The sequence below is a fragment of the Erwinia amylovora genome (genome assembly GCF_017161565.1).
Taxonomy (GTDB): Bacteria; Pseudomonadota; Gammaproteobacteria; order Enterobacterales; family Enterobacteriaceae; genus Erwinia; species Erwinia amylovora.
Genome location: NZ_CP066796.1, coordinates 1,722,441 through 1,780,111, shown reverse-complemented (window position 1 = coordinate 1,780,111; position 57,671 = coordinate 1,722,441). Strand labels below are relative to the sequence as shown.

The 57,671-nt window shown below is 52.5% G+C and carries 55 protein-coding genes, 2 tRNA genes, 1 other RNA gene and 1 pseudogene (2 of these 59 cut by a window edge); 31 read left to right on the top strand and 28 right to left on the bottom strand.

The features are described from left to right. The 3 genes in view from betA to betI are tightly spaced (at most 45 nt apart) and all read right to left on the bottom strand, a layout consistent with a single transcriptional unit that may run on beyond the window. Positions 1-406, bottom strand: partial view of a choline dehydrogenase gene (gene betA, locus JGC47_RS08320; protein ID WP_004157459.1) — the 5' portion only. The gene continues 1,235 nt to the left of window position 1, outside the view; 406 of the gene's 1,641 nt are visible here — the first part of the coding sequence; the start codon lies at positions 404-406; its stop codon lies off the left edge, out of view. Between the two features lie 45 nt (positions 407-451). Continuing rightward, positions 452-1,909 carry a betaine-aldehyde dehydrogenase gene (betB, locus tag JGC47_RS08315; RefSeq protein WP_004157458.1) on the bottom strand — a complete coding sequence of 486 codons (1,458 nt, stop codon included), beginning with the start codon at positions 1,907-1,909 and terminating at the stop codon, positions 452-454. 16 nt (positions 1,910-1,925) lie between these two features. After that, a complete protein-coding gene (betI, locus tag JGC47_RS08310; RefSeq protein ID WP_004157457.1) occupies positions 1,926-2,525 on the bottom strand; it encodes a transcriptional regulator BetI in 600 nt (199 codons plus the stop codon). Between the two features lie 549 nt (positions 2,526-3,074). On the opposite strand from betI, the gene dtpA reads away from it, so the two are divergent. Next, positions 3,075-4,553 carry a dipeptide/tripeptide permease DtpA gene (dtpA, locus tag JGC47_RS08305; RefSeq protein WP_004157456.1) on the top strand — a complete coding sequence of 493 codons (1,479 nt, stop codon included), beginning with the start codon at positions 3,075-3,077 and terminating at the stop codon, positions 4,551-4,553. 285 nt (positions 4,554-4,838) lie between these two features. Continuing rightward, positions 4,839-5,444 carry a glutathione transferase GstA gene (gene gstA, locus JGC47_RS08300; protein ID WP_004157452.1) on the top strand — a complete coding sequence of 202 codons (606 nt, stop codon included), beginning with the start codon at positions 4,839-4,841 and terminating at the stop codon, positions 5,442-5,444. A 46-nt stretch (positions 5,445-5,490) separates the two neighbouring features. Here gstA and pdxY read toward each other — a convergent pair. The 4 genes and pseudogenes from pdxY to anmK all read right to left on the bottom strand — a co-directional run bounded on the left by pdxY (position 5,491) and on the right by anmK (position 9,759). Then, positions 5,491-6,352: pseudogene (gene pdxY / locus JGC47_RS08295) on the bottom strand (pyridoxal kinase PdxY). A 72-nt stretch (positions 6,353-6,424) separates the two neighbouring features. Further along, the gene (tyrS, locus tag JGC47_RS08290) at positions 6,425-7,702 is read right to left on the bottom strand and encodes a tyrosine--tRNA ligase (RefSeq protein WP_004157449.1); all 1,278 of its coding nucleotides are present in this window, start codon (positions 7,700-7,702) and stop codon (positions 6,425-6,427) included. A 127-nt stretch (positions 7,703-7,829) separates the two neighbouring features. Then, a complete protein-coding gene (pdxH, locus tag JGC47_RS08285; RefSeq protein WP_004157448.1) occupies positions 7,830-8,486 on the bottom strand; it encodes a pyridoxamine 5'-phosphate oxidase in 657 nt (218 codons plus the stop codon). Positions 8,487-8,640: 154 nt separating this feature from the next. Beyond that, positions 8,641-9,759, bottom strand: a complete 1,119-nt coding sequence (gene anmK / locus JGC47_RS08280; RefSeq protein ID WP_004157446.1) for an anhydro-N-acetylmuramic acid kinase — start codon at positions 9,757-9,759, stop codon at positions 8,641-8,643. Positions 9,760-10,039: 280 nt separating this feature from the next. On the opposite strand from anmK, the gene JGC47_RS08275 reads away from it, so the two are divergent. Further along, entirely contained in the window at positions 10,040-10,507 is a 468-nt protein-coding gene (locus JGC47_RS08275; protein WP_004157443.1) for an outer membrane lipoprotein, read from the top strand. Between the two features lie 37 nt (positions 10,508-10,544). Here JGC47_RS08275 and slyA read toward each other — a convergent pair whose 3' ends face one another. Next, entirely contained in the window at positions 10,545-10,982 is a 438-nt protein-coding gene (gene slyA, locus JGC47_RS08270; RefSeq protein ID WP_013036026.1) for a transcriptional regulator SlyA, read from the bottom strand. A gap of 360 nt (positions 10,983-11,342) precedes the next feature. Between slyA and JGC47_RS08265 the strand changes: the two genes are divergently transcribed. Continuing rightward, positions 11,343-11,810 (top strand): hypothetical protein, encoded by a 468-nt coding sequence (locus JGC47_RS08265; RefSeq protein WP_004157441.1) that lies wholly within the window; start codon positions 11,343-11,345, stop codon positions 11,808-11,810. Positions 11,811-12,316: 506 nt separating this feature from the next. Here JGC47_RS08265 and JGC47_RS08260 read toward each other — a convergent pair. Further along, positions 12,317-12,553: a DUF1289 domain-containing protein gene (locus tag JGC47_RS08260; RefSeq protein WP_004164258.1), complete on the bottom strand. Its 237-nt coding sequence runs from the start codon at positions 12,551-12,553 to the stop codon at positions 12,317-12,319. Between the two features lie 809 nt (positions 12,554-13,362). On the opposite strand from JGC47_RS08260, the gene JGC47_RS08255 reads away from it, so the two are divergent. From JGC47_RS08255 to rnt, 9 genes are all read left to right on the top strand, one after another. Then, entirely contained in the window at positions 13,363-13,572 is a 210-nt protein-coding gene (locus tag JGC47_RS08255) for a hypothetical protein (protein WP_013036024.1), read from the top strand. Between the two features lie 13 nt (positions 13,573-13,585). Then, a complete protein-coding gene (locus tag JGC47_RS08250) occupies positions 13,586-13,795 on the top strand; it encodes a hypothetical protein (RefSeq protein ID WP_013036024.1) in 210 nt (69 codons plus the stop codon). Between the two features lie 13 nt (positions 13,796-13,808). Then, positions 13,809-14,018, top strand: coding sequence for a hypothetical protein (locus JGC47_RS08245; protein ID WP_024015243.1), 210 nt, complete (start codon positions 13,809-13,811; stop codon positions 14,016-14,018). A gap of 13 nt (positions 14,019-14,031) precedes the next feature. Next, complete coding sequence (locus JGC47_RS08240) at positions 14,032-14,439, top strand: NAD(P)-dependent oxidoreductase (RefSeq protein ID WP_024015242.1); 408 nt, start codon at positions 14,032-14,034, stop codon at positions 14,437-14,439. After that, the gene (eptA, locus tag JGC47_RS08235; protein WP_004157434.1) at positions 14,436-16,076 is read left to right on the top strand and encodes a phosphoethanolamine transferase EptA; all 1,641 of its coding nucleotides are present in this window, start codon (positions 14,436-14,438) and stop codon (positions 16,074-16,076) included. The genes JGC47_RS08240 and eptA overlap by 4 nt, the downstream gene beginning before the upstream one ends. 358 nt (positions 16,077-16,434) lie before the next feature. Then, on the top strand, positions 16,435-16,842 hold the full coding sequence (locus JGC47_RS08230) for a TetR family transcriptional regulator C-terminal domain-containing protein (RefSeq protein ID WP_229510607.1): 408 nt from the start codon (positions 16,435-16,437) through the stop codon (positions 16,840-16,842). Next, entirely contained in the window at positions 16,745-17,854 is a 1,110-nt protein-coding gene (gene nemA, locus JGC47_RS08225) for an alkene reductase (protein WP_004157432.1), read from the top strand. Before JGC47_RS08230 ends, nemA begins: the two co-directional genes overlap by 98 nt. 74 nt (positions 17,855-17,928) lie before the next feature. Continuing rightward, positions 17,929-18,336 carry a lactoylglutathione lyase gene (gene gloA, locus JGC47_RS08220; RefSeq protein WP_004157431.1) on the top strand — a complete coding sequence of 136 codons (408 nt, stop codon included), beginning with the start codon at positions 17,929-17,931 and terminating at the stop codon, positions 18,334-18,336. A 97-nt stretch (positions 18,337-18,433) separates the two neighbouring features. Continuing rightward, a complete protein-coding gene (gene rnt / locus JGC47_RS08215) occupies positions 18,434-19,114 on the top strand; it encodes a ribonuclease T (RefSeq protein ID WP_004157430.1) in 681 nt (226 codons plus the stop codon). A 267-nt stretch (positions 19,115-19,381) separates the two neighbouring features. Here the strand turns inward: rnt and JGC47_RS08210 are convergent, their stop codons facing one another. Continuing rightward, on the bottom strand, positions 19,382-19,720 hold the full coding sequence (locus JGC47_RS08210) for a Grx4 family monothiol glutaredoxin (RefSeq protein WP_004157429.1): 339 nt from the start codon (positions 19,718-19,720) through the stop codon (positions 19,382-19,384). Positions 19,721-20,097: 377 nt separating this feature from the next. Here JGC47_RS08210 and JGC47_RS08205 point away from each other — a divergent pair, with 377 nt between their 5' ends. Beyond that, positions 20,098-20,934 (top strand): C40 family peptidase, encoded by an 837-nt coding sequence (locus JGC47_RS08205; RefSeq protein WP_195858885.1) that lies wholly within the window; start codon positions 20,098-20,100, stop codon positions 20,932-20,934. Positions 20,935-21,336: 402 nt separating this feature from the next. Continuing rightward, a complete protein-coding gene (gene purR / locus JGC47_RS08200) occupies positions 21,337-22,362 on the top strand; it encodes an HTH-type transcriptional repressor PurR (protein ID WP_004157424.1) in 1,026 nt (341 codons plus the stop codon). Here the strand turns inward: purR and punR are convergent. Continuing rightward, the gene (gene punR / locus JGC47_RS08195) at positions 22,359-23,291 is read right to left on the bottom strand and encodes a DNA-binding transcriptional activator PunR (RefSeq protein ID WP_004157422.1); all 933 of its coding nucleotides are present in this window, start codon (positions 23,289-23,291) and stop codon (positions 22,359-22,361) included. The two genes, purR and punR, sit on opposite strands and share 4 nt — an antisense overlap. Positions 23,292-23,402: 111 nt before the next feature. Between punR and punC the strand changes: the two genes are divergently transcribed. Beyond that, positions 23,403-24,575 carry a purine nucleoside transporter PunC gene (punC, locus tag JGC47_RS08190; protein ID WP_004157420.1) on the top strand — a complete coding sequence of 391 codons (1,173 nt, stop codon included), beginning with the start codon at positions 23,403-23,405 and terminating at the stop codon, positions 24,573-24,575. Positions 24,576-24,820: 245 nt separating this feature from the next. Then, a complete protein-coding gene (cfa, locus tag JGC47_RS08185) occupies positions 24,821-25,969 on the top strand; it encodes a cyclopropane fatty acyl phospholipid synthase (RefSeq protein ID WP_004157417.1) in 1,149 nt (382 codons plus the stop codon). A gap of 44 nt (positions 25,970-26,013) precedes the next feature. Here cfa and JGC47_RS08180 read toward each other — a convergent pair whose 3' ends face one another. Continuing rightward, the gene (locus JGC47_RS08180) at positions 26,014-26,679 is read right to left on the bottom strand and encodes a riboflavin synthase (RefSeq protein WP_004157416.1); all 666 of its coding nucleotides are present in this window, start codon (positions 26,677-26,679) and stop codon (positions 26,014-26,016) included. A 251-nt stretch (positions 26,680-26,930) separates the two neighbouring features. Between JGC47_RS08180 and JGC47_RS08175 the strand changes: the two genes are divergently transcribed. From JGC47_RS08175 to JGC47_RS08155, 5 genes are all read left to right on the top strand, one after another. Next, the gene (locus JGC47_RS08175; RefSeq protein WP_004157415.1) at positions 26,931-28,304 is read left to right on the top strand and encodes an MATE family efflux transporter; all 1,374 of its coding nucleotides are present in this window, start codon (positions 26,931-26,933) and stop codon (positions 28,302-28,304) included. Positions 28,305-28,451: 147 nt separating this feature from the next. Then, a tRNA-Val gene (locus tag JGC47_RS08170) sits at positions 28,452-28,528 on the top strand. A 51-nt stretch (positions 28,529-28,579) separates the two neighbouring features. Next, a tRNA-Val gene (locus JGC47_RS08165) sits at positions 28,580-28,656 on the top strand. Between the two features lie 424 nt (positions 28,657-29,080). Continuing rightward, positions 29,081-30,493: a pyruvate kinase PykF gene (pykF, locus tag JGC47_RS08160; protein WP_004157413.1), complete on the top strand. Its 1,413-nt coding sequence runs from the start codon at positions 29,081-29,083 to the stop codon at positions 30,491-30,493. A gap of 304 nt (positions 30,494-30,797) precedes the next feature. Beyond that, positions 30,798-31,034 (top strand): major outer membrane lipoprotein, encoded by a 237-nt coding sequence (locus JGC47_RS08155; RefSeq protein WP_004157411.1) that lies wholly within the window; start codon positions 30,798-30,800, stop codon positions 31,032-31,034. A 291-nt stretch (positions 31,035-31,325) separates the two neighbouring features. Here the strand turns inward: JGC47_RS08155 and sufE are convergent, their stop codons facing one another. From sufE to sufA, 6 genes are read right to left on the bottom strand one after another with little or no spacing between them, the layout of a single operon-like run. Continuing rightward, a complete protein-coding gene (gene sufE / locus JGC47_RS08150; RefSeq protein WP_004157410.1) occupies positions 31,326-31,811 on the bottom strand; it encodes a cysteine desulfuration protein SufE in 486 nt (161 codons plus the stop codon). Positions 31,812-31,852: 41 nt separating this feature from the next. Continuing rightward, complete coding sequence (sufS, locus tag JGC47_RS08145; protein ID WP_004157409.1) at positions 31,853-33,073, bottom strand: cysteine desulfurase SufS; 1,221 nt, start codon at positions 33,071-33,073, stop codon at positions 31,853-31,855. Beyond that, a complete protein-coding gene (gene sufD / locus JGC47_RS08140; RefSeq protein WP_004157408.1) occupies positions 33,070-34,350 on the bottom strand; it encodes a Fe-S cluster assembly protein SufD in 1,281 nt (426 codons plus the stop codon). The genes sufS and sufD overlap by 4 nt, the downstream gene beginning before the upstream one ends. After that, positions 34,325-35,071: a Fe-S cluster assembly ATPase SufC gene (gene sufC / locus JGC47_RS08135; protein ID WP_004157407.1), complete on the bottom strand. Its 747-nt coding sequence runs from the start codon at positions 35,069-35,071 to the stop codon at positions 34,325-34,327. The genes sufD and sufC overlap by 26 nt, the downstream gene beginning before the upstream one ends. Before the next feature lie 54 nt (positions 35,072-35,125). After that, a complete protein-coding gene (gene sufB, locus JGC47_RS08130; protein ID WP_004157406.1) occupies positions 35,126-36,619 on the bottom strand; it encodes a Fe-S cluster assembly protein SufB in 1,494 nt (497 codons plus the stop codon). Between the two features lie 5 nt (positions 36,620-36,624). Then, a complete protein-coding gene (gene sufA, locus JGC47_RS08125; protein WP_004157405.1) occupies positions 36,625-36,999 on the bottom strand; it encodes a Fe-S cluster assembly scaffold SufA in 375 nt (124 codons plus the stop codon). Positions 37,000-37,389: 390 nt separating this feature from the next. Here sufA and JGC47_RS08120 point away from each other — a divergent pair, with 390 nt between their 5' ends. Next, positions 37,390-37,794, top strand: a complete 405-nt coding sequence (locus JGC47_RS08120; RefSeq protein WP_004157404.1) for a hypothetical protein — start codon at positions 37,390-37,392, stop codon at positions 37,792-37,794. A gap of 173 nt (positions 37,795-37,967) precedes the next feature. Here JGC47_RS08120 and ydiJ read toward each other — a convergent pair whose 3' ends face one another. Next, positions 37,968-41,087, bottom strand: coding sequence for a D-2-hydroxyglutarate dehydrogenase YdiJ (gene ydiJ / locus JGC47_RS08115; protein ID WP_004157403.1), 3,120 nt, complete (start codon positions 41,085-41,087; stop codon positions 37,968-37,970). A 172-nt stretch (positions 41,088-41,259) separates the two neighbouring features. Between ydiJ and ydiK the strand changes: the two genes are divergently transcribed. Together ydiK and rprA are read left to right on the top strand one after the other, a co-directional pair. Next, a complete protein-coding gene (gene ydiK, locus JGC47_RS08110; RefSeq protein ID WP_004157401.1) occupies positions 41,260-42,384 on the top strand; it encodes an AI-2E family transporter YdiK in 1,125 nt (374 codons plus the stop codon). Positions 42,385-42,648: 264 nt separating this feature from the next. Continuing rightward, positions 42,649-42,762, top strand: an RNA gene (rprA, locus tag JGC47_RS08105) — antisense sRNA RprA. An 83-nt stretch (positions 42,763-42,845) separates the two neighbouring features. On the opposite strand, the gene ppsA is transcribed toward rprA, so the two are convergent. Continuing rightward, entirely contained in the window at positions 42,846-45,221 is a 2,376-nt protein-coding gene (ppsA, locus tag JGC47_RS08100) for a phosphoenolpyruvate synthase (protein ID WP_004157400.1), read from the bottom strand. 471 nt (positions 45,222-45,692) lie between these two features. Between ppsA and ppsR the strand changes: the two genes are divergently transcribed. Further along, a complete protein-coding gene (gene ppsR, locus JGC47_RS08095; RefSeq protein WP_004157397.1) occupies positions 45,693-46,526 on the top strand; it encodes a posphoenolpyruvate synthetase regulatory kinase/phosphorylase PpsR in 834 nt (277 codons plus the stop codon). A gap of 368 nt (positions 46,527-46,894) precedes the next feature. On the opposite strand, the gene JGC47_RS08090 is transcribed toward ppsR, so the two are convergent. Beyond that, the gene (locus tag JGC47_RS08090) at positions 46,895-47,164 is read right to left on the bottom strand and encodes a hypothetical protein (protein ID WP_033477586.1); all 270 of its coding nucleotides are present in this window, start codon (positions 47,162-47,164) and stop codon (positions 46,895-46,897) included. 400 nt (positions 47,165-47,564) lie between these two features. Between JGC47_RS08090 and JGC47_RS08085 the strand changes: the two genes are divergently transcribed. From JGC47_RS08085 to JGC47_RS08070, 4 genes are read left to right on the top strand one after another with little or no spacing between them, the layout of a single operon-like run. Further along, complete coding sequence (locus tag JGC47_RS08085; protein WP_004157395.1) at positions 47,565-48,596, top strand: hemin-degrading factor; 1,032 nt, start codon at positions 47,565-47,567, stop codon at positions 48,594-48,596. Then, a complete protein-coding gene (locus JGC47_RS08080) occupies positions 48,548-49,414 on the top strand; it encodes a heme/hemin ABC transporter substrate-binding protein (RefSeq protein WP_004157394.1) in 867 nt (288 codons plus the stop codon). Before JGC47_RS08085 ends, JGC47_RS08080 begins: the two co-directional genes overlap by 49 nt. Continuing rightward, on the top strand, positions 49,411-50,412 hold the full coding sequence (locus JGC47_RS08075; protein WP_004157393.1) for a FecCD family ABC transporter permease: 1,002 nt from the start codon (positions 49,411-49,413) through the stop codon (positions 50,410-50,412). Before JGC47_RS08080 ends, JGC47_RS08075 begins: the two co-directional genes overlap by 4 nt. Further along, positions 50,405-51,184 (top strand): heme ABC transporter ATP-binding protein, encoded by a 780-nt coding sequence (locus JGC47_RS08070; RefSeq protein ID WP_004157392.1) that lies wholly within the window; start codon positions 50,405-50,407, stop codon positions 51,182-51,184. Before JGC47_RS08075 ends, JGC47_RS08070 begins: the two co-directional genes overlap by 8 nt. Here JGC47_RS08070 and JGC47_RS08065 read toward each other — a convergent pair. Further along, positions 51,181-52,620 carry a protein adenylyltransferase SelO gene (locus JGC47_RS08065; RefSeq protein WP_004157390.1) on the bottom strand — a complete coding sequence of 480 codons (1,440 nt, stop codon included), beginning with the start codon at positions 52,618-52,620 and terminating at the stop codon, positions 51,181-51,183. The genes JGC47_RS08070 and JGC47_RS08065 overlap by 4 nt on opposite strands. 119 nt (positions 52,621-52,739) lie before the next feature. Beyond that, complete coding sequence (locus tag JGC47_RS08060; protein WP_162010771.1) at positions 52,740-52,907, bottom strand: hypothetical protein; 168 nt, start codon at positions 52,905-52,907, stop codon at positions 52,740-52,742. Between JGC47_RS08060 and JGC47_RS08055 the strand changes: the two genes are divergently transcribed. Further along, positions 52,900-53,310, top strand: a complete 411-nt coding sequence (locus JGC47_RS08055) for a hypothetical protein (RefSeq protein ID WP_223386087.1) — start codon at positions 52,900-52,902, stop codon at positions 53,308-53,310. The genes JGC47_RS08060 and JGC47_RS08055 overlap by 8 nt on opposite strands. A 503-nt stretch (positions 53,311-53,813) precedes the next feature. Here the strand turns inward: JGC47_RS08055 and JGC47_RS08050 are convergent. The 5 genes from JGC47_RS08050 to pheT form a co-directional block, all read right to left on the bottom strand. Then, positions 53,814-54,272, bottom strand: coding sequence for an NlpC/P60 family protein (locus JGC47_RS08050; protein ID WP_004157381.1), 459 nt, complete (start codon positions 54,270-54,272; stop codon positions 53,814-53,816). A gap of 235 nt (positions 54,273-54,507) precedes the next feature. Continuing rightward, positions 54,508-55,053, bottom strand: a complete 546-nt coding sequence (locus JGC47_RS08045) for a glutathione peroxidase (protein ID WP_013036017.1) — start codon at positions 55,051-55,053, stop codon at positions 54,508-54,510. 313 nt (positions 55,054-55,366) lie between these two features. After that, positions 55,367-55,993 carry a hypothetical protein gene (locus JGC47_RS08040; RefSeq protein WP_004157379.1) on the bottom strand — a complete coding sequence of 209 codons (627 nt, stop codon included), beginning with the start codon at positions 55,991-55,993 and terminating at the stop codon, positions 55,367-55,369. Between the two features lie 291 nt (positions 55,994-56,284). Further along, the gene (ihfA, locus tag JGC47_RS08035) at positions 56,285-56,584 is read right to left on the bottom strand and encodes an integration host factor subunit alpha (RefSeq protein WP_004157378.1); all 300 of its coding nucleotides are present in this window, start codon (positions 56,582-56,584) and stop codon (positions 56,285-56,287) included. A gap of 4 nt (positions 56,585-56,588) precedes the next feature. Continuing rightward, positions 56,589-57,671 carry the 3' end of a phenylalanine--tRNA ligase subunit beta gene (gene pheT, locus JGC47_RS08030; RefSeq protein ID WP_004157377.1) on the bottom strand. Its footprint extends 1,305 nt past the window's final position, so 1,083 of the gene's 2,388 nt are visible here — the last part of the coding sequence; its start codon lies off the right edge, out of view; it ends in the stop codon at positions 56,589-56,591.

The following is a 57,671-nucleotide window of genomic DNA, read 5'->3' as shown; positions in this document are numbered from 1 at the left end:
CACCAATATCACGCTTTTCGGCACGTCTGAAATAGGGCAAGCAGTTAAGATAAGACCAGTTTTCCAGCCCCGGCTTGCTTGCCCAGTTATCGTAGTCCATGGCGTTACCACGGATATAGCACATACCATTGATCAACGAAGAACCGCCCAGCCCTTTACCACGGCCACATTCCATGCGGCGGTTATCCATATGCGGCTCGGGGTCGGTTTCAAATGCCCAGTTGTAGCGTTTACCTTGCAGAGGATAGGCCAAAGCGGCTGGCATTTGGGTACGGAAGTCCCAGCGGTGGTCTTTGCCGCCTGCTTCCAGTAACAGTACCGATACGTCAGCATCCTCAGTCAGACGGGTCGCCAGTACATTGCCTGCTGAGCCTGCACCGATAATGATATAGTCAAATTTCTGCATGTAACCTCCCGGAAAATACCGCGGCGCAGTCGCCGCGGCAAGCAATCAGAATGCGGATGGGAACTCACCCATCTCAATCAGAACGGATTTAGTACGCGTATAATGATGCAGCGTTTCCAGACCATTTTCCCGGCCCAGTCCCGACTGTTTGTAGCCGCCAACCGGCATCGGTGCGGGGGATTCACCCCAGGTGTTTACCCAGCAAATTCCCGCTTCCAGCTGATGGATAACGCGATGAGCGCGGTTCAGCGAAGTGGTAAACACCCCGGCAGCCAGCCCGTACTCGGTATCGTTGGCGCGCCTGATGACCTCTTCTTCGTCATCGAATACCAGAATGCTCATCACCGGACCAAATATCTCTTCCTGCACGATGCGCATATCATCATGACAGTCAGTAAATACCGTTGGCTCCACGTAACAGCCTTTTGCCAGCGCACCGCGGGTAATTCGCGAACCACCGGCCAGCAGGCGCGCGCCCTCTTTTTGACCCAGTTCTAAGTAAGACACCACTTTCTTACAGTGCCCTTCGCTCACCAACGGGCCAAAATTGACTGACGGGTCAGTCGGGTCACCGCAGTTGATATTGGCCATTTTCTCCTGCAGGCGCTGCTCAAATGCCGGCAGCAGAGAGCGTTGCACAAATACCCGCGTCCCGTTGGTACACACCTGGCCGCTGCTAAAGAAGTTTGCCGCCATCGCACCATCGACCGCCCGCTCAAGATCGGCATCGTCAAACACCACCAGCGGCGACTTGCCGCCCAGCTCCATGGTCACCGACTTGAGGTTAGCCAGCGCCGCATCGGCGGTTACGCGCTTACCGGTATTGACTTCGCCGGTAAAGGAAACTTTGGCGATGGCGGGATGCTGGCTCAACCCCTGACCAACGCTTCCTGCACCCTGCACCACGTTAAACACCCCATCCGGAAGACCCGCTTCGCTGAAGATTTTTGCCAGTTCCAGCGCGCTAAGCGGGGTGACCTCGCTTGGCTTGAAAATCATCGCGTTACCGGTAGCCAGCGCCGGTGCGCTCTTCCACAGGGCGATTTGGATCGGGTAATTCCAGGCCCCAATTCCTGCACAGACTCCCAAAGGTTCGCGGCGGGTATAAACCAGCGCACTGTCGCGCAGAGGAATGGACTCACCTTCAACGGCAACGGCCAGTCCCGCGTAGTATTCGAGCACATCGGCGCCGGTGACAATATCCACCACCGAGGTTTCAGCGATTGGCTTGCCGGTATCGGCAGTTTCCAGTTCAGCCAACTGCTGATTACGCTCACGCAGCAGCGCCACGGCTTTCAGCAACACGCGGCTACGCTCTACCGGCGTGTAGCTGCGCCAGATGCGCTGACCGGCGTGCGATGAAGCGACGGCGGCATCGATATCCTGCTGGCTGGCGGCAGTGATTTCTGCCAGCACTTCGCCGTTGGCTGGATTGATAGTGGTGAATATCTCTCCATTTCCGGATACTTCGCGCCCGTTAATATATAGACCACGACGTTGCATAATACCTTTCCTCCTGTCAGGGGGTGACTACGCTGTTTAGCCACAGCGCAAGATTTTGATAACAAAGCATGCGGGCCTGCTTCAGCCCCTGCTCCATGGGTAACGGTGCCAGCGTCAAACGCAGCCACAGCCCATCAATTATCGCCGCCAGGCTTGACGCGGCGGCTCGCGCCTGGCCAGCGGGCATAACCCGACGAAATTGCGCCGTCAGATTCGAATACAGCCGGCGGTCGTTTATTCGTTGCAGGCGATTCAGATTAGGCTGATACAGGCTTTCTGCCCAGAAAACCAGCCAGGTTTTCAACACCGGTGTGGCAATCTGGCTGATATCAAAATTCCCATCAATGATAGCTTTAACCTGAGCTTCAGCATCGTTATCTGCTTTCAGGCGCTGGTGCCGTAAGGCGACATAGAGGTCAGACAGGATCTGCAACATACAGGCTTCGAGCAGTCTGTTTTTGTCACCAAAGTAGTGACTGACAATGCCGGTTGATACCCCGGCCTCTTTTGCAATCAGCGCCAGACTGGCATTAGCCAGTCCAACCCGGTCTATGACCGTCAGCGTAGCGGTAATAAGCTGCGCCTGACGGATTGCCTTCATTCCTATCTTTGGCATCAGTTAATCGGTTTTGTCTATTGAATGGTTATGATTATAGTTTTTTTATATTGAACGTTCAATCAATAAAAATATGCGACGGAAATGTTGATTCGAAACGCGAATTATTTGTCGGAGTCGGATCTGTCTAGCGTTACAAGTGTCAGACCGCCCCATAAATGTGCGCACCATCGTTATAGCGTGATATACCACCAGAAAGATGCAATTATTTAAAATAATATTCGTTATATTTCTGTTTTGTTAGTGTTATGCGCCTAAATTATGCAATAAAAGCGGTTTTTATACAAAAAATGCTGAACCCCGCCTGAAATAGCAGATAAACATACTCAAAGCCTGATTTCTGGAACAAAAATTCATTTTATCGCCTTAATCCTTCCAACTGACTTTATTCGGCATAATTGGCAGAATTCAAAAAAGGCTTGCCTCATTGGGTGCGATCGGCGAGATTATTGGCGTTTTTTCACTATTATTATTAAAAAACGCGCGCACCGCTGGTGTTACGCCGACTTAATTCCTGACGAAAAACAGGATCTGAATTCAGAGGTACAAGTGTCAACTGCAAACAAACAACCTGAGGCTGCCAGCCTCAACGCTTTCAAGCAACCGCGATCGTTTTATCTGATTTTTTCCATCGAATTGTGGGAACGTTTCGGCTACTACGGTCTGCAAGGCATTATGGCGGTTTACCTGGTGAAAATGCTGGGTATGTCCGAATCACAGTCCATCACGCTGTTCGCCTCATTCAGTGCGCTTGTCTATGGCCTGATCGCCGTGGGTGGCTGGCTGGGTGACAAAGTGCTGGGCACCAAACGCGTGATAGTATTGGGTACGCTGGTGCTGGCGCTGGGCTATGCGCTGGTGGCGTGGTCCGGTCACGATATCGCCATGATCTACATCGGCATGGCGACTATTGCCGTGGGTAATGGCCTGTTTAAAGCTAACCCATCTTCGCTGCTTTCAACCTGCTACGAAAAAGACGATCCCCGTCTCGATGGCGCGTTCACCATGTATTACATGGCGATCAATATCGGGTCATTTTTCTCCATGCTGGCCACCCCGTGGCTGGCGGCTAAGTTCGGCTGGAGCACTGCCTTTGGCCTGTCCTTTGTTGGCATGCTGATTACCCTTGTGAACTTTGTCTTTTTCCGTAAATGGGTTAAGGATCATGGTTCCAAACCTGATTTCGCTCCGCTCAATCTGTCAAAGCTGCTGGTAACCCTGATGGGTATAGCGGTGATGATCGCGGTGGCAACCTGGCTTCTTCATAACCAGGATATTGCACGCATGGTATTGGGTGCCGTTGCTGTCGCTATCGTGGTGATTTTCACCAAAGAGGCCCTGACGTTGAAGGGCGCAGCGCGCCGTAAGATGATTGTTGCATTCCTGCTGATGCTGGAAGCCATCGTTTTCTTCGTGCTGTATATGCAGATGCCGACTTCACTGAACTTCTTCGCGATTCGTAACGTGGAGCACAGTTTGCTGGGCATTGCTTTCCAGCCTGAGCAGTTCCAGGCACTGAACCCCTTCTGGATTATGCTTTTCAGCCCGTTACTGGCAGCCCTGTATAATAAATTGGGTGACCGGATGCCCATGCCCCACAAATTCGCGCTGGGGATGATACTTTGCTCTGCCGCGTTTCTTGTTCTGCCGCTGGGCGCTTCACTGGCTAGCCAGGCAGGTATTGTTTCTGTCGGCTGGCTGGTGCTTAGCTACGCGTTACAAAGCGTGGGGGAACTGATGATATCCGGTCTGGGCCTGGCAATGGTGGCACAGCTGGTGCCGCAACGTCTTATGGGCTTCATTATGGGCTCGTGGTTCCTGACGACTGCCGGTGCAGCTATGGTGGCAGGGAAAGTTGCCAACCTGATGGCGGTACCAGAAAATATTACTAATCCGCTGCTGTCGCTGCATGTTTACGGCGATATATTCTTCAAGATCGGTATCACTACCGGCGTTATTGCCGTATTGATGGTACTGGCTGCGCCGCTGCTAAACCGCATGACGCAGGATGAACAGCCTGGCGCATAACCCCTTACCGCCATGTGGCCGGGGTATTTATCCCCGGCTTCATCCCAATCCTTCCATACTGTCTGCTTCATCAGGCTCCTGACCATAAGCGTTACTGACTTCCGATAACGGGATCCTGCACGGCAGCTCCCGACCAACTTCCTCTGCACGCCTGAGCCATTGTGCTTTGATCAAATCCATCGTTCCTGCCCCCCTAACCTGAACTATTGATCCAGACCACAGACATTTGCTGTTTGCCGCAGTAAGCTTTATTGACGCTCGCCCCCAGCCCCGAAGGAGAACGCAATGAAGCTGTTCTGTAAACCCGGTGCCTGTTCGCTGTCACCTCACATCGTGCTGCGCGAAACCGGCCTCGATTTCACTCTGGTTAACGTTGATACCCGAACAAAGCTAACCGAACTGGGAGAAGACTATCTGCTCATTAACCCCAAAGGACAGGTGCCGGCACTGCAGCTGAACGACGGGGCGATACTCACCGAGGGAATGGTCATTGTCCAGTACCTTGCCGATTTGAAAGCGGACCGCCAGTTACTGGCCCCCCCGGGTAGCCTGACTCGTTACCACACGCTTGAATGGTTAAGCTTTACTGCCACCGAACTGCATAAAGGCTTTGGCCCGCTGTTTCACTCTGATACGCCAGAAGAATATAAGACGAGGGTACGCCAGCAGCTGGAACAAAAATTCCGCCATGTGAATGAAGCGCTGGCAGATAAGCAGTGGTTGATGGGGTTACGCTTTACCGTTGCCGACGCTTATCTGTTTACGGTTACACGCTGGGCGCACGCGCTGAAAATAAATCTCAACGGGCTTGACGCTTTAAATGACTGGTTTGAGCGCGTGGCGGCCCGCCCTGCCGTGATGGCCGCCCTGAAGGCAGAAAAGCTCAGCTGACGCTGACCGATGGGGGGCGGTAAACACTGCCGCCCGGGCCGGATGATTACAGTTTTATCGCGGCAAATCTCTGCTGTGGTTGAGCAATGACCTGCTGTGCCGCGACAAGCTGCAGTTCATACTCACCCATTTCATGGGTTTTGAGCATCACTTCATACACCGCCGCCGTGACATGCTCCAGCGCCTGTTGCAGGGATAAACCGTGCAGCAGATCGACCAGCAGCAGCCCGCTGGTCAGGTCACCGACGCCTACCGGCTGGCGCACGCCAAAATCGATCAGCGGCCGGGTGATATGCCATGCCTCGTCTGCGGTCACCAACAGCATCTCAAAGCGGCCGCTGCGGTAGCCGGCACGCGCCAGGTGTTTGACCAACACTATCTTTGGCCCTTTAGCAATCAGCGCTCGCGACGCAGCTACCGCCTGCTGAACATTTGCTATCTGGTGTGCACTGAGCATTTCCAGCTCCAGCAGGTTTGGCGCGATAATGTCGCTGGCCGGCAGCGATGCATTGGCATGAAACTCGGCGACGCCCGGCGCACACGATGCAGCCCTTTTCAGGATGACCCATCACCGGGTCACAGAAATACCAGGCGTTCGGGTTGGCTGCTTTGACCATTCGTACGATCTCAAGTATGGCTTCTCCCTGTTCAGCAGAACCGAGATATCCACTTAACACTGCATCACAGGTTTTCAGACGATCGATTTCGCCTATACCACGGGCAACATCGGTCAGGTGCGTGGCGGGCATCACTGAGCCGGTCCAGTGACCATATTGCGTATGGTTAGAAAACTGCACGGTATTTAATGGCCATACGTTTGCACCAAGACGGCGCATTGGAAATTCTGCAGCGCCGTTGCCTGCGTGGCCAAACACCGTATGGGACTGAATGGAAAGTATATTTTTCATATGACAAACCTGATCTTTGTGCCAATAAAAAAAGCCGGCAGAACCGGCTTAAAATGGGTTAATGCACAGGGCTTATTGCTTCCAGCTGATCAAGCTGTAGTTCTTTTTGCCCCGGCGCAGCAGAGTAAATTGCCCGAACAGACGATCATTTTCAGCGAAAGCATACTCGGCATCGGTTTGCAGGCTGCCGTTGATACTGATTGATTTCGCCTCTATCAGTTTACGAGCCTGGCCACGGGAAGGTGCCAGTTCAGCATTGACCAGGGCCTGTTGCAGATCCTGTCCGGCTTCCAGCTCAACCCCCGGCATGCCATCCTGCGCCAGTTGCGCCAAATCCTGGGCGGTCAACTCTGTCACACTGCCTGCAAACAGGCTCTGGGTAATGCGCCGTGCCGCAGTAAGGCCCTCTTCTCCGTGCACCAGCCTGGTGACCAGCTCGGCCAGCACAATCTGAGCTCGCGGCGCTTTACCGCTGTTTTTGTCTTCCTGTTCAAGCGCGTTGATGTCTTCCATGCTCATGAAGGTGAAGAATTTCAGGAAACGATACACGTCCGCATCGGCGGTGTTGATCCAGAACTGGTAAAACTTATACGGACTGGTTTTCTTCGCATCCAGCCAGACTGCTCCACCTTCAGTTTTACCGAATTTAGTGCCGTCAGATTTGGTGATCAGAGGTACGGTCAGGCCAAACACCTGATTCTGGTGCAGACGACGAGTTAAATCGATGCCGGAGGTGATGTTGCCCCACTGGTCTGAACCACCAATTTGCAGCGCCACGCCGTGACGCTCGTTGAGACAGGCAAAATCATAACCCTGCAGCAGGTTATAAGAGAACTCGGTAAAAGAGATACCCTGGTCATCACGATTCAGGCGCTGTTTGACCGCTTCCTTATTAATCATCTGGTTGACAGAGAAATGTTTACCGATGTCACGCAGAAAGGTCAGCACGTTCATGCTGCCAAACCAGTCATAGTTATTCGCCGCCATGGCGCTGTTATCGCCACAGTTGAAATCAAGGAACGGAGCCACCTGCTGGCGGATTTTCTCAACCCAATCGCTAACCGTGTCGCTGGTGTTCAGCTTACGTTCTGCCGCTTTAAAACTGGGGTCGCCAATCAATCCCGTAGCGCCCCCCACTAATGCTACAGGCTTGTGGCCTGCATCCTGAAAACGCTTCAGGCAGAGCAACGGCACCAGATGCCCCAAGTGCAAGCTGTCAGCAGTTGGATCGAAACCACAATAGAGAGCGATGGGTCCCTGCGCCAGTCGTTCTGCTAACGCGTTTTCATCCGTTACCTGGGCCACAAGGCCCCGCTCTTGCAATTGTTTGATCAGGTTACTGCTGGCCATCTAAGACTCCATGTAAAAAGTCTGCACCTAAGTTGGTACAAGCTTTGCGCTGAAGCGCGGAAAAATAAGGATATAGAATAAGGCGCTGAACCGCTCTGATCCAGCGCTTACGGCATTATTTCGTATTTCACGGTGCAAGGCGGTCAATTTTCCACGCATCGCCTTCGCGCTGGTAGAAGAAACGGTCGTGCAGACGGTGGGCACCACCCTGCCAGAACTCAATTGCATCAATTTTGATGCGGTAGCCCCCCCAGAAACTGGGCAGTGGTATCTCGCCTTGCTGGAATTTTTGCTTCAGTTCAAGGAACTTACCTTCCAGCACACCGCGTGCAGAAATGCGGCTCGACTGCTTTGATACCCAGGCACCAAGCTGGCTGTCACGCGGCCGACTGTGGAAATACTGCAATACTTCTGACCCTGGCAGACGTTCAGCGCTTCCCAGCACCATCACCTGGCGTTCCAGCATATACCACGGAAACAGCAGGCTGATCCGCGGGTTTTTCTCCAGCTGCTGCGCTTTACGGCTGCCGAGGTTAGTGTAAAACACCATACCACGCGCATCGAAATGCTTGAGTAAAACCATACGCTGATATGGCTGCCCATGCTCGTCAACTGTCGCCACACACATTGCTGTTGGATCCGCCAGCTGGGCCGCCACGGCCTGATCCAGCCAGTGTTCAAACAGGCTTAACGGGTTATCGGGAAGATCCTTGCGGCGCAGTCCGCCACGGGTATATTCACGCCGCAGATGGGCGATTTGTTGCAGGTGATCGCTATCGGTCATGGCTCAGGCTCTGATTTCAGGGAGATTGGCTTTATTGTGCGCCGCACCCTGAAATTTTTCAACGGGTTAACCAGTCAGCGATGTTGCCGGCAACAGATGTTGTTCCACGCAGCGCGTTAAGTCGGCCTCACTGGGGTTAATATCGCCGATAGCATCAGCGCAACGGCCGATTTGCAGGGAATATCGCCCCGAGGACGCTGGCTTCTCGTGCACCGGTAACTGAAGGTAAATTCCCTGGCAGTCCGCTAAGTGTGCGCCAGGCTAGCCAGGCAAACGCCAGCGCTTCCATATCATCGCCGCTGATCCCGGCTTTATCCGTACTTATTACCTCCGTTCCGCAGAGGTGATCGGCAAGACGTGCCATCAGTAACCGATTGTTTGCGCCACCACCACACACCAGTAAACGGTCGCAGCCTCCACTTAGTAAAACCTGCTGCGCAATAGTGGTTGCTGTCAGTTCGGTTAACGTCGCCTGTATATCCTGCGGCAGTAAAGCGGGGTAAGATGACAATTGATTCTCAAGCCAGCCCAGATTGAAGTATTCACGCCCGGTGCTTTTCGGGGCGTGAAGGGCGAAGTACGGGTCACCCAGCATTTGTTGCAGCAATGGCCAGACGATATTGCCCGCCGCTGCCCAGTCACCGTCTTTATCATAAGCTTTTCCCTGCTGCCGCCAAATCCACGCATCCAACAGCATATTACCCGGCCCGGTATCATATCCTCGCAGCTCCTGCCCTGGAATAAGCAACGAAAGGTTTGCAATGCCGCCTATGTTCAGTACCATTCGGCGCTCGGTCGGGTGCATTAACACCGCGTGATGGAAAGCCGGGACCAGCGGAGCGCCCTGCCCACCTAACGCCATATCGCGCCGCCGGAAATCCCCCACTACAGTGATGCCTGTCACCGCCGCTAACTGATTGTTATCGCCTATCTGCAGAGAGTTGGGCGCCTCGCCCTGAGGCTCATGCCATACCGTCTGACCGTGGCAACCGATTGCCTTTATCTCTTCTCCAGACAGCTTCTGCTGTTTAAGGAGTGCCAGCACCGCTTCAGCAAACAGCTTGCCTAGCCGGGTGTCAAGCTGCCCCAGCTGCGATAACGTCAGTGATTGCCCTTGGCAAATAGCCAGGATCTGCTGACGTAAAGCCTGAGGGATGGGATGATGGTAGCTGGCCTGTTGCGCTACCATGTTTTCATCAATCACCGCCATCACCACATCAATCCCGTCGAGACTGGTTCCTGACATAACACCGATATATCTTCCTGATTTCATCCTTTTTTTACCCTTTCCCCGTAATCCGGGTCTGTGATTCATTGCGTCAGCCTGGCAAATTTATCTGATGATTTCTATCGCCTGATAGTTTTTAATTTTATTCTTAGTTACAAAGGATATCGTATCGTGATTGAATCCACGTTCAGGTAATACGGGTTAGTTTATTGCTGGATCCGCGACATACTTAATGTGAGAAACATCGCGATTATTGTCTTATAATAGAGCGATTACACGCTGCCCGCCCAATGCTCGCAGCACCTGCATAAATAGGAGTTTTAAGATGATGATGCGTTTATTAATCGTGGCGCTTACCGGGGTTACGTTGGCTGGTTGTGTAAATGATAATTCACTTTCAGGTGATGTTTACTCCGCTTCTGAAGCAAAACAGATTCAGAACGTAACTTACGGTACTTTGGTTTCCGTGCGTCCCGTACAGATTCAGGGCGATGATAATACGAATGTTATCGGAGCGATTGGCGGCGCAGTACTGGGCGGCTTCCTTGGCAATACTGTCGGCGGCGGCACCGGCCGCAGCCTTGCGACCGCAGCCGGGGCGGTGGCCGGTGGCGTAGCCGGTCAGGGCGTTCAGAGTTCGATGAACAAAAGCCAGGGCGTTGAGCTGGAAATTCGCCGCGATGATGGCACGACTATTGCCGTGGTACAGAAGCAGGCCGCCAGCCGTTATTCAGTGGGCCAGCGCGTAGCAATGGCCTCCAACGGCCGCGAAGTTACCGTCTCGCCGCGCTAGATTTAACCCATAAAAAACCGGCCCCGCTGCCGGTTTTTTATGCATCCCTTCCATGCAGGTCAAGAATATTTTTTTCTAATTTCGCAACCAGCATAACCATCTTATCGATTTCTGCTGGCGAGATGCCGTCCAGGATGTCATCCCGGGTGGCAGAAATAACATGTTCAACCTGAGTGATAATCGGCTCTGCCTGATGGGTCAGGCTGATCCTTTTCGCCCGGCGATCGTTAGAACAGGTACTGCGCGAAATTAGCCCCTTTTCTTCAAGCTGATCAAGAGTACGGACCAGCGATGGCTGTTCAATACCAATTGCCTTTGCCAGCTGGATTTGTGATTGCTCAGGCGGTAATTTATGGATGTTATGCAACGTTATCCAGTGGGTTTGCGTCAACTCCAGCGGCTTAAGTCTCTGGTCAATGAGTGCTCGCCAGATGCGTACTAATCTGGCCATATCTGTTCCCAATGGGGTGTCCAATGTCAACTCCTTATAATTAGCCTGCTTACTATCAAGCCACATTTTTAGCCTATTCTGCGATTTTAAAGAACAAAATACAAATCGTTCATTATCTGCAGGACGCTTGACTCTGCAAGTGCCTTCCGCGCGGCGGCGAGAATGATGCCTGTAGGTAGCAGCATCAGTATTGCCCGCCTCCTCGTCAGGTAATTCTGCCAGACACGAAAAAATGTGAGTGATTTAACGCTAATTGATGTCGCTTTAAACGAGATACATTAAATTGTTGAATAGCGCTCTGAAGCTCAACAACACACTATATTAATTTTCACAATGATGATTTAACGTACAAGCGTGATAAAATTGCTTGGGTCAACTTCATTAATGACATTTCAGGGAGGAAATATGCAGCCAGAAATAAGGTTAACACCCTCATGTGACGATATGACAGCAATCAAATTATCCCAGCTGGAAATGAAAAGGGATATCCATGAGCTGCATAAGGAAGTTAAAGAGGATATTGGCGCTTTACGCCAGGAAGTTAAACAGGACTTTGAGGCTCTGCGTCAGGAAGTCAAACAGGATATTGGTGCTCTGCGTCTGGAGGTCAGGCAAGACATTAGTGCTCTGCGTCTGGAGGTCAGGCAGGACATTGGCGCTCTGCGTCAAGAAGTCAAACAGGACATTGGTGCTCTACATCAGGGCATTAATGACGAGATGAGTCATTTTCGTCAGGACATGTACAGGCTTCAACAGCATGCCCGCACCGACTTCAGGCTGCTGTTTGGCGCATTGATTTCCCTGGCTATTGGTATGACAGGCCTTGTGGCGAAAGCATTCAACTGGATTTGAGCACTATGAGGCATCCAAAAACTGGAGGTGTATAAGAACGTTAAGAATGCTGTGTCACGTTGAAAAAACCAGTTCAACGTCATCACTTTATTGTGGCGACCTTAAGCATTAAACGGCAGTCAGGACATTCCCCAATTCGTGATCTGAATTGACATGGTCCATTTTGTTGCGCATATATCAGCCCCGGAAAAAGTCACTGCAACAGGCTATTTAATTCGCTAATAAACCTTCCGTTTTGCTCCGTTTATTAAGCAGTTTGTGCACCGATTTAATCGCATTTATAGTGTGGATCACCCTATGGATCGTTACCAGATATGGGAAGTAATGCAACCGATTTACCATTTCTGCGCCACAGCTGATACAACAGCGGCTACTGAATACCCCATTTTCTTCCATTTTGTCCAGTGCCGTTACGCCGCTATGCCAGCAGGCGTTAAACCGCTAAGCATAACCCGGCGGTTATTTTAACTGCAGCTCAGGCGAAGGTAGGATTTACCGACGACAGGCTAAAACAATGTTGGTTGTTCCGGTTCATCCGCAGTTACAGTGGCCACACGGTGGTGGCGCAACAGGCGCTGGCGACAAAGACGCAAAATTTCTCTTTTCTGCGTATCACTGAATGTCATCCAGCTAAAGCGTTCTTCGCGGCTGCGCCAACAACCGCGGCAGTAGCCACGCTCATTAACCTGACAAATTTCTTTGCAGGGATTGGGTACCGGGAAAAACTCAAGTTGTTCAGCCACGACTGCTCCTGGGTGTTGCATCTGCTTTAATTGAAGTCGGCTCAGAGAATGTCTGCAAGCTTTAGCCTGTGATTGTTACAAAATAATCACCTGACGAGCGTCAAGCCTGACGGCTTATCTCCGAGAGCACTGCTCCAGCTTTTGGAGTCTACCTAAGTGGCTTAGCCCGCCATTCAGGTAATATGAACAGCCGTTGCCCGCTAAGAAGCGCTTCCTGAATGTCCCAGAACGCTGCAAGGAAATCCCGCACCTGCCACAGTGAATGCACCTGATACATGTACGCTGTTACTTACTATCTGAACCTTTTCCATAGGTAACGTCACTGAACCTCCACGCGGCTGATGAAGGCTAACAGGCTGATGCGATCGCTGTCCATGATCTCAACGATGAGTAATAAGCATTATGGCCAATTTCCGCACCCCGTATAGTACAAGGAAAGCCGGCGCGGGGCAGAACACTACCGGCTACTCCGCCAAAGGATGTGCAATAACGATGTTGCCATCGTATGGCTGTTGAATGAATCGCAATGCGATATTCATTCATATCCAGAACATGACTGCTGGCTATAATGGCTGGTTTGAGTCACGGATGTTGCTGTAACAACGAAGATAAGGCGCTATATAACGCCCCAATGCCAGGTCCTGAGCTGACGCGTCATTCACCGCTTTACAATCCGGACTGGCCGGAGCCTGACCTGTTCAATAAATTTATCCAGCGCAGCAAGCAAATTCTCAACGCTGTCATAAACAGCGGAGTAAAACGCCTGTTGGTAACGAGGTGGAGCGCGCAGCCCTGAAGTAGTACCCTGCATGGATCTGGTTGATAATGCATCCTTCAAGGCCAGTATGGAACCCGGTGCGATAGCAACTCGGGCGATAAGATACCACCTGGCCAATCCGGACTGGCCGGAGCCTGACCTGTTCAATAAATTTATCCAGCGCAGCAAGCAAATTCTCAACGCTGTCATAAACAGCGGAGTAAAACGCCTGTTGGTAACGAGGTGGAGCGCGCAGCCCTGAAGTAGTACCCTGCATGGATCTGGTTGATAATGCATCCTTCAAGGCCAGTATGGAACCCGGTGCGATAGCAACTCGGGCGATAAGATACCACCTGGCCAATCCGGACTGGCCGGAGCCTGACCTGTTCAATAAATTTATCCAGCGCAGCAAGCAAATTCTCAACGCTGTCATAAACAGCGGAGTAAAACGCCTGTTGGTAACGAGGTGGAGCGCGCAGCCCTGAAGTAGTACCCTGCATGGATCTGGTTGATAATGCATCCTTCAAGGCCAGTATGGAACCCGGTGCGATAGCAACTCGGGCGATAAGAAACCACCTGGCCAATCCGGGCTGGCCGGAGCCTGACCTGTTCAATAAATTTATCCAGCGCAGCAAGCAAATTCTCAACGCTGTCATAAACAGCGGAGTAAAACGCCTGTTGGTAACGAGGTGGAGCGCGCAGCCCTGAAGTAGTACCCTGCATGGATCTGGTTGATAATGCATCCTTCAAGGCCAGTATGGAACCCGGTGCGATAGCAACTCGGGCGATAAGATACCACCTGGCGGCCAGTGAACAGAGCATCGACTGGACCTGTCTGTATCCAGCGGCCTTCCCTGAACCGCGGCCCCGCACCGCTAAGTTCAGGCCGGGAAGCACAACTTTACTGATGAGTGGCGATAAACCCGCAGCGTACGGCGTGGCCGACCTCTCAGCGGCTTTATTCGACGAACTTGAACCACCCTGCATGTTCACCAACATTTCACTTTTGGTGGATCATCGTCTGGCCCCAAGCTGGCGGCCCATTTATTGTATTTTGAAAAAATTAAGGTTTCGCCAGGATTTCCTGGTTAATCTGATGGCAAATTTTATTAACACTGGACTGCCATGAAATCCTTTTTAAACAAGCTGTACTTTAACGAAATCACCTTTAATTGTGGCGCGGCGACATTTTTTACCCTGGCGCTGAATTATGGTTTCCTGCTTCGCGCCTGGCAAACTATCCCTTTTCATAATTTGCTCGATTATCTTTACGCCGCATCCATCCCGGTGGTTCTGTTTTGTGCGTTTCTGGCTATCTTCAATTTCCTCGCAGTGCCCTGGCTGCGTAAACCCCTGCTGGCCGTGTTGATTGTCGCCAGCGCCGCCGCTAACTATTTTATGCTCAACTTCGGCACGGTTATCGATACCAACATGATACAGAATGTATTCGAAACCGATTTGCAGGAAGCCAGCGCGCTTTTGAGCTTTCGCTATCTTTTATGGTTGCTGCTGCTGGGTGTACTTCCGGCTGCCATTTTGTGCCTGTGCCGCATCAAAAATAACCGGCCATGGTGGAAGTCAGTTGTCTGGCGGCTACTGACTTCTCTGGTGGCCCTTCTGTTAATTGTTACTGTAGCCGCGTTTTTTTACAAAGATTACGCATCTATGTTTCGCAATAACAAAGGACTGGTCAAAATGGTCACCCCGGTTAACGTGGTAAGCGGTATCGGACGTTATGTTAACAGTCACTGGTTCACCGGAAATCAGGAGCTGATTGCCATCGGACGGGATGCAAAGAAAGTGAAAGTGATTACCGACAGCAAAAAGAAAACGCTGGTGGTCTTCGTGCTCGGCGAGACGGCGCGGGCTGAAAATTTCTCGCTGGGTGGCTATACGCGAGAAACCAATCCGAAATTACAGCGCGATAACGTTATTTATTATCAGCATGCCACATCCTGCGGTACAGAAACGGCCATCTCTGTTCCCTGCATGTTTTCCAATATGTCACGCCAAAACTATGACGCCAGCCTGGCACGTCATCAGGAAGGTGTACTTGATGTGATGGCTCACGCTGGTATCAATGTATTGTGGCGTGAGAATGACGGCGGCTGCAAAGGTGCCTGCGACCGCGTGCCGCATAGCGATATGACCAAATGGCAGGTTAGTGAGTTGTGCAAAAGCGATTTTTGCCTGGATGATGTGCTTTTGCATCGGCTAAATAATTACATCGACGGTATCAAAGACGATTCTGTCATAGTGCTCCATCAAATGGGGAGTCATGGCCCCGCTTATTATTTGCGCTACCCGCCAGAAGCACGCCAGTTCACACCAACCTGTGACAGCAATCAGATCCAGGATTGCGATCGCCAGACGCTGATTAACACCTATGACAATACCATTTTGTATACCGATACAATGCTGGACAACACTATCAATCTGTTAAAAGCATACAATGACAAATTCAACCTGGCGATGATTTACCTTTCTGACCACGGTGAATCACTGGGCGAACGTGGAATGTACCTTCACGGCACTCCTTATCTGTTTGCCCCGTCTCAACAAACACATATTCCTTTCTTACTTTGGATGTCGCCCGACTATGCCACAACATTTGGCATCGATCTGCAGTGTCTGCAACAGCGGGCTAAGGTTGAGGATGTCTCTCAGGACAACATTTTTCATACCCTGTTAGGAATGATGGATGTAGAAACGCAAGAGTATAAACCAGAGCTTGATATGATCCGTTCGTGCCGCAACCACGGCTGAAGGTTGAAACCGACCATACGGTCTAGTACGCTGCGGCGATGAATAAAACGACCCGACTGGACAATCGTGAACACTTGCTAAACACCGGTGAACGGCTGTGCCTGTAGCGAGGTTTTACTACATGGATTTGGTGCTGCTGCTCAGGCAAGCAGCAGTGCATTAAGAGTCGTTTTACCCTTATTTTCCCTCAAGGGAAGCTTTTGGCGCGGCAATGCTACGGCGTTATTTTGCCCGTTACCTCCGATGCCTGCATGACTTTTTCAACGATCGCCCATGGAGTTACCGCCAGGGCGTGCTGGATTATTATGATCACTTGCTACTAAGCTGTAAGGTAAGCAGCTTTGCCGGATGCCTTTATGTGAAGCTTTCTGCCAAAGTCTGCGAATTCTCAGAAGCCGTGCGTGGCGCGTTGGAAGCGGGTGCGTTAACGATGATCGGCTCGCTGGCTGCCACGCTGAATAAGGCACAGCAGCAGGGTACGCTTTCTGGTCAGGTCAACTGTCCATCCTGCGCGCGGACCATTTATATATTTTGGCTGGTTGCCAGTCCGCAAAGCAAAATTTGCCGTGAAAAGGCCCCATTGCTGAATGCGCGTCAGGTGATGGAGCACACCCTGCGCGGTGCTCAAAAATATACTTACCAGTCTACCGGTCTTCCAGGAGTCAACTATGCCACTGAACACCCTTTTCACCCCACTCAAGCTGGGTGGTATTACCGTGCCGAATCGTATCTTTATGGCCCCTTTAACGCGTCTGCGCAGCATTGAGCCGGGCGACATTCCCACTCCGTTAATGGGGGAATATTATCGCCAGCGCTCAAGCGCCGGGCTGATTATCACTGAGGCTACGCAGATCACCTATCAGGCGAAGGGCTATGCGGGTGCGCCCGGGCTGCACTCATCAGAACAAATTGCGGCCTGGAAACACATCAATGAAGGTATTCATCAGGACGGGGGCCATAGTGCCGTTCAGCTGTGGCATACCGGAAGGATCTCTCATGCCAGTCTGCAACCTGGCGGTGCTGCTCCGGTGTCTGCTTCAGCGATTAATGCCGAAACACGAACCACCCTGCGCGATGCCAGTGGTCATGCGGTACGAGAAGCGACTTCAACGCCACGTCCGTTAAGCACTAAAGAAGTGGCCGGGATTGTTGATGATTTTCGTCAGGCGGTGATCAATGCGCGTGAAGCTGAATTTGACTTGGTTGAACTGCATGCGGCACATGGCTATCTCATCCATCAGTTTCTTTCTCCGGCCTCTAATCAGCGTGATGACAAGTACGGCGGAACGATTGAGAATCGTACCCGTTTTGCTCTGGAAGTCGCTGACGCGGCAATAGCCGGTTGGCGTGCCGACCGTATCGGCATTCGTATCTCTCCGCTTGGTCCATTTAATGGCCTTGATAATGGTGAAGACCAGGAAAAAGCCGCCTTATATTTTATTGGTGAACTGGCAAAGCGTAACCTTGCCTACCTGCATATTTCCGAACCTGACTGGGCTGGGGGCAAACCTTATTCCCGCGAATTCCGCCAGGCTATCCGCGCGGCTTATCCCGGCGTAATCGTTGCTGCCGGCGGCTATAACGCGGAGAAAGCCGAAACGCTAATTGAACAGGGGCTGATTGATGCCGTTGCTTTCGGGCGCAGTTTTATTGCCAATCCCGACCTGGTTGAGCGTCTGAAAAAGGGCGCAAGTCTTAACCAACCACAGCCAGAAACCTTCTACGGCGGCGATGCCGCAGGTTATACCGATTATCCAAAACTCGGTGAGCACGGCTGAGGTTCGCACCTTATCGTATTATCGCTACACTTGGTTAGGTCATCTGACAGATGACGCAGATAAAAGAGGATGTTATGCGTTTACTTCACACCATGCTGCGCGTTGGCAATCTGCAACGTTCCGTCGATTTTTACACCAAAGTGCTGGGCATGCGCCTGTTACGCACCAGTGAAAATGCCGAATACAAATACACCCTCGCTTTTGTCGGCTACAGCGATGAGAGCGAAGGCGCGGTTATCGAATTGACCTATAACTGGGGCGTGGATAAATATAATCCTGGTGATGCATACGGTCATATTGCCCTGGGTGTGGACGATGTGGCAGCAACCTGTCATCGCATCCGTAAAGATGGCGGCAATGTTACCCGTGAAGCCGGCCCGGTAAAAGGCGGTACCACCATCATCGCGTTCGTGGAAGATCCGGACGGCTACAAGATTGAACTGATTGAGAATAAACACGCGGGTCATGGTATAGGCAACTAAGCTTTTTTGGGGTGCTTTTCAGGCGCCCCGCTCCCCTCCCTGCTGCATCCCCCTGCAAAATTTGCCATAATGCGCGCTGTCTTTTTTCGCCAACGAGATGCCGATGTCTGAATCAAATGAACTGAATACCCTGAACAGCCGTTTTCGCGGTTTTTATCCAGTGGTGATTGATGTCGAAACCGCGGGTTTTGATGCCAAAACGAATGCCCTGCTGGAGATTGCGGCAGTAACGTTGAAAATGGATAGTGACGGCTGGCTGGAAAAAGATGAAACGCTTCACTTCAACGTCGAGCCTTTTCCCGGTTCGGTTCTGCTTGCTGAAGCACTGGCATTCAATGGCATTGATCCTGCTAATCCTCTGCGCGCAGCGGTCAGTGAATACGAAGCGCTTCACGCTATTTTCAAATTAGTGCGTAAAGGCATTAAGGACAGCGGCTGTAACCGGGCGGTTATGGTGGCACATAATGCCACGTTCGATCTCAACTTTATGAATGCTGCCGCAGAACGTGCCAGTCTGAAACGCAACCCTTTCCATCCCTTCGTAACCTTTGATACCGCTGCACTTAGCGGGCTGGTACTGGGGCAGACCGTGTTGGCAAAAGCCTGTAACGCAGCAGGAATGTCATTCGACAGCGCTCAGGCACATTCGGCCTTGTACGATACACTGCAAACGGCGGATCTGTTCTGTGAATTGGTTAACCGCTGGAAGCGTCTTGGCGGATGGCCATTGCCCGCTGCCGCAGAAAGCAGCACCGGCAACGCATCAGGGTGCGAATAGCCCTGGGGATTTAACGTGGGTCGGTTCAGGGACGGTAACCCAGATTTAACGGGCCTTTAGCAACAGCTAATCGCATGGTCAAAGCCATTCCCGCGCGTTGAGCTGAAATTGTTGACGCTGTGTATATCAGGCCATCAGGGGGCCGATTGCTCCGGATTAGCGATCGAGCCGGTAGCATGACAGAACGCCGAAGTGATTTGCCAGTCAGCAACTATCACCGACTGGCTTGCAGTGGCAAAACGGCAGTTCAGACGCCAGCCACGGCCATCATTCTGCGGCGTCAGTTGGGTATTTCTGGGCGGTTTCTTTGATCAACTGCTGCAGTTCACCACGCTGATACATTTCAATGATGATATCGCAACCGCCGACCAGCTCGCCGTCAACCCACAGCTGCGGGAACGTTGGCCAGTTAGCAAATTTTGGCATTTCAGCACGAATGTCCGGGTTTTGCAGAATGTCCACATACGCAAAACGCTCGCCACAGGCAGAAAGCGCCTGTACGGCCTGGGCAGAAAAACCGCAGCTCGGCAGCTTCGGCGAGCCTTTCATATATAACAGGATTGGGTTTTCTGCGATCTGGCGCTGAATTTTTTCTACAGTACTCATAAATGCCTTCCTCAATACGATACTTCGTGTATAGCTGTAGCCAGCCAATATTGTAGCTATTCTGACCTGACGTTAAAACGACAATTTCAGTACATCTGGGTTTTAACCCGCTTTGCGGTCAGAAGATGATAACAAAATAACATTTTCTCATGAGCTTTGCTGCATCCGTTGAAACACAGTTGAGGTAAAGCACTGAATTAATGAACTGATTATATTTGTTAATCTATACATCCCGATTGTATTATTGTAACAAAAAAGACCTTACCCTTTGGTCTCGAGTTAGTTTAGAATCCAAATATCCTTCTGCCTGCGCGCAGAATTCACTATTTACCTTCGCGTTGCTGCCTGCCGCAATGCACAGATTGTTAATGGAAACGATGCGTTCATTCATTACGCTTTTCATGCTGGCCATTGCTCAACTATTTTTCAATATGGCGCACGCATCGCCACAGGCGCCTGTTAATGCCGATCGGCACAAGGCTGACCGGAGCATCGCACGTGAAGATGAACGACGCAAACGACGTCCGGTAAAAGCTTCCCCGACCAAAAAACATAAAGAACCCCCGGTAAAAAAAACCAAACAACCCGCAGAACTGGCACAGCTTAGCCCGCTGCAAAAACAAAAGTTAAAAAAGAAGGCCACCGTTGTTAAGCGTCCAACGAAAAAAATAAACGCGGCGCAAAAGCCGTTAAGCCACCAGTCCGGCATCAAAAAGACCGTAAAAAAACGTTATGGCAGCCAGCGTGCAGATCGCAAGGCGGTTCTGACGGCCCCACTGAAGCTCAGTAATGCCCATCGCATTCGTTATCAGAGAGCGCGTGAAACCGCAGTGAGTAAACTGATGGGTCAGTTGGGCAAACCTTACCTGTGGGGTGGCAGCTCGCCTAAAACCGGGTTCGACTGTAGTGGCCTTGTCTGGTATGCCTATAAAGATCTGGTGAAATTCAAAATTCCTCGCACCGCTAATGAGATGTATCACCTGCGTGATGCCGCGCCGATCAGGCGTGACCGGCTTGAGAAAGGCGATCTGGTATTCTTCCGTATTAACGGCAGAGGTAGTGCCGATCATGTAGGTGTCTATCTCGGCGGCGGTAAATTCATTCAGTCACCTCGAACGGGTAAAGACATTCAGGTTAGCGCGTTGGGTGATGATTTCTGGCAAGAACATTACGTAGGCGCTCGCCGCGTGATGACTCCGAAGACGGTTCGTTAACGGTTAGCTGAAGGTATTAACTGCCGCGCCGTCAGACAAAATTCTTTGCTGGCTCCTGATGGTTTGACCCGCCGTGGCTAATAGTCCTAAATTTCGGTGAGTTATTTACTCTCGTCCCTGCCGCACTTTGCCTTAACAGCCTGGATTTATTGTTATCGTTAACGGTAAAAATCTCGTTTTCTTTGCTAAGCCTTGTTAGAATTCCTGCTTTGCGTTGCGCAACGGCGCCAAAATCTGGCTAAGCCAGCACTGCACGTCCTTTTACGGACAAGCAAGACCCCTTCCCGACCTTTTGAGACAGCCCCCAATAATTCTGGCCAATCGGGAAAAGCTTGCGTAAAGGCAAACGATTAACAAACCAGTTATCAGCAGGTTACTGATAACACCAGGAGTACGATTTTCATGGCAACGATTAAGGATGTGGCAAAGCGCGCGGGTGTTTCCACCACCACCGTGTCGCACGTCATAAACAAAACACGCTTTGTCGCCGAAGAAACGCGAGAAGCGGTTTGGGTAGCTATCAAAGAGTTGCATTATTCTCCAAGCGCCGTAGCTCGTAGCCTGAAGGTAAACCACACCAAAACCATTGGCCTGCTGGCAACCTCAAGCGAAGCACCTTATTTTGCTGAAATCATCGAGGCGGTGGAGCGCCGCTGCTTTGCTCAAGGCTATACCCTGATCCTGGGCAATGCTCATAACAACATACAAAAGCAGCAGGCTTACCTGTCGATGATGGCGCAAAAACGTGTCGACGGGCTGCTGGTGATGTGCTCTGAATACCCGGACGCGCTGATTGCGATGTTAGAAGATAACCGCAATATCCCGATGGTAGTCATGGATTGGGGCAAGTCGCGCGGTGACTTCACCGACACGGTACTGGATAACGCTTTTGATGGCGGCTATCTGGCGGGGCGTTATCTGATTGAACGCGGGCACCGCGATATTGGTGCCATCCCGGGTCAGTTGGAGCGCAACACCGGGGGCGGGCGCCATGCGGGCTTTGTGAAAGCTCTGAGCGAGGCCGGGATCACACTGCGCGATGAGTGGCTGGTACAGGGTGATTTTGAACCTGAATCCGGTTATCTCGCCATGCAACAGATCCTGTCGCAGAAACAGCGTCCGACTGCCGTATTCTGCGGGGGTGACATTATGGCGATGGGCGCAATCTGTGCAGCAGATGAAATGGGACTGCGCGTACCGCAAGACATCTCGGTGATTGGTTATGATAACGTGCGCAATGCCCGTTACTTTACTCCGGCGTTGACCACGGTACATCAACCGAAAGAGCGCCTCGGTGAAACCGCATTTGATATGTTAATTGATCGCATTACCAGCAAACGTGAAGAGTCGCAGACCATTGAGGTCTATCCTTCTCTGATCGAACGACGTTCGGTGGCGGATGGACCTTACCGGGACTACCGCCGTTAATCACGCAGCGGTGCCGGGTCCTGCTGCTCGCTAAGCCATTCGGCCCTCAGGGTTTCCGTGCTGCCAAGATATTCCAGCAGCCAGCTCAGCGCCGGTGAGGCGCTTTGTTCCGACCAGCTCAGACAGCACGGGCTGTCAGGAAAATGCGAGCTAAGCGCCAGCTCACGCAGTTCATTCCGCTGCAGCAACGGCTGGGCGAAATGGCCCGGCACCATGCCAACGCATAAACCCGCGCGCAAGCAATCAAAAGCGCTTTCCCAGTCAGGTACGACCAGCCGCCGCTGATTATCCAGCGTCCATGTCGTGCGCTTGGGTAACGCGCGTGAAGTATCTTCCAGCACCAACGAAGGCCACTCGCGTATCCACTCTTCAGTCAGTGGCCCGGGCCGACTGACTAACGGGTGTTGTGCATTAACCACGCAGCGCCAGTTAAGGCTCCCCATATCACGGAAAGCGAAACGCCCGCCAACCGGGATCGCCTGCGTGGCACCTATCGCCACATCCACCCGCCCGTCTGCCAGCGCGTCCCAAACGCCGTTAAACACTTCTGGCATGATATGCAGCTCCATGTCAGGAAAGTGGCGGTAAAAATCCACCACCAGCTGCCGCGTTCGCGACGGGCGTACAATGCGATCGACGGCGATATTGAGCTGCCCGCGCCAGCCGTTTGCCACCTGTTGACAGCGGCGGCGCGTGGCTAGCATTTTTTTGATGACAATCCTGCCTTCCTCGCTGAATACCCGTCCGGCGTCGGTCAGCACCACATCACGATGCCGCCTTTCAAACAGATTTACGGCCAGCCATTCCTCAAGCTGACGCACCGTATAGCTTATTGCAGAAGGGACGCGGTGCAGCTCTGCGGCAGCGGCGGTGAAGCTTCCGGTCCGGGCCACGGCATCAATAACTTCCAGTGAATGTTCTGACCACATATTTGCCTTCAAAAAAATTCATTCCAATCAACGAATATTAGCGTTTCACAGACTGTCCTGCACGCGATTACACTGCGCAAGCTTAAAACGGGCTGATAAGAGTTAATTAACATGTATTCTGCAGTTTTTATGATTTACCTGGCGCTGCTAAGCATGCTGGGTTTCCTTGCTACCGATATGTACCTGCCTGCATTTGGTGTGATGCAGCAAGATCTGAATACTCAGGCTGGCGCTGTCAGCGCCAGCCTGAGTATTTTCCTTGCCGGATTTGCCTGCGCGCAACTGGTATGGGGACCTCTTTCAGACCGCATCGGGCGCAAGCCGGTACTGTTGATGGGCCTGAGTCTGTTTGCTGTCGGCTGTGCCGCCATGCTTTGGGTTAATTCAGCAGCTTCGCTGCTGGCATGGCGATTTGTGCAGGCTGTCGGCGTCTGTGCTGCGGCCGTCAGCTGGCAAGCTCTGGTGGTTGACCGCTACAGCGCTGCACGAGCCAACCGTGTATTTGCCACTATTATGCCGCTGGTCGCGCTCTCACCGGCCATGGCGCCACTGGTCGGAGCCTGGCTGTTAGCTCATTTTCCATGGCAGTCCATCTTCGTCACGCTGTTACTAATTACTTTGCTGCTGATGGTGCCAACCTTGCGACTGCCATCACAACCAAGGCATGATAAAAGCGCGCCTGACATCGCCGCTCCCGGCTTCGTTTCCCTGCTTAAATCACCCGTATACAGCGGCAACGTCGCTATCTATGCAGCCTGCTCTGCCAGCTTCTTTGCGTGGCTTACCGGTTCACCGTTTATTTTAGGTAATCTGGGTCTTTCACCTGCCGATATTGGCCTGAGTTACGTGCCGCAAACGGTCGCTTTTTTGATCGGTGGCTTTAGCTGTCGTGCGCTTTTAAATCGATTTAACGGACGCAAAATCCTCCCCTCGCTGCTGATGTTCTACAGTCTGAGCATTGTTGCACTCTGGCTAATTGTGCAATATTCCCAGCCTGCGCTCTGGGCTCTTTTGCTGCCGTTCTGCGGCATGGCGATGGCGAATGGAGCAATCTACCCTATCGTTGTGTCCAGCGCCCTGCTGCCCTTCCCTCATGCCAGCGGTAAAGCGGCCGCCTTGCAAAATATGTTGCAGCTTGGCCTGTGCTTTCTCGCCAGCATGGTCGTATCATCATTGATTGATACGGTTCTGGATACCACCGTGCTGGTGATGCTGACCACCATTTTAATCGCAGCATTGGGTTATGTTGTGCAGCGCATGGCGGAGCGTCATCTCATGCTGTGAGCGGAAAATCACCGCTGAAATCAACCGGCCAAATTTAGCAGGCTAACAGAAATCCACTAGATTATGCCCCCTTGAATCTTCCCGATGGCCGCAGCGCACGGCCTCATGGCTGGCTTCTGAAGTTCGACTGATTCTCTTCTGCATGGGTTACAGGCCGTGATATTTGCCTTATGGCTCCTAACAGATCTGCGAAAATTGACTATTCTTTTTCTCAGGTATCAATCGCACAGGATGATGGAGAAGCTATGAGTTCATCGTGTATTGAAGATGAAAGCCTGGGGAATAATCTGTGGTACCGAATCGCCCAGGAAATATTAAGTAAGGCCAATATTGAAGTTAACGGATCCCGCTCCTCAGACATTCAGGTGAATAACCCCAACTTCTTTAAGAGAGTGCTGCAGGAGGGTTCGTTAGGGCTGGGCGAAAGCTATATGGATGGCTGGTGGGAGTGCGAACGCCTGGATATTTTTTTTCAGCGCGTGCTCAACGCGCACCTTGACCAACAGCTTCCCCGTCATTTTAAAGATACATTGCGTATCGCCGCTTCACGTTTAACCAATTTACAGTCCCGCAAACGTGCCTGGATGGTGGGTAAAGAACATTATGACTTGGGTAACGACCTCTTCACCGCAATGCTGGATCCTTACATGCAGTATTCCTGTGGTTACTGGAAACGAGCTGAAACGCTTGAGCAGGCCCAGGAGGCGAAGCTGGAGCTGATTTGTGCAAAGCTACAACTTAAGCAGGGTATGACGCTATTGGACATTGGCTGTGGCTGGGGAGGCCTGGCTGAATACGCTGCCCGTCATTATGGCGTTAGCGTGGTGGGGGTCACGATTTCTGCCGAGCAGCAAAAATTGGCCCGGCAGCGCTGCGAAGGAATGAGCGTGGATATCCTGCTTCAGGATTATCGTGACCTCAATCAGCAATTTGACCGCATCGTTTCCGTGGGTATGTTTGAACACGTCGGACCGAAAAACTACGCCACCTATTTTGACGTGGTCGATCGTAATCTGAAACCTGATGGCGTCTTCCTGCTGCACACGATTGGTGCCAGTAATACAAATGATCACGTCGACCCGTGGATCAATAAATACATTTTCCCCAACGGCTGCCTGCCTTCGGTGCGTCATATTGCTGAAGCCAGCGAACCGCATTTTGTCATGGAAGACTGGCATAACATGGGGGCTGATTATGATCTCACGCTGATGAGCTGGCACCAGCGTTTTTTGACAACCTGGCCGCAGCTGTCAGACAAATATGGCGAGCGTTTCAAACGCATGTTCTCTTACTATCTGAATGCCTGCGCTGGCGCGTTTCGTGCCAGGGACATTCAACTATGGCAAGTGGTCTTCACTCGCGGCACAGAGGGTGGGATCCGCGTAGCGCGTTAAAAGGATGAAGATGGACGGGCAGCGTTCAGCCGCCCTGTTATCAGCTACTCCCGTGAAGCATCGCCCTGCTTGTCTGCCACGGTCGCCGCTAACAGATCTGCTTCACGGCGTGCCAGTACCCGCTCAACGGTTGCCACTATCGCCTGCGTCTGCGGATCGATTTCGATGTTCACACGCTGGCCAAGACGTTTGCTACCGAGGGTAGTACGCGCAAGCGTTTCCGGGATCAGGTGCACACAGAATTTAGTGCGTGTCACCTCACCCACGGTCAGGCTGATACCATCGATGCCAATATATCCCTTGTGCATAATGTATTTCATCTGGCTGGCATCCTGCGGCTTAAACCAGATCTCGCGATTGTTTTCCGCAGTGAGTATCCGGGTAATTTCGGCGGTTGTCATAATATGACCGGACATCAGATGACCGCCGATTTCATCACTGAACCTGGCGGCACGCTCTACGTTTACCCTGTCCCCGACGTTCAGGGAGCCGAGATTGGTGATGCGGAGCGTCTCCTTTATCAGATCAAAGCTCACCCGGTCGCCTTCAACGCCGGTCACCGTCAGGCAGCAGCCATTATGTGAAACCGATGCACCCAGCTGCAAATCATGCAGTAGCTCCGGCGGCATTTTAACTATGTGAGTACGAAAATTGGGTTTTTCTTCTATCGCCAGCACCTCAGCGGTGCCCTGCACAATACCTGTAAACATGATTTTGCCTCAATATAACTGTTTCCTGCCGCTTAGTTTGCCCTGGCAACGTGTCAAAGCCAAATAATGCGCAACCACATTGCGTGACACTACGTGCCATTCTTCTATCTGTTGATTGGCTATTTAACCTGTGAGCATTAGAATAGTCACCCCCTGCGAACCGGCATAGAAAAGCCGTTTTCATCAATGGTCTCCTCATTCTCTCAGAACCCGAATATTTTCTATAAAGGGTAAACAATTAAGGTGTATGTGTGCAGAAGTACCTCTCAGAGGCGCGTCAGTTATTAGCCCTGGCTATCCCGGTGATCCTTGCGCAGGTTGCGCAGACATCAATGAGCTTTGTTGATACAGTAATGGCCGGTGCCGTCAGCGCCACGGATATGGCCGCCGTTGCAGTGGGGACCTCAATCTGGTTGCCTGCTATTCTTTTTGGCCATGGTTTACTACTGGCCTTAACGCCGGTTGTGGCACAGCTTAATGGCTCCGGCCGCCGCGATCTGATTGCCCATCAGGTACGCCAGGCCTACTGGCTGGCGGGTATGGTTTCCGTGCTGGTTATGATCGTATTGTATAACGCCGGCTATCTGATCGGTAGCCTGCACAATGTTGACCCGCTGTTATCGCAAAAGGCCATCGGTTATCTTCATGCCCTGCTTTGGGGCGCGCCGGGCTACCTGTTCTTCCAGGTGGCGCGCGATCGGTGTGAAGGGCTGTCAAAAACCAAACCGGCAATGGTCGTGGGTTTTCTCGGTCTGCTGGTCAATATTCCTCTCAATTATGTCTTTATCCATGGCCATTTGGGTATGCCTGCTCTGGGTGGCGTTGGCTGTGGAGTGGCCACCGCTTCGGTATATTGGGTGATGTTTATCGTCATAAGAGCCTGGACTAACCGGGCAAAATCTATGCGTGATATCCAGCTGCCGCAGCGTTTCAGCGCACCCGACTGGAAGGCAATAGGTCGTCTGACCGGCCTTGGTCTGCCTGTCGCACTGGCACTCTTTTTTGAAGTGACGCTGTTTGCCGTGGTGGCGTTGTTGGTATCACCATTGGGAATTGTCAATGTGGCCGGGCATCAGATTGCACTGAACTTCAGCTCACTGATGTTTGTAGTGCCGCTATCGCTGGGCGTGGCAACCACTATTCGCGTCGGCCACCGTCTGGGACAGGGGTCGGCAGAGCAGGCAAAAGTGGCTGCATGGACGGCTCAGGGCATAGGCATCTGTATGGCCTGTATCACCGCGCTGTTTACCATCGCCTTCCGTGAGCGGATTGCTCAATTGTACGCTGACGATCCGGAAGTTATCACCATGGCAGCTCAGCTCATGTTACTGGCAGCAGTTTACCAGTTATCTGACTCTGTACAGGTGATAGGCAGCGGCGTGCTACGGGGCTATAAAGATACCCGCGCGATCTTCTTTATCACTTTTATTGCCTACTGGATCCTCGGCTTGCCGATAGGTTATCTGCTGGGGATGACAAACCTGCTGCTGCCGGCTATGGGGCCTGCTGGATTCTGGATCGGCTTCATTATTGGTCTTACCTCATCCGCCATTATGATGATTTGGCGTATGCGGCGCCTGCAACGCCAACCGAATGCGACGGTCCTGGCGCGCGCAGCACGTTGACCCGGTGGTTAATTTCGCTGCAAGGTGGTGAAAAGTGCTGCGCTTCGCTCAGTTGCGCAGCAATCAGTGCGGAAAAGAAGTTTTCTACTTGCCAGCCGTGCGGGCTACCGTTAATATTCGTCCCCGCTGTCACCATGACAGCCATGTGCGTCCGTAGCTCAGTTGGTTAGAGCACCACCTTGACATGGTGGGGGTCGGTGGTTCGAGTCCACTCGGACGCACCAGTTTCACACGGCAGCTGGCAATGCTGTCAAGTGAACGATAAAACCGTTTATGCGTCCGTAGCTCAGTTGGTTAGAGCACCACCTTGACATGGTGGGGGTCGGTGGTTCGAGTCCACTCGGACGCACCAATGATTTTATCGTTGTTCCTGTCGATTTTGTGCTTGCATCCCTGTTGCACTTCCCTGTTTCCCCTGCTGCCATCACAACTTTCATTACCGATCAATCCGTTGCGCAAACTGAGCCCGGTCTGTCATTCCTGTACTGGATTAAACGCTTTTTAATTGGTTTTCTAGCACTTAGCGACTATAATGCGCTACGTTGCATTATTTGAATGGTTTCAGCGTATGGTTTCCCCTCAGTCAAAAACAGATCCCTGTTGCGCAATATGTTGCCACAACAACGATGAAACCGCGTCTCAAGTTGCCCTGCACACTTTAATTCTGTCACCTATCCTTACCTGTACAGCCGCTCTGGTGGCGCAAATTTTCTCCCGTTGGTGGCACCGACGGAATACCGCTTTCTCATCCATCACAACTTAGTAGATAAATCGTCATGAAAAAGACTAAGATCGTTTGTACTATTGGTCCAAAGACCGAATCTGAAGAGATGCTGACCAACCTGCTCGATGCCGGCATGAACGTTATGCGTTTAAACTTTTCCCACGGGGATTACCAGGAACATGGAAAGCGTATTTCCAATCTGCGTAATGTTATGAACAAAAGTGGTCATCAGGCAGCGATCCTTCTGGACACCAAAGGTCCGGAAATTCGCACCATGAAACTGGAAGGGGGTCAGGATGCTTCGCTTAAAGCAGGACAAACCTTTACCTTCACCACCGATCAGAGCGTCATCGGTAATGCAGATACCGTTGCCGTGACCTATCCTGGCTTCACTGCAGATTTGCAAGTCGGTAACACCGTGCTGGTTGACGATGGTCTGATAGGCATGGAAGTGACCGCGGTGACGGAAAGCACCGTTGTTTGTAAGGTCCTGAACAACGGCGATCTGGGTGAGAATAAAGGCGTTAACTTACCCGGCGTCTCTATCCAGCTTCCTGCTTTGGCCGAAAAAGATAAGCTTGACCTTATTTTCGGCTGTGAGCAGGGAGTCGATTTCGTTGCTGCTTCATTTATCCGCAAGCGTTCTGACGTTATTGAGATCCGTGAACACCTGAAAGCGCATGGCGGTGAACATATCCAGATCATCTCTAAAATCGAAAATCAGGAAGGTCTTAACAACTTCGATGAAATTCTGGATGCTTCAGACGGCATCATGGTAGCGCGCGGGGATCTGGGCGTAGAGATCCCGGTGGAAGAAGTGATCTTTGCACAGAAGATGATGATCAAAAAGTGCAACCATGCACGTAAAGTGGTCATCACTGCCACCCAGATGCTTGATTCAATGATCAAAAACCCGCGCCCTACCCGCGCGGAAGCAGGCGACGTTGCAAACGCTATTCTCGATGGTACGGACGCAGTGATGTTGTCGGGTGAGAGCGCTAAAGGCAAATATCCGCTTGAGTCCGTCAACATCATGGCGACCATTTGCGAACGTACCGATCGCGTAATGAAAAGCCGCATTGATTCACAGCATGACAACCGCAAAATGCGCATCACTGAAGCGGTGTGCCGTGGTGCCGTTGAAACGGCCGAGAAGCTGGAAGCTCCGCTGATTGTCGTGGCTACCGAAGGCGGCAAGTCAGCGAAGTCGATTCGCAAGTACTTCCCCAACGCCACCATTCTTGCGTTGACAACCAACGAGCAAACCTCTCGTCAGCTGCTGCTGAGCAAGGGGATTATCACTTCGGTCGTAGATAAAATCGCCTCTACAGATGATTTCTACCGCCTTGGCAAAGCTGCCGCTGAAGCGAGCGGATACGCTCACAAAGGTGAAGTGGTCGTCATGGTTTCCGGTGCTTTGGTACCGAGCGGCACCACAAATACGGCTTCGGTGCACGTCCTCTGATTAAGAATTAATTCTTAACGATCACAAGCGCCCCGGTGGCGCTTTTTTTTTGCTGTCACACAAGCCGCTTTCGCTGGCCTCAGAGGATTTAGCGCGCCTCAAATCCCCAGCAAAATTCACAGCGTGGCGTTTAAAATCGTCTGTTTTACCATCAGTTTTCGTAAAATTCAGGAAATGAGATGTTTCTTTGAGCGAACGAGCAATTTTAACCATCCACCAGCAAAAATTTATTCTCTTTAGAAAAAACTTTGTGTAATACTTGTAACGCTACATGGAGATTAACTTAATCTAGAGGGTATTAATAATGAATCGTACTAAACTGGTACTGGGCGCGGTAATCCTGGGTTCAACTCTGCTGGCTGGTTGCTCAAGCAACGCCAAAATCGACCAGCTGTCTACCGACGTACAGACTCTGAACGCAAAAGTTGACCAGCTGAGCAACGACGTGACTGCAATCCGTTCTGACGTTCAGGCTGCTAAAGATGACGCAGCACGCGCTAACCAGCGTCTGGACAACCAGGCTCACTCTTACCGTAAGTAAGAGTTCTGGTTTTAAAAATGGCGCACAATGTGCGCCATTTTTTTTGCCTGGAACCAACCTCTTCCTGTTAACAGCCACTTACTTTTTAAAACCCATGTAAACACGCCAGAAACATCTCCCGGCTCAGGCTGGCATCTGCAGACAGAATGCCGCTTTACAGCCACTGAGAGCCGTTGGCAAGCCCTGGCAGGCAATCAGTCAACCATCGGGGTGATACAACTGCTCAGGCCGGGTTAATGGCTAAACGCCCAGCCACGCGCCTGGATGGGCGTTTACCGGAAAGTCAGCCGCTTAGCTGTGGCTTAAAACCTGTGCTTTCTGGCGAATGGCGCGGATCATCGCTTCCAGCCCCTGCGAACGCGATGGCGTCAGTTGCCGGGTCAGTGAAAGGTCAGCGAACCACGGGCGCACGTCGAAATCAACGATTTCCGCTGGCGTCATTGATTGATAGAGGGCAAAGACAATGGCAATCAGCCCTTTTACCAGTGCGGCATCACTGTCCCCCTGCAGCCTTACACGGCCATTTGGATCGGTATCAACGACAATCCACACCTGGCTTTGACAGCCCGGAATAATATTTTCCGACTGATGCAGCGATTCGTCGCTGGCCGGCAGCATGGCTCCCAGCTCAATGATGTACAAATACTTCTCTTCCTGGTTGGCGCAGCGCTTAAAATTGCGCACCAGCTTGTCTTTATCTGGCAGAGTTGCCATCACTCCCTCACTTGGATCCGGTTCTGAACATGTTTGGCTTAACGTGCAAGAAGGGCGAGGCATGCCTCGCCCTTCGGGCTGAATGGCTGTCGCCTGCCGGGCGATCAGCCAAGCAAACGGTGAATACGGGTTAAACCCGCGACCAGGCGGTCAACTTCTTCTTCACTGTTGTACAGCACAAAAGAGGCCCGACACATGGCTGGCACCTGGTAATAGTGCATTAGCGGCATCGCACAGTGATGTCCGGTACGAATAGCAATACCGTACTGGTCAAGGAAACTCCCTACGTCAAACGCATGGTGTTTACCGAGATTAAAAGCGACAACCCCGCTACGCTGTGATGGACCATAAATGATGATATCGGGCACCGTTGCCAGATTTTCCAGCGCGTAGCGCATCAGCTGCTGTTCGTGCTGGCTAATAACATCCAGCCCCAGCTCACCAATCCACTTCAGCGCAGCGCCTAAACCGATAATGCCAGCAACATTCGGCGAGCCGGCTTCAAAACGCCACGGCGCGGCAGCGTATGTGGTGCCGCTGGTCAGACTGACGGTGGCAATCATTGAGCCGCCACCTTCCCACGGCGGCATCTGCTCGAGCAGTGCCTTGCGGCCGTAAAGGATCCCGATGCCGGTCGGACCGTAAATTTTATGTCCGGAGAAAACATAAAAATCGCAGTCCAGTTCACGGACGTCCACGGGCTGGTGCATCACCGCCTGAGCACCATCAATGAGTGTCACCACTCCCGCAGCTTTCGCCTGCGCAACCAACGCCTTAACCGGATTCTCCGTGCCCAGTACATTCGAAACATGGGTCACCGCCAGCAGGCGGGTGCGGCTATCGATCAATGCGGGCAGCTGTGTGATGTCCAGCTCTCCTTGCGCCGTAAGCGGAATAAACCGCACCTCGGCGCCGGTGCGCTGCGCAACCATCTGCCAGGGAACAATGTTAGCGTGGTGCTCCATCTGCGTAATGATGATGTTGTCACCGGGTTGAAGCTGACTGCCGCCCCAACTGTTGGCTACCAGATTAATCGCTTCCGTTGCCCCTTTGACAAACACGATCTCTTCCGCGCTGGCTGCATTCAGGAATGCGGCGGCCTGAACGCGAACGTTCTCCATGCTGGTCGTCGCTTCTGCGCTCAGGGTATGAATACCGCGGTGCACGGCGGCATAGCCGTGTTGGTAGAAACAGCTCTCTGCATCAATCACTGCCTGCGGTTTTTGCGCACTGGCGGCACTGTCAAGGTAGGCCAGCGGCTGTCCGTTGACCTCACGCGCCAGCAGCGGAAACTCCGCGCGCACGCGAGCCAGGTCAAAATTCATTGCAGGCCTCCCGGGAAACGCTGCGCAATGCGCTGCATCACGGCTTCTTTTAGCGTTTCATCAGTAATAGCTTCGGTTAATTCAGCAGCAAACGCATAAATAATCATGCGCTGTGCAGCGGCTTCATCAATGCCGCGCGAGCGCAGATAGAACATTTGCTCTTCGTCGATACGGCCGATCGTCGCCCCGTGACCGCACTTCACGTCATCCGCATAGATTTCCAGCTGTGGTTTGGTATCCACCTCGGCAAGACGACCCAGTAACAGGTTGTTATTGTTCATCTGGCCGTCGGTCTTCAACGCGTGCTTTGCCACTTTAATGATGCCGTTGAACACCGCGCGGGCGCGGTCGCGTACGATGGTTTTATGCAGCTGGCGACTCTGACAATATCCTTTGTTATGTTCCAGCCAGGTGCGGCTGTCGCAAACTTCTTTGTCCATTGGCAGCATCAGGCTGTTTATCGCCAGGAATGAACCTTCACCATCCAACCGGGTGCTGGTGTGGTGACGAGTCAAACCGGCGCCCAGCAGAAAGCTGTGACTCTGCACACGTGTATCACGCCCCAGCGTCAGGTCGTTATGAGACAAGTGGTAACTGGAGCGATCTTCAAATGCCAGATTGTAATGGGTCAGCGCAGCATTATTGCCCACTTCGGCGGTAAATCGCGCACCGGTGAAATGGGGTGCCGCATCCAGGCTGAGGTAGTGCTCAATCACCGTGGCTTCAGCTGCTTCGTCCAGCTGCAAATGATGACGGTAGTGTGAGGTGTTCAGCTCTCCGGCGGTGCTGCCGCTACTGATATGCAGTAAATAGAGAGGCCGTGCTGCCGCTTTGCCACGAGCCAGCTGCATGAACGTTACCTGCTCTGCCAGACTTTCAGTCAAATGCAGGAAGACTTCCGGATGTACCGGCTCGCTCAGTTCACGACGCTCTGCTGACTGGGCTATCCGAATGGTAAACAGATCGTGCTCGCTGTCGCTCAATTCAGGCGAGAAACGCCCGTCAATAAATACCAGGCGCACCGCATCGATGGGTAATGCCAGCGCTTTAATCGCCTCTGCATCCAGCGCGGCTGGCTCAGGCATAACGAACTGGTTATTCAGCAGTTGGTCAAGTGGAGTATATTTCCAGTCTTCCTGTTTACGCGTCGGCAGGCCTGTGCGCAGCAGCTGTTGCCAGTGTTGCTGTGCCTGTATTGAACGGCATTCACCGCGCGTTTCAAACAGGTGGTGCCACTGTTGCAGGGCACTATCACTCCTGGTCGGTAAGCCAGCCATAGCCTTGCTCCTCCAACTGTTTCACCAGCGAGAAATCACCCGATTTGACGATTTTGCCCTGATAGAGGACATGGACAAAATCCGGTTTGATATAGTCAAGTATACGCTGATAGTGAGTAACGATGATGAATGAACGTTTGCCGTCTCGCAGGCTGTTAACGCCATGAGAGACAATCTTCAGCGCATCAATATCCAGCCCGGAGTCAGTTTCATCCAGAATGCACAGATCCGGCTCAAGGGCCGCCATTTGCAGAATATCATTACGCTTTTTCTCGCCACCCGAGAAGCCGACGTTGACAGAACGGGTTAACAAATCTTCAGGCATTTTAAGCAGGTGGATTTTTTCTTCGATGAAATCCTTGAAATCAAAGCGGTCCAGCGCTTCCTGCTCACGGTATTTACGCACCGCGTTGACCGACGTTTGCAGGAAGAACTGGTTACTGACGCCTGGGATCTCCACCGGATATTGGAAAGCCATGAAGATGCCTTCGCCGGCACGCTCTTCCGGGGCCAGTTCCAGCAGATCTTTGCCTTTAAACTGGACAGATCCGCCTGTGACTTCGTAATCCTCGCGCCCTGCCAGCGTCGCGGAAAGCGTACTTTTCCCGGAGCCGTTCGGGCCCATAATGGCGTGTACTTCACCCGGTTTGATTTCAAGATTCAAACCACTCAGGATCGCTTTATCTTCAACGCTTACCTGTAAATCCTTGATGCTTAACATAGGGTTTCCTTCGCAGCGCCTTGCGGCACTGTAAACAGTTCTTGTGCGCGGGGCTTAGCCCACGCTATGTTCCAGACTGATGGCCAGCAGCTTCTGTGCTTCCACCGCGAATTCCAGCGGCAGTTCCGAGAAAACATCCTTGCAGAAGCCGTTGACAATCATCGAAATAGCATCATCTTCACTGATCCCGCGCTGCAGGCAGTAGAAAAGCTGATCTTCACCAATACGCGATGTGGTCGCCTCGTGCTCCAGCTGGGCGGTGTGATTGCGCACCTCGACATACGGGAAGGTATGCGCGCCGCATTCGGCACCAATCAGCATCGAGTCACACTGAGTGAAATTGCGTGCATTGGTGGCAGTGGGCATGATCTTCACCAACCCACGATAGGTATTCTGGCTTTTGCCCGCCGAAATACCCTTCGAGATAATGGTTGATTTGGTATTTTTGCCAATATGGATCATCTTGGTGCCCGTGTCGGCCTGTTGACGACCGCTGGTGAGCGCCACTGAGAAAAATTCGCCGATAGAGTTATCACCGCGCAGAATAACGCTTGGGTACTTCCAGGTGATGGCTGAACCGGTTTCTGACTGCGTCCAGGACATTTTGCTGTTTTCACCTTCGCAAAGCGCACGCTTAGTCACGAAATTAAGGATGCCGCCTTCTGAGTCGCCACCGGAGAACCAGTTTTGCACCGTGGAATATTTCACTTCAGCGTTCTTATGGATGATCACTTCGACCACCGCTGCGTGCAGCTGATAGGTGTCACGAACAGGGGCAGAGCAGCCCTCAATGTAGCTGACGTAACTGCCTTCATCGGCAATCAGGATGGTACGCTCGAACTGGCCGGTCTTTGCCGCATTGATACGGAAATAGGTCGACAGTTCCATCGGGCAACGCACGCCTTTAGGGATATAGACGAAAGTCCCATCGGAGGCCACAGCAGAGTTGAGCGCAGCGAAAAAGTTGTCATTAGCCGGTACCACTGTACCCAGATACTGTTTGACCAGCTCCGGGTATTCGTGGATTGCCTCGCCGAAGGAGCAGAAGATGATCCCCTCTTTTGCCAGCTTGTCGCGGTAGGTTGTCGACACGGATACCGAGTCAAAAATGGCGTCAACCGCCACTTCCTGCCCTTCCCGCACCGGTACACCCAGCTGTTTGAAGGCCTCTTCAACTTCCCGGGTCAGATAGTCAGGCGCGCTGCCGCCCGAGGCCTGTGTGGCACCGGGTTCCGAAGCGCAGCTGTCGTCGCAACTGCCACAGGATGGCGCAGAGTAGTAACTGTAATCCTGATAATCCAGCTGTTTATAATTCGCTTTTAACCAGTGGGGTTCTTCCATTTCCAGCCATGCAGCAAACGCCTTCAAGCGGAATTCCAGCATCCACTCAGGTTCATTACGTTTGGCCGAGATAGCGCGCACCACATCTTCGTTGATGCCGTGTTCGAACTCTTCGGTTTGCAGTTGGGTAAAGAAGCCTTCTTTGTATTTCTGATGGCTGCCTTCCCAAACCTGTACATCGTCAGATGCGTCAGTATTACGAGACATAGGGTTTACTCAACGCCAAAGCTTTCACCACAGCCGCAGGCGTGTTGAGCTTTGGGGTTATTAAATTTGAAAATCTGGTTCAGGCCTTCGCGCACGTAATCAACTTCCGTGCCGTCAATATAGGGCATCGCCTGCAGGGGCACGAATAAGGCCGCGCCATTGTGACTGAACACCAAATCATCTGCCGCTGACTCTTTTACCATGTCCATGGTGTAGCCGAAGCCGGCACAGCCGGAGGTTTTCACACCCAGCTTGAGGCCCTTGATATCAGGGTCCCCGGCGGCCAGGTTAATGATTTGTTTGGCTGCGCTGTCGGTTAGCGTCAGTCCTTTCCAGATAAAATCGTCTGGAGAAAAAGTGGCAGGATTTGATGATTGCATTATAGACCTCACTATCTATAGCCCGTTGGGCCAGTACCCCTATGTTAGTGATAACCTGTATCACTTCAACCTCTTGTTTTGCAGGGGTTAAGACCAATATTGTTTTCACAGGCGCATTTTTGATGCATAGCCCGAATAAAACAGATTGCTCTTTACCTGACAGGACACACCTCTCAAAAGATAAGCGGTTGAAAACAAGATGTTTCTATTTTGTTAGCCTTATTCAGGGCTGATTACTATTTATTCTACCCTTTTCTGCCGCTCTGGTTATCATTCTCAACGATTTTTACAACAGGCGACATTTATCGATGAATATTACGCTATCTGAGATTGAATAATGTCGCATTTATAATATGATAATGATTATCATTAGCATAACCGGAACCAGCGATGAATGTGTCAATGAGCGCGTGGCTGCAACACAAGATTGACGAATACACCTTTACCATACGTGATATCACCGCAGACTTTTACAGGGCCCAGGCAAAATTAGACCGCCCGGGCTGCACAATTGAACAGCTGCGCAAGTTCAATCATACCTGCCTGGATATGGCCGAACTTTGCCAGCTAAACGGTGATGACAGGAGTTATCTGCACGCATTGGGTAAACTTCATCAACGGCTGGTTGTCGAGCTAAGCAACACATCTCGAGAGCGGCTGTTTCGGATGCAGGCATGGCAGCTGGCACGCCACTCATTGAGCCGTTTATGTCATAAACTGATGCTGGACGGCGAGTGGAACAAGGCTACCGTGCTGCTAAGTGAATTTGTTCAGCACACATCACGGATTATCTGATCCTGATACATTATACCCCGTGCTCTTGCCGGGAAAAACCCCGAAATGAACGGGGTTATGGGTTAATTCTGCGCCGTTGCTGACGCTGACAAGCAGTAATAAGCTTGCGCACCAGAGCGCGGCAGCTATCTGGCAGAAGTTGATGCCATCTCCCCTTTTCTGGCAAACAACCTTCAGATGAGCTGCAGTAATGCCTGAAGAGGGTGGCGTAATGGGCTCCCTTCCACTCGCTTGACCTGGCTGCGACAGGAATAGCCCGTCGCCAGACAGCGCTGCAGCGGCAGTTTTTGCAAAGCCTGTTGCCAGGAAAGCTGATAGATCCCCAGCGAATTTTCCAGGTTTTTCGTTTCGTGCCCGTAGGTACCGGCCATGCCACAGCATCCTACGCTCACATTTTCCAGCCTGGCACCGAAGCGGGCAAAAATGGTTTCCCACTGTTTGACCGCCCCCGGCAGCGCGGTCGCTTCCGTACAGTGGCCAAACAGATACCAGGGTTCTCCACGCTGCGGCCGACTCTGCTGCTCCGCCAGCGCACTTTGCAGCCATTCCTGAACCAGCTGAACGTGGAAATCGCCGCGTTTATCGCCAAGCACCTGGTTATATTCGTCGCGATAGCACAGCACCAGTGCAGGATCGACTCCCACCAGCGGCATCTTCAGCTGCGCCACACGATTAAGGAAATCCGCGGTTTTTTGTGCTGTACGCGCAAACTTCTGCAAAAAACCTTTGATATGTTGCGCTTTACCGTTTGGCGAGAACGGCAGCAACACCGCGGTGTAGCCAAGCTTGTCGATCAGTTGCACAAAATCGTTTACCAGCTGCGCCTCGTAATAGCTGGTGAATGGATCCTGTACCACCAGCACACAGCTGGCGCGCTGTGCGCTGTTCATCTGCTCAAGCATTTCAAGCGTGGTAGTGAGTGCACGGTGTCCCGCCAACTGCTGCTTCAGGGACGGCGACGACAGCTGTGGCAAATCGACCATGCCAATATGGCGCTGGCTCAACGATTTCACCCACGGCTGACGCAGAAAAAAATTAAAGGTCCGTGGTGCCCTGGCCATCAGCGGCGCGTAGCTTTCTACCGTTGCCACCAGATAATCACCGGCGGGCCGCAGATAGCGCGTATGGTACAGCTGTAAAAAACGTGAACGAAAACCGGGGACGTCAATTTTTATCGGGCACTGCGTGGAACAGGCCTTACATGCCAGGCAGCCTGACATCGCCTCTTTTACCTCATGGGAGAAATCATATTCTCCGCGCTTCGCCTGCCAGCTGTGGCGTGTGCGCATAATCATTCCGCGCAGGCTGACGCCTTTGACGGGTAGCTGCTTTTCCAGCAGCAGTGGATCAACCCCCTGCTCCGCCAGCAATCGCAGCCATTCACGCGTTAACGTAGCGCGCCCTTTAGGCGAATGCATGCGGTTGCGGGTGATTTTCATCGACGGGCACATCGGGCTTTTCACATCAAAATTAAAGCACAAGCCGTTACCGTTGCACTCCATCGCACCGCGCCATGCGCCACGCACGTTGATCGGTATCTGACGATCGTAACTACCGCGTTTAGTGGCATCAACTGTTAGCATGGGATCGTCGACGCCAAGCGGGGTACAAATTTTTCCGGGATTCAGGCGGTTGTGCGGATCGAAAGCGGTTTTGATGCGCCTTAGTTCGTTATATAGCTCCTCACCGAAGAAAGAGGGGCTGTACTCGGCGCGAAAACCTTTGCCATGCTCCCCCCACAGCAGCCCGCCGTAGCGCGCAGTCAGTTCTACCACCTCATCGGAAATTTGCTTCATCAGCTGCTCCTGCTGCGGGTCGCACATATCTAACGCCGGACGGACGTGCAATACCCCGGCATCAACATGGCCAAACATACCGTAACTCAGATTGTGACCATCGAGCAGGGCGCGGAAATCAGCAATATAGTCAGCAAGATGGTGCGGTGGCACACAGGTATCTTCTACAAAGGGGATTGGCTTAGCGCTACCTTTTGCATTACCCAGCAGCCCGACGGCTTTTTTGCGCATACCGTAGATGCGCTCGATGCCGGAAACATCGTCGCACAGCTGGTAGCCAATCACTCCGCCCTCCTGCCGCGCTATCAACATGTCAAGCCGCTGGCACAGTGATTCTACCTGACTGTCGATCAGTGCCCGGTCGTTACCGGCAAATTCGACCATGTTCAGGCCCAACATCTCTTTATCCGCAACGTCGGTAATCAGTTCGCTCACCGAATGCCAGACGATATCTTCACGCGCCAGATTCAGCACCTTTGAGTCGACAGTCTCTACCGACAGGGCTTTGGCCTCTACCATCAACGGGGCATTACGCAGTGCCGAGTCAAAGGAATCGTATTTAATGTTAATCAGTCGACGTACTGCCGGTAGCGGAGTGATATCAAGTTTAGCTTCGGTGATAAAGGCCAGCGTCCCCTCGGCCCCGCACAGGATGCGCGTCAGGTCGACGACTTCGAGGTCATCACTTAGCACATGGCGCAGATCGTAGCCGGTCAGGAAACGGTTGAGACTGGGGAATTTGTTGATAATCAGCTGACGCTGTTGGCGGCAGCGCTCCAACACCACGCGATAGATTTCACCTTCTCTGCCGGCCTTTTGCGCTTTTTCTTCAGCCTGGCCGATCGGGATGGCGCACGTATCAAGGATGTCCCCCCCGAGCAACACCGCCTTTAACCCCAGCACATGGTCGGAAGTTTTACCGTATACCAGCGACCCCTGTCCGGAGGCATCGGTATTGATCATGCCGCCAAGCGTAGCGCGATTGCTGGTCGACAGCTCGGGAGAAAAGAAATAACCATAGGGTTTCAGCCAGGCATTCAGCTGGTCTTTGACCACGCCTGCCTCAACTTTTACCCATCCTTCAGCCACATTGATGTCCAGAATGCCGGTCATATAGCGCGACATATCCACCACAATGCCCTGATTAAGCGCCTGGCCGTTAGTACCGGTACCGCCGCCACGTGGGGTAAATGCCAGCGAAGCGAAGCGACCATCTGCCGCCAGGCTAGCGATGATGGCTACATCGTTCGTGGAACGTGGGAAAATAACCGCATCGGGCAGTAACTGGTAAATGCTGTTGTCGGTGGACATCGTCAGGCGGTCGGCGTAACGGGTCGTCATGTCGCCGCTGAAACCTTGCTGTTTTAACGCAGCCAAAAAATTCAACACCTGTGGCGCCAGGCCAGGTGCCTGTGAAATCTGTGGGATCATTATCGCAAGACCAAAGTTGTGAGAATCGATTGCGTTGCTAAAATGCGCAGTGGTTCGTTTTATCACATTTTTTTATCCCCTGCCGTTATTTCAAATAATGCAGTAAAAGCCTAATCTGTCGTTTCTGACGCGCGAAGGTATTTCATATGATGATTTACCCGCCAGTTTCAGCGTAAGCGATGCGCGAGCGCTGATTTTGCAAGAGAAATCGCATCTTACTTGAGGTCATTGTTAATCGATGAAGAACGCGCAAAAAAGTTGGGACTTAGCACAGATCGTGTTTTCACTGCTGTTTATCAGCCTTACGATCGTCGCGTGTTTCTGGATAGTTCAGCCTTTTATCCTGGGGTTTGCCTGGGCCAGCATGGTCGTGATTGCCACCTGGCCACTGATGATTAAAATTCAGCGCCTGCTGTGGGGGCGACGCGCACTGGCGGTCATTACCATGACGCTGCTGCTGATTTTAGTTTTTATCATTCCTGTCGCTCTTCTGGTCAACAGTTTGATTGAAAACAGTGCGCCAATGATCGCGTGGCTTGGTTCCGGGCATCTGCAAATGCCCGATTTACACTGGCTGAGGAGCACCCCGCTGGTGGGCAGAAAACTCTATTCGGCTTACCACAATCTGTTCGCCGGCGGTGGGTCGGCGCTGCTTGCCCAGGTTCAGCCCTATATTGGCCGCACTACCGGTTTCTTTTTTGCTCAGGCCGGGCATTTTGGTCGTTTTATGATGCACCTGGGTTTGATGCTGCTGTTCAGCGTGCTGCTCTACTGGCGCGGCGAACAGGTGGGCCAGGGGATCCGACATTTCGCGTTCCGTCTGGCATCCCGCCGTGGTGATGCCGCGGTATTGCTGGCTGCACAAGCCATCCGTGCCGTGGCCCTTGGGGTAGTGGTCACCGCGTTAGTTCAGGGAGTGCTTGGCGGCATCGGACTGGCTATTTCCGGCATCCCGTTTGCGACCATCCTTACCGTGCTGATGATCCTGTCATGCCTGGTGCAGCTGGGGCCGCTGATTGTATTGGTTCCGGCAATAATCTGGCTTTACTGGAGCGGTGATACCACCTGGGGTACGGTTCTGCTTATCTGGAGCTGCGTGGTGGGCACGTTGGACAACGTGCTGCGTCCGATGCTGATCCGCATGGGTGCAGACCTGCCGATGATTTTGATCCTCTCCGGCGTTATCGGCGGGCTGGTCGCCTTTGGCATGATCGGGTTGTTTATCGGCCCGGTGGTGCTGGCAATATCCTACCGGCTTGTTTCCGTGTGGGTGCACGAAACCCCTGCCCCACATGAAAACCCGCTGGATGTGGTCGAGGAGCTGGCAGAGTTCGATGCTGATTCCCACCAGCTGAAAGTATAACCCCCCCCCTTTTTTTCGGCCAGCCCCGCTGGCCGAAATCATTAGCAAGCAGAATATTTTCTTAAGCAAAATTGCGCGACCTGGTTAACAGCTGACCTCTGTTTATCGCCTGTTGCGCCATTTTTGTTTGTCTGATGGGTTAAATTGGCTCTTTTTTACTCAATCGTGCCGGTAGCGAGCGGATCCTGCGCGCCAAAACATTATTGTTTATAATTAATGAGATGATTCCTAATGACTCCAAAAACACCTTTTCATACTATGGTTACAGGATTTGAAATCTTCCCACTGATTTTGAATTAACAGACTTACCCCCCTGAGTTAACTAAAGAATTGCTGTGTGTAGTCTTTGCCCATCCCCTGTGATGGGCTTTTTTTTGCCCTTAAAAAAGGACGATCGGTGAACCGATCGTCCCGGGCATTCAGAGCCGCCTGCCAGACAGGCGGCCCCTTAATACATTGTCTTATTTCAGTTCAGCAAGGCTAAGCCAGGTTTGCACCACCGTATCCGGATTCAGCGACAGGCTATCAATACCCTCGGCCATCAGCCATGCGGCGAAATCCTGATGATCCGATGGCCCCTGACCACAGATACCGACATATTTGCCCTGCTTTTTAGCCGCGCGGATTGCCATTGACAGTAATGCTTTGACCGCATCGTTGCGCTCGTCAAACAGTTCTGAAACCACGCCGGAGTCACGATCCAGCCCCAACGCCAGCTGCGTCATATCGTTGGAGCCAATCGAGAAGCCATCAAAGAATTGCAGGAACTGATCCGCCAGCAGCGCATTTGAGGGGATCTCACACATCATAATAATCTTCAGTCCGTTCTCACCGCGCTTCAGTCCCTGCCGTTCCAGCTCTTCAACCACCGCCTGTGCCTGTGCCACGGTACGCACGAACGGCACCATGATTTCGACGTTGGTCAACCCCATTTCATTGCGCACGCGTTTCACCGCCGCACACTCCAGGGCAAAGCAGTCACGGAAGCTGTCAGCGACATAACGGCCAGCGCCACGGAAGCCCAGCATCGGGTTTTCTTCCTCCGGTTCGTAGCGTTCGCCGCCCACAAGGTTGGCATATTCGTTTGTTTTGAAGTCTGACAAGCGCACAATCACCCGCTTCGGCGCAAAGGCAGCGCCAAGGGTCGCGATCCCTTCGGTCAGGCGACCAATATAGAACTCCAGCGGATCGTCAAAGCCTTTCATCATGTCACGGATCTGCTGTTGTAGCTCCGGGGTTTGCTGATCGAACTCCAGCAGCGCTTTCGGGTGAACGCCGATCATGCGGTTGATGATAAATTCCAGACGGGCCAGCCCGACACCTTCATTTGGCAGACAGGCAAAATCAAACGCGCGGTCCGGGTTGCCAACGTTCATCATGATTTTCAGCGGCAGAGCCGGCATTTCATCTACCTGCGAGCTTTTAACCTCGAAGTCGAGAAGATCCTGATAGACATAGCCCGTATCCCCCTCCGCACAGGAAACGGTGACTTTATGGCCATCGCGCAATATTTCCGTTGCATTGCCGCAGCCAACAACCGCGGGAATGCCCAGTTCACGGGCGATGATGGCAGCATGGCAGGTGCGTCCGCCGCGATTGGTGACTATCGCCGCGGCCTTCTTCATGATCGGTTCCCAGTCCGGATCCGTCATATCCGTCACCAGCACGTCACCTTTTTCGATGCGGTTCATTTCGCTGATATCGTGGATGACCTTCACCTCACCGGCACCGATGCGATGGCCGATAGCACGACCTTCTACCGCCACTTTGCCCTTAGCCTGCAGCGTATAGCGCTCCATCACCTGACCGTTGGAGCGCACCGTTTCCGGGCGCGCCTGAACGATAAACAGCTTGCCGGTATGGCCATCTTTCGCCCATTCAATATCCATCGGGCGCTGATAATGCTTTTCAATCTGCACCGCCTGCAAAGCCAGCGCTTCGACCTCTTTATCACTCAGGCAGAAGCGATCGCGGTCGGCTTGCGGGACATCTTCAATTCTTACCTGCTCGCCGTGTTGCTGCGAATCGGCGTAAACCATACGGATCTTCTTCGACCCCATCGTGCGGCGTACAATGGCGGGTCGCCCGCCAGCCAGCGTCGGTTTATGCACGTAGAACTCATCCGGGTTTACCGCCCCCTGCACCACCATTTCGCCAAGACCGTGTGCGGCGGTGATAAACACCACCTGATCAAAGCCAGATTCGGTATCAATGGTAAACATAACGCCGGAAGCAGCGAGGTCTGAACGCACCATGCGCTGTATGCCTGCCGAAAGCGCCACGCCACGGTGATCGTAGCCTTGATGCACCCGATAAGAGATAGCCCGATCGTTAAACAGGGAAGCAAAAACGTGTTTTACCGCGACCAGCACCGCATCATAGCCCTGCACATTGAGGAAGGTTTCCTGCTGACCGGCAAATGAGGCATCTGGCATATCCTCTGCCGTGGCAGAAGAACGCACGGCAAACGAGGCCTCGGCATCATCAGCAGACAGCTGGTTGTATGCCGAGTGGATTGCCTGTTCCAGCTCGGGCTGGAACGGCGTATCAATTATCCATTGGCGTATCTGTTTACCCGCTTTTGCCAGCTCATCAACATCATCAATATTGGTCTTATCCAGCAGCTCATAGATACGCTGATTGACGCCGCTTTGATCGAGAAACAGGTTGAAAGCTGCTGATGTTGTCGCAAAACCATTGGGTACCGAGACGCCCAACGATGACAAGTTAGTTATCATTTCACCCAGGGAGGCATTTTTCCCTCCCACCCGATCGACATCATGCATTCCTAGCTGGTTATACCAGAGCACGAGCGGCACTTCGCCTTTATTGGACATTAATGCAATCCTTGTAATAAGTAATGAGGAATATAAGGGTACAGTGTGACTTTATGAGACTGGCACAGATGAAAGGGGGAGATAAAGCGTTGAATCGCTCTGGCTGGAAAAAAGAATAACTTTAAGAATTGTCCGTTTAAATAGCCGCGTCTCAGACGAGTTACATTTTACAAAATACCTTTACAAACATAGAGTTGAAGAATTTTCTTATTGATTGGCGCAGTAATTCCCCACTGCCGGGTATTAATTCCTTATAAGAATGATTTTGTAAATGACGGCGGTTAAAAGGCATAGTATTGGCAAATATTATGGCCTGAGCCCATCACGCTATCATCTCCCCGCATTTATCCAAAATAAAAATTTCATATTCTATTATGATGATTTTTTTATTTTTTTCTTCTGACCGATCCCGATTTGCTTCAGGAGGGGAATTTCACTTAGTCTGAACGGAAAACCACACCCGGAGATAAAATGGACGTGAGCGCCGAACGCAGTGTTTTTTATATTTCTGATGGCACGGCCATTACGGCTGAAGTTCTTGGCCATGCCGTAATGTCGCAATTTCCTGTTGCTATTCAGAGCTTTACTCTGCCGTTTGTTGAAACGGTACAGCGCGCTCAGGCGGTGAAGGCCCAGATCGACGCGCTTTACCAGCAAAGCGGCTTGCGTCCGCTGGTGTTTATCTCCATCGTTACGCCGGTCATACGCGATATCATTTTGCAGAGTGACGGCTTCTGTCAGGATATCGTCCAGTCTCTGGTCGGCCCGCTTCAGCAGGAGCTGGGATTGCACCCGGCACCGGTTGCTAACCGTACGCATGGTCTTACTGCAGGCAATCTTGGCAAGTACGATGCACGTATTGCCGCCATCGACTACACCCTTGCTCACGATGACGGCATCTCTTTGCGTGGCCTGGAAGATGCCCAGGTGATCCTGTTGGGGGTGTCACGCTGCGGTAAAACGCCTACCAGCCTCTATCTGGCGATGCAGTTTGGTATTCGGGCGGCTAATTATCCGTTCATCGCCGATGATATGGATAACCTTAAACTGCCAGCGGCCTTAAAACCTTTCCAGCATAAGCTTTTCGGCCTGACCATAGATCCGGAGCGCCTGGCTGCCATTCGTCAGGAGCGAGCTGAAAATACCCGCTATGCCTCGCTGCGTCAGTGCCGTATGGAAGTCGGAGAAGTAGAAGCGTTGTTTCGCACTCATCAAATTCGCTACCTGAACAGTACCAACTATTCGGTGGAAGAAATTGCCACCAAAATTCTCGATATCATGAATCTGTCGCGACGCATGTACTGAACGCCGGAGCACCAGGCGGGAATTAACCTTATTCCCGCTTATTGACAATTGACATGATCCTCTTCCGCTTTGGGGTGAGCGCCATGATCCTCCGGCGTTCCTGCCGTTGCGAACACTGAGTCTGAGAGAAAGTGATAAGTAACGGATGCATTGCGGATCGCGCGCGACGAAAGCCTTGTGATAGCTGCAAAATTGCAGAACAGGGATCCCCGACTGGCGCATCGCTGCTGATAACGTGACAGCGTCACGCATTCCTCTTACCCTTGTCATTCGCGCCTTGCCAGAGTATACGCACCTGTTTTCAGCAACCGCGCACCGTCACGGGCCGTAAATGACTGATTTCAGATCCGCATGCTGATGATGACAGTTCACGCCCCAGTGACGCACAGGCGTTGGCGCGTAAGCGCCTGCCGGACATGGACGCCACCGGCCTGTGCAACGCCGCCGAAAAGTCTGATCCGTTGGGTAATGACTTCCGCGTTGTCCTGCCCGCCGGGCTTGATAAACGGCGTCGATGGCAATCCAGGCATCGCGGTAGAAGGCATCCGTGCCGCTCGAATCAGCCACAGGTTACCGTCACCGGATAAATGTGGCCAAATGACGGGTACCGAACCAGCGGTAACCCTTCTGACCATCATGGGCGATGGCAAAATCCTGAGTATCACCCGGCAGATATCGCTGCCAAAAACAGCATGCTACCGATGTGGCGCAGCAAACAGGTGATGATCCGCGAGTGACTGCGGTCATATTCATCGACAGCTTTCTGCCGGAGGGATCACAAAAAATTCATCCCGGCATTCCGCTGTTTCAGGCTTAATCCATCGCCAATCCCTGCCTGAGCCGAAGTGCTACAGCAGCGGGCCGCTGCCGTTGATAGCCGTTTTTAATTGACCGGACTGCCCCCCCGAACAGCCCGCTTTCTTCTCGTCTGTGCCTGTTTTATCCCACTATTTCTACTTGCACGCCGCCCGGTTTTGTTGATAATGATTATCATTCCAAAAATGGACCGCCCGCTACCTCTTTGTAAGGACTACAAAAATGATTGCACGCTATCAACGCTTCCTGGAACTTAAAGCACAATACCCGCAGAAGCACGCCCGTGAACTGGCCGCATTAATGGGGATCGCGGAGGCGGAGCTGGTCGCGGCCCGCGTCGGACATCAGGCACAGCCGTTACGGCCGCAGATGCGTGAACTGTTACACGCGCTGGAAGCCGTGGGGGAAACCAAATGCGTTACCCGTAATGAGTATGCCGTTCATGAGCATCTGGGCGTCTTCAGCCATGTTCGTATTAATGAACACGCGGGGATGGTGCTTAACCCGCGCGCTCTTGACCTGCGCGTGCTGATCAACCAGTGGGCCAGCGTCTGGCATGTACGGGAAATCACCGGGCATGGCGCGCACCAGAGTATTCAGTTTTTCGACCTGTATGGCGATGCGGTGCTGAAAGTCTACGCCACCGCTCACACCCACCTCGAAGCATGGCAACAGCTAATTGACAAATTCCGCCGCACAGACGGGGCTGCGTTCAGCGTCGCTCCCGCCGTTGCGGCACGTTTTGCCGGGGAATTTGATGCAGGCCAGGCAGAAAAGGAGTGGCGCGCGATGACTGACGTGCATCAATTCTTCCGTCTGCTAAAAAAACATGACGTTTCCCGGCAGCAGCTGTTTCATGCGGTCAGTAATGATTTGGCACAGCAGGTCGGTAATCAGTCGCTCTCTTATCTGCTGGAGACCGTACAGCAGCAGGGTAACGAGATCATGATCTTTGTCAGCAATCGTGGCTGCACGCAGATCTTCACCGGAAAAATTGCCAGGCTGGTGCCGAAGGACAACTGGCTGAACATCTTCAATCCGGCCTTTACTCTGCATGTGCAGGAGCATCATATCGCCGAAAGCTGGATCACGCGTAAACCCACCGCAGAGGGTATCGTCACCAGCCTCGAACTGTTTGCCGCCGACGGCACGCAGATCGCCCAGCTTTATGGTCAGCGCAGTGAAGGCCAGCCGGAGCAATCCACATGGCGCTCACAGCTTGCCTGCCTGACTGCCGACGGTATTGCCGTATGAAAGCCTGTTTACTCACCTTGCAGATCTTATTGCTGACCTTCTCCGCGACCGCCACAGAACGCATCATCAGCATCGGCGGCGATGTCACCCAGATTATTTACGCCCTTGGTGCACATCAGAATCTGGTTGCGCGCGACAGCACCAGCCTGCATCCCGCCGTAGTGCAGGAACTGCCTGACGTGGGTTATATGCGCCAGCTGAATGCGGAAGGCATTCTCGCCCTGAAACCCACTCTGGTTATCGCCAGCGAACTGGCGAAGCCGGCGCTGGCGTTACAGCAGCTTGAACACAATGGCGTAAAGGTGGTGACGATCACCGGACAGCCCAACATCGCTGCAATTAATCATAAGATCGGAACCATTGCCACCGCTTTGCATCGTGAAGCCGCGGGCAAAGTACTCCAGAGAAAAATCGCCAGCCAGCTGAACAGCTTATCGACTGCTCCCCTGCCGGTAAAAGTGCTGTTCATTGTGACGCATCAGGGAATGACACCGCTGGGTGCAGGAAGCGGCACTTCTGCCGATGCAGCCATCCGCGCTGCCGGATTGCAAAATGCCATGGCGGCGGTTCAGCGCTATCAACCCTTATCCCAGGAAGGGGTTATCGCCAGCGCGCCGCAGTTAATTGTCGCCACGGCTGACGGTATACGCACTCTGGGCGGAGCTGAAAATGTGTGGCAGCTGCCCGGTATTGCGCTGACGCCAGCCGGTCAGGCACAGCAGCTATTGATTGTCGATGATATGGCGCTGATGGGTTTTGGTATCGATACCCCGGCGGCGATCGGTCAATTACGCCAGGCTGCGGAAGCTCTGCCATGAATTCATCGCGTTCCGTGAGCTGGCTGTGTGTGCTGTTTCTCCTGCTGCTTATTCTGGCGCTCTGCGCCGCTAACACGGGTGCGATGAAACTGTCGCTGCCGATGTTATGGCAGTCGGGTGGTGACGGCAGCCTGTGGCAAATTTGGTTTAGCATCCGTCTGCCGCGCGTGCTGTTGGCGATGCTGGTCGGCGGTGCACTGGCGTTATCCGGTTGTGTGATGCAGGGCTTATTTCGTAATCCTCTGGCCGACCCCGGTCTTTTGGGTATCAGCAGCGGGGCCGCGCTGGCGGTGGCCATCTCGGTGGTGATCCCCCTGTCTTTACCCGGCGCCCTGATGCTATATCTGCCGCTGCTGGCCGCATTTTTTGGTAGCCTGATCGTGACGCTGGTCATCTTTGTGTTAAGCAGCAAAAGATCAAGTGGTTTAAGCCGTTTACTGCTGGCAGGCATTGCAATAAACGCCCTGTGCGGTGCAGCAGTAGGCGTGCTGTCATGGCTGAGCAATGACCAGCAGCTGCGTCAGCTTTCACTCTGGGGCATGGGCAGCCTCAGTCAGGCGCAGTGGCCGACGGTGTTGCCCTGTGCCTCTGTTGTCCTGCCGTGTATGTTTCTGGTACAACGCCTGGCACAGCGCCTTAACCTGCTGCAGCTCGGGGATGAAGATGCTCATTACCTGGGGGTCAACGTTGCACGTACTCAACGTTATTTGCTGGTGCTGAGCGCTTTGCTGGTGGCGTCTGCCGTTGCGGTCAGCGGAGTGATTGGTTTTATTGGCCTGGTTGTGCCACATCTGATGCGCTTTTGTCTCGGCGGCGATCATCGCTGGTTGCTGCCATCTTCACTGCTCGGAGGCGCAATTTTGCTGCTGCTGGCCGATACCCTCGCCCGTACTCTGGTGGCTCCTGCAGAAATGCCGGTAGGTCTGTTAACCAGTCTGATCGGTGGCCCCTGCTTCCTGTGGCTCATTCTGCGTCGTCAGGGAGGTTCACATGGCTGATTTGCTCACCGCGAGTGAATTATGTTACAGCCGCGGACAGCGCCGGTTGACAGACAACATTTCGCTAAGCCTGCACCCGGGTGAACTGGTGTCGCTGATCGGACCTAACGGGGCCGGCAAGTCGACGCTGCTTCGTCTGTTAAGCGGGTTTCTCACGCCGCAATGCGGTCACTGCCTGCTGAATAATCAACCGCTGGCACAATGGTCTCACGGCCGGCTGGCCCGGCTGCGGGCGGTGATGCGCCAGCAAAGCAGCATGGCGTTCTCACTTAACGTGTCCGACGTGGTGGCGATGGGGCGCGCACCGTGGCCGCAGCAGGCGGTAAAACCGGTGGTCGAGCAGGTGATGGCCCTGACGGGGTGTGATCAATTAGCCAACCGTGACTATATGCAGCTTTCCGCTGGCGAACAGCAGCGGGTCCAACTGGCTCGCGCGCTGGCCCAGCTGTGGCGACAGGATGGACCACGCGGCTGGCTGTTCCTCGATGAGCCGACTTCAGCACTGGATCTCTATCACCAGCAGAATTTATTGCGTTTACTCTCTCAGTTAACGCAGCAGTACCCCGTTAGCGTCTGCTGTGTGCTGCACGACCTGAATCTCGCCGCCCTGTGGTCCGACCGCGTTATGCTGTTGGCTAACGGGCGTCTTGAGGCTCAGGGTAAGCCGTATGATGTGATCAACGAAGCCATGTTAACCCGCTGGTATCATGCCGATGTACTGGTGCACCCACATCTTAGTGAAAGGGTGCCGCAGGTGGCGCTACTTCGTTAGCTGGAGCAGCTGACTTCCAGCTTTTTCCCCCAATCCGGCGGGCGGCGCGCCAGATCGGCAAACTCCGGCGCATCGGCATACGGCTGCGACAGGGCCTGATGCAGGCGCGCCAGCACGCTGATATCATCCTGTTCAGCCCGTTCTATTGCCTGCTGCGCCAGGTAATTACGCAATATCAGCGCCGGATTCGCCAGTTTCATTGTCCGCTGGCGCTCTTCGTCGCTGCATTCTTCTTTCAACAACCTCTGACGCCAGACGTTGTACCAGCTGTCGAAGGCGTCGCGGTCGATAAACTCATCACGCAGGGGCGATCGCGACTGCAGTTGCTGGATCTGGCTAAGCTGACGGAATGTGCGCGTGTAATCACTTCTTTCCCGCGTCATCAACGACAGCAATCCGGTAAGGATGTGATTGTCGTCTTTCCCTGGGGTGAGCAGCCCAAGTTTGGCACGCATCTTTTCACCCCAGCACCGCATCAATTCTGGCTCATAGCCGGCCAACGCCTGTTTAAGCTGCTGTGGACTCATCAATCCCGATAACGCATGAGCCAGGCGATTCAGGTTCCACAGGCCGATCGTTGGTTGATTTTCGAAGCTGTAGCGCCCCTGATAGTCGGAATGATTGCAGATGTAACCTGGCTGGTAGTCGTCGAGAAAACCAAAGGGACCGTAATCAAGCGTCAGGCCGAGGATCGACATATTGTCGGTATTCATTACTCCGTGAGCAAAACCGATGCTTTGCCAGCCGGCGATCAGCCGCGCGGTGCGTTGCACCACATCGCTAAACCACAACAGATATTTGTCGCGCTCCTGCACCCACTGCGGCCAGTGGTGGCGAATGACATAGTCAGCCAGCTGGGTGACTTTTTCCGGCTGCCCCAGATAGTAAAAGTGCTCGAAGTGGCCAAACCGCACATGGCTTTCGGCCACGCGCAGCAGCATCGCGCCAGTTTCAGTCGTTTCACGGTATACCGGCTCATCGCTGGTCACGACCGTCAGCGCCCGCGAAGTTTTGATGCCAAGATGGTGCATGGCTTCACCGGCAAGAAATTCGCGCAGCGTAGAACGCAATACCGCCCGGCCATCGCCCATGCGCGAATAGGGCGTAAGACCGGCCCCCTTCAAATGCCAGTCAAATTTCCGCCCGTCGGGCAACTGCTGCTCACCAAGTAAAATCCCACGTCCGTCACCCAGCTGCCCTGCCCAAACGCCAAACTGATGCCCGCTGTAGACCTGTGCCAGCGGCTGCATACCCTCAGGTAAACGTTCACCGTTCCACAACCCGACATTTTGTGCCTGGAACAGGCGTTCATCCAGCTTCAGCTCCCGGGCCAGCCCGGCATTGTGATACAGCAGGCGCGCGTTTTTCAGCGGCGTGGGTTGCTGCGCGGTGTAAAAACCGTTCAGCTCGTTATACCAGGTATTATTGAATTTCATGCCACTTCTCCGGGCGCCATCGGGAACAGCCCCGACGGCGACACAATCTTGTTAGTGTAAAGCGATGGCAGAAGAGTAAACAGCGATATTTTACAGGGTTATTACCTCACCGGCGCTGGCTACTGCCTGGTTGTTTCCAGCAGGTTGGTGACTGCTTCTTCGGCCACCGCCGCAAATAACGCCCGCTGAATACCGTCGAAAGCAAACGGACGAACGATTTGCAGGTCGGCGATGATTACCTGTCTCTTGCACCGCCACGTCCTGACAGGGCGATTTGATGTGGTCAAGAATAGCGCCAATAAATGGCTGAAAGGATCAGCGCCTGATATGACGATCGAGATAACCTTTATCGCGCTTAATACGGTAAAACAGATTGTCAAACACGGCTTTCGACATTGTCTTACCCGCACGGTATGGATTACGTTAATTTCATTACTCAGTCCCGGCATAAAAAACATCTTATTTTTCCGCCGTGATACCCGGAAAGTTTTCACTCACCTCCAGGTCAATACAGTCCGGCTGGTGCACTTATTTCAGCAGAAGATCGCTTGCAGGAATGGCTTGAGCCAGCGTCCTGTAAATATTGATAGCCAGATTAATGTTAGTGTTGATGAAATATTTATGATTTATTGCAATGACAATAATTTCATTTTGCAACAACAGGATACGCTATCGGCGATCGCGCTGTGACGTTAAAACTCCTGCGGCACGGGCACATGTGACGCTGCGAGAGCAAAGTGAGATAGCACTTCCGTTACCGCCAGCTGCCAATCTGGCGCATAAATCGGGCAAATAGCGTGATTAATTTGCTAATCCGCTTGCAGATGGCGGTTCATTTAATTTGCCATGTTAAACGGTTTTCTGCGAAACCAGTTGCAACCGAGTGATAAGCACCGGAACCCTGGCATTGTCACCGCGCCGACATGCAACCGCTCTGAATTTATGCCAGCATACCGCGACACAAAGTTAAGATGAAAACGACGGAAATTGTCCTTATCTGAATGGCTCTGCTAACCAGGGATAATTTGTCAAATTTGAGTCAATGACTTCTTAACTCAATCCGCGGATTGAAGTCATAACCAGTGCACTTAAAGGGGATTCGCATAATAAAGCAATTTGATGCAGTTCTGACGCCAGCAAGGCAGACAGACGTTTATTGTTGTTAAATACGTCACTGCGCTTGGTTAATGAGATCAAATACGCCTTGCCTGCCAGAAAGCTTTTTGCCAGTAAACATTGTCCAGCGACGATCGCGTCACTCCCCGGCGGGTAGAAGCATGAATAAAATGACTGTCAGTATCGTATATCCCGACATGCAGTCCGTTTTGACCTCTGCCAGTTTTAAAGAAAACCAGATCTCCGGGTAACAGCTCTGATTTGTCAATGCGCGTGCCAACATCGGTTTGTGCCGAAGTTGTTCGCGGTAGCTGCAAATTGAAACGCTCACGAAATGTCAGGTAAACAAAGCCTGAGCAATCAACTCCACCGCGATTCATACCGCCATAGCGATATGGCGCACCGCGCCACTGGTCAAGCTGATCGTTCAATTGGGCAATAACGGCAACAGAATCGGAAAGCTTTGCATTCGGTCCAGGCGCATGGCTACTGCAGCCAGCCAGAATCATCACTATTAACACCAGGTAATAACGCATGATGCACGGTCCTTTATCGTCCAGGACGTTAATTTAGCGGTAAAACCCGTTGCTTAGCAACATTTGCCTGATACTCATCTGATATCAAAAGACCGGGCTGGCTTTCGCAGCAATCAAGGCAGCCAAAAGTGAGCCGTTTCTGTGGCGGCCAGTCATATCATCTGGCCGTTTTCATTTTATGAAATAATCAAATCACGACGTCAGGAGAGAGCAACATCCGCCATGCACGGCGATGTTATTCTGCCAGCGCCTTTTCGACACAGGCCAGCAGCAGCGGATCGTTGGGCGCCATATCGGGAGAGAAACGCTCAACCACCCGTCCATCCCGAGCGATGAGAAACTTCTCAAAGTTCCACAGAACATCACCATGCTGTTTCGGCGCACGTCCTTTACTGGCCATACGTTCGGCAAATACGCTGTTTTCAGGCGCGGTAGCTTCAGGCCGGGCCGCAATCAGCTGCGCGTAAAGCGGGTGGCGCTGCGGGCCGTTAACATTGATTTTGCTGAACATCGGGAAGGTCACACCGTAGTGGGTGCTGCAAAACGTTTTTATTTCCGCTTCGCTACCCGGCTCCTGCTGCAGAAAGGCATTGCAAGGAAATCCCATCACCGTCAGCCCCTGCTGGTGCAGCATTTTATGTAGATGTTCCAGCGCTTCGTACTGCGGTGTCAGCCCACATTTTGAAGCCACATTGACCACCAGCAGGACATCTCCCTGCCAGCGGGCCAGGCTGGTTTTCTCACCTTCCAGCGTTATCAGTTCAGTTTCGTACAGATTCATTGTTTTTCCTGTTTTGCTGACAGACATCACTGTACCCCAGCCGTAAGCGGTCGCGCAGTGAAAAAAATATTGATTGCAGTGTTCGGTCACGCTGGTTAATGGCGGCCACCGTTGGCACCTTACCTGGCAACCCTGGTGTTTAGCTTTGACGCGCATTCCGGCATCACAAGCGCAGATATGCCGTAAAAAAACCACCCTGAGGTGGTTTCATGTACATGCGGGATAAGCGCTCCCGGAGTTTTAGCACGGGCATGCATAACAGGTCACGCTTTAAATCTGCAGCAACCATGCAAAAATCCGGCAATACGGCTCATCACGATGGAAGTTTTAACTTGGAGATAATTGCCAGCCTGTTTTGATAATGCCCCGGATCACCCCAAAGCCATTGCTCGTAGTGTCCGACTTCATCATCAGTCTTGATTTCATGTAGTTCACACGACTGCATGTCATAAGCATAGACTTTCAGCCCATAGGCCAGTGCGTCAAACATACGAGCCTGCCAGAAAGACATGCCGTCATGCGTTTGGTTCATGTCGGACACGATCACATCGTATTTTTCAAGCAGGTAACGCAAGAAAACCCGCCCGGCCAGGTCGTAAAGCTCTTTCCTGTGTTGGCGTTTCTGCGTTCTCCATACCAGGACCTGGGTCACTGGACGACAATTCAGAAAACTATCAGGCTGGATCAGCACTCGATTGTAATACGCCACATCTTCGGAAACATCGTTAATCAATGCCAGTTCGAAGTGACTTTGGGTTATTCTGTCTTTCAGGCGATCGTCGATGCGAACCAATCGATAACCCGGTGAGACCGTGAGACCTTTGATGGTAATTTCTTGAGCATTAGAAAGCTGGGAGTAAAGGGCGCGGTTATCCTGGCCTTCGTTCAAGTGAGCGAAAACCTCGTTAACCTTTGTAGCATTTACCAACTTTGTCGGCATAGCCTACCCCCGCTTCATACAAGAAAAACTGATACAGCAGCCAGTGTACCGCCGTACCCGCATATAATCAATTTTGGTTTATCCCACAGGACTGTAATGCATTGATGCAAATTCATTCTGCAAGGCAAGGAAGCAAAAACCAGACGGATGCGATCTATACTTTGCCCAAACATCAGGATTGACCAAAATTTACAGGATTCATGCTGCTGATAAATGACTGATAATAAATGTAAAATATTGAAATTGGCGGCATAAAAAAGGCCGCTTACGCGGCCTTTTGAACGACGGCTATTAATCTTCTTTTGGCGTGGCGTTCTCGACCCGGCTTTTGAGTTTCTGGCCTGGTCTGAACGTGACTACCCGGCGAGCCGTGATAGGAATATCCTCACCCGTTTTAGGATTTCTTCCCGGGCGTTGATTTTTGTCGCGAAGGTCGAAGTTGCCAAATCCTGACAGTTTGACCTGTTCACCGTTTTCCAAAGCACGACGCACTTCTTCAAAAAACAGTTCAACCAGCTCTTTGGCATCACGTTTGCTAAGCCCGAGCTTTTCAAACAGGTATTCAGACATTTCAGCTTTTGTAAGCGCCATAGGTTCAATCCCTCAAGGATGCTTGGAATCGCTCTTTTAGTGCCTCTACACATTTTGCAACGGTAGCGGCAATCTCCTCTTCTTCGAGTGTCCGGCTGGTATCTTGTAAAATCAGGCTGATAGCGAGGCTCTTAAAACCTTCATTTACGCCCTTACCACGGTACACGTCAAACAAGTTTACGCCAACTACCTGATTTGCGCCAACTTTCTTACACACTGTGACGATATCTGCTGCTGGCACGTTTTCAGCAACGACCACTGCGATATCACGGCGGTTTGCCGGGAAGCGCGACACAACACTGGCATCAGGCAGGACGCGGTCTGCGACCTTGTCCCACAGTAATTCGAACGCCACCGTACGGCCATTAAGACCCAGCTTGCGTTCCAGTTCAGGATGCACGACTCCGATAAATCCAATGTGCTCACCGCGTAAATAAATTCCGGCGCACTGCCCGGGATGCAGTGCCGGATTGGCTGCTGCGACAAAACGGATATCGTCAAGTTTGCCAGTTAGCTCCAGAACAGACTCTAAATCACCTTTTAAATCATAGAAGTCTACCGTATCGCGCGCCAGGTCCCAGTGCTCCTCATTGCGCTGTCCTGCAATAACGCCTGCCAGCATAATTTCCTGGCGGATGCCGAGGTTTGCCTGCGTATCAGGTACAAAACGAAGACCGCTTTCGAACAGGCGCACGCGTGACTGCTGACGATTCTGGTTATAAGCGACCGCTGCAAGCAAACCGCTCCACAGCGACAGACGCATCGCTGACATCTCAACCGATATTGGGCTTGGCAATACCAGGTTATCTTCACCTGGGTGCAACAGCGCCTGAGTTTTAGGGTCAACAAAGCTGTAGGTAATCGCTTCCTGATATCCTTTGTCCACCAGCAGTGCTTTCACGCGTTTCAGCGACAGGTCAGCTTCGCGATGTCTGGTCATCACCAGGCCAGCCTGTACGGGCACATCAGGAATATTGTCGTAGCCATAAATGCGTGCGACCTCTTCCACCAGATCCTCTTCAATCGAGAGGTCAAAGCGCCAGCTGGGAGCAACAGCCTGCCATTCGCCCTGTCCTTCGGTGACTTC

Bases quoted from the DNA above. Each gene is read 5' to 3' on its own strand.
- betB (WP_004157458.1), bottom strand. From the start codon at position 1,909: ATGCAACGTCGTGGTCTATATATTAACGGGCGCGAAGTATCCGGAAAT.
- betI (WP_004157457.1), bottom strand. From the start codon at position 2,525: ATGCCAAAGATAGGAATGAAGGCAATCCGTCAGGCGCAGCTTATTACC.
- gstA (WP_004157452.1), top strand. From the start codon at position 4,839: ATGAAGCTGTTCTGTAAACCCGGTGCCTGTTCGCTGTCACCTCACATC.
- tyrS (WP_004157449.1), bottom strand. From the start codon at position 7,702: ATGGCCAGCAGTAACCTGATCAAACAATTGCAAGAGCGGGGCCTTGTG.
- pdxH (WP_004157448.1), bottom strand. From the start codon at position 8,486: ATGACCGATAGCGATCACCTGCAACAAATCGCCCATCTGCGGCGTGAA.
- anmK (WP_004157446.1), bottom strand. From the start codon at position 9,759: ATGAAATCAGGAAGATATATCGGTGTTATGTCAGGAACCAGTCTCGAC.
- JGC47_RS08275 (WP_004157443.1), top strand. From the start codon at position 10,040: ATGATGATGCGTTTATTAATCGTGGCGCTTACCGGGGTTACGTTGGCT.
- JGC47_RS08265 (WP_004157441.1), top strand. From the start codon at position 11,343: ATGACATTTCAGGGAGGAAATATGCAGCCAGAAATAAGGTTAACACCC.
- JGC47_RS08255 (WP_013036024.1), top strand. From the start codon at position 13,363: ATGGATCTGGTTGATAATGCATCCTTCAAGGCCAGTATGGAACCCGGT.
- JGC47_RS08250 (WP_013036024.1), top strand. From the start codon at position 13,586: ATGGATCTGGTTGATAATGCATCCTTCAAGGCCAGTATGGAACCCGGT.
- JGC47_RS08245 (WP_024015243.1), top strand. From the start codon at position 13,809: ATGGATCTGGTTGATAATGCATCCTTCAAGGCCAGTATGGAACCCGGT.
- JGC47_RS08240 (WP_024015242.1), top strand. From the start codon at position 14,032: ATGGATCTGGTTGATAATGCATCCTTCAAGGCCAGTATGGAACCCGGT.
- eptA (WP_004157434.1), top strand. From the start codon at position 14,436: ATGAAATCCTTTTTAAACAAGCTGTACTTTAACGAAATCACCTTTAAT.
- nemA (WP_004157432.1), top strand. From the start codon at position 16,745: ATGCCACTGAACACCCTTTTCACCCCACTCAAGCTGGGTGGTATTACC.
- gloA (WP_004157431.1), top strand. From the start codon at position 17,929: ATGCGTTTACTTCACACCATGCTGCGCGTTGGCAATCTGCAACGTTCC.
- rnt (WP_004157430.1), top strand. From the start codon at position 18,434: ATGCCGATGTCTGAATCAAATGAACTGAATACCCTGAACAGCCGTTTT.
- JGC47_RS08210 (WP_004157429.1), bottom strand. From the start codon at position 19,720: ATGAGTACTGTAGAAAAAATTCAGCGCCAGATCGCAGAAAACCCAATC.
- JGC47_RS08205 (WP_195858885.1), top strand. From the start codon at position 20,098: ATGCGTTCATTCATTACGCTTTTCATGCTGGCCATTGCTCAACTATTT.
- purR (WP_004157424.1), top strand. From the start codon at position 21,337: ATGGCAACGATTAAGGATGTGGCAAAGCGCGCGGGTGTTTCCACCACC.
- punR (WP_004157422.1), bottom strand. From the start codon at position 23,291: ATGTGGTCAGAACATTCACTGGAAGTTATTGATGCCGTGGCCCGGACC.
- punC (WP_004157420.1), top strand. From the start codon at position 23,403: ATGTATTCTGCAGTTTTTATGATTTACCTGGCGCTGCTAAGCATGCTG.
- cfa (WP_004157417.1), top strand. From the start codon at position 24,821: ATGAGTTCATCGTGTATTGAAGATGAAAGCCTGGGGAATAATCTGTGG.
- JGC47_RS08180 (WP_004157416.1), bottom strand. From the start codon at position 26,679: ATGTTTACAGGTATTGTGCAGGGCACCGCTGAGGTGCTGGCGATAGAA.
- pykF (WP_004157413.1), top strand. From the start codon at position 29,081: ATGAAAAAGACTAAGATCGTTTGTACTATTGGTCCAAAGACCGAATCT.
- JGC47_RS08155 (WP_004157411.1), top strand. From the start codon at position 30,798: ATGAATCGTACTAAACTGGTACTGGGCGCGGTAATCCTGGGTTCAACT.
- sufE (WP_004157410.1), bottom strand. From the start codon at position 31,811: ATGCCTCGCCCTTCTTGCACGTTAAGCCAAACATGTTCAGAACCGGAT.
- sufS (WP_004157409.1), bottom strand. From the start codon at position 33,073: ATGAATTTTGACCTGGCTCGCGTGCGCGCGGAGTTTCCGCTGCTGGCG.
- sufD (WP_004157408.1), bottom strand. From the start codon at position 34,350: ATGGCTGGCTTACCGACCAGGAGTGATAGTGCCCTGCAACAGTGGCAC.
- sufC (WP_004157407.1), bottom strand. From the start codon at position 35,071: ATGTTAAGCATCAAGGATTTACAGGTAAGCGTTGAAGATAAAGCGATC.
- sufB (WP_004157406.1), bottom strand. From the start codon at position 36,619: ATGTCTCGTAATACTGACGCATCTGACGATGTACAGGTTTGGGAAGGC.
- sufA (WP_004157405.1), bottom strand. From the start codon at position 36,999: ATGCAATCATCAAATCCTGCCACTTTTTCTCCAGACGATTTTATCTGG.
- JGC47_RS08120 (WP_004157404.1), top strand. From the start codon at position 37,390: ATGAATGTGTCAATGAGCGCGTGGCTGCAACACAAGATTGACGAATAC.
- ydiK (WP_004157401.1), top strand. From the start codon at position 41,260: ATGAAGAACGCGCAAAAAAGTTGGGACTTAGCACAGATCGTGTTTTCA.
- ppsA (WP_004157400.1), bottom strand. From the start codon at position 45,221: ATGTCCAATAAAGGCGAAGTGCCGCTCGTGCTCTGGTATAACCAGCTA.
- ppsR (WP_004157397.1), top strand. From the start codon at position 45,693: ATGGACGTGAGCGCCGAACGCAGTGTTTTTTATATTTCTGATGGCACG.
- JGC47_RS08090 (WP_033477586.1), bottom strand. From the start codon at position 47,164: ATGATGGTCAGAAGGGTTACCGCTGGTTCGGTACCCGTCATTTGGCCA.
- JGC47_RS08085 (WP_004157395.1), top strand. From the start codon at position 47,565: ATGATTGCACGCTATCAACGCTTCCTGGAACTTAAAGCACAATACCCG.
- JGC47_RS08080 (WP_004157394.1), top strand. From the start codon at position 48,548: ATGGCGCTCACAGCTTGCCTGCCTGACTGCCGACGGTATTGCCGTATG.
- JGC47_RS08075 (WP_004157393.1), top strand. From the start codon at position 49,411: ATGAATTCATCGCGTTCCGTGAGCTGGCTGTGTGTGCTGTTTCTCCTG.
- JGC47_RS08070 (WP_004157392.1), top strand. From the start codon at position 50,405: ATGGCTGATTTGCTCACCGCGAGTGAATTATGTTACAGCCGCGGACAG.
- JGC47_RS08065 (WP_004157390.1), bottom strand. From the start codon at position 52,620: ATGAAATTCAATAATACCTGGTATAACGAGCTGAACGGTTTTTACACC.
- JGC47_RS08050 (WP_004157381.1), bottom strand. From the start codon at position 54,272: ATGCGTTATTACCTGGTGTTAATAGTGATGATTCTGGCTGGCTGCAGT.
- JGC47_RS08045 (WP_013036017.1), bottom strand. From the start codon at position 55,053: ATGAATCTGTACGAAACTGAACTGATAACGCTGGAAGGTGAGAAAACC.
- JGC47_RS08040 (WP_004157379.1), bottom strand. From the start codon at position 55,993: ATGCCGACAAAGTTGGTAAATGCTACAAAGGTTAACGAGGTTTTCGCT.
- ihfA (WP_004157378.1), bottom strand. From the start codon at position 56,584: ATGGCGCTTACAAAAGCTGAAATGTCTGAATACCTGTTTGAAAAGCTC.